This window comes from Kitasatospora sp. NPDC005751, assembly GCF_040630835.1.
Taxonomy (GTDB): domain Bacteria; phylum Actinomycetota; class Actinomycetes; order Streptomycetales; family Streptomycetaceae; genus Kitasatospora.
Genome location: NZ_JBEXYC010000026.1, coordinates 1 through 57,671, shown reverse-complemented (window position 1 = coordinate 57,671; position 57,671 = coordinate 1). Strand labels below are relative to the sequence as shown.

The window sequence follows — 57,671 nt, the reverse complement described above, 5'->3', positions numbered from 1 at the left end:
GCACTCCTTCCGCGACCTCGCCTACCACTCGGACCGGGCCGAGCTGTACGCCTCGATGTCCGCCCCGGTCATGGAGCGGGCGGTCGACCTCTTCCGCCAGGACGGCGACCACGTCCGCTCCTACGCCTTCAACCTGATCGGCATGGCCAGCGTGCACCTGCTGCAGCGTGAGCCCGAGCAGGCCGTGGTGATGGCCGAGCAGGCGGTGGAGATCGCCACCAAGGTGCGCTCCGAGCGGCTCAACTCCAGGGTCCGCAAGACCACCGAGGCCGCCGCCGCCCGGTACGGCGGGGTGGACGCGATCAGCCGGCTCAAGGAGCGGGTGGTCCAGGACATCCCGGAGTACGTCTCGGTGGTCTGACCCGCACCGGCGTCCGCCCCCAGCCTTCCCAGCCCCCGGCCCCCAGCCCCCACCGACCGTGACGGCCGCCGCCGCCACGGTCGGTGGTGTGTCCGGCACCGCGCGTGCCGCGGGGCGGCACGGTAACCCACCGGGCCCGGCGGCAGGGCCGTGGTTCACGTAGGCGTAACCCGCGCGTCGCCGTCGTCACGGTCGCGAAACACCGGGTCGCATCGGTCGAAACCCGACTTCGGCACGCTCCTCCCATCGCCGACACCCCGGGTGGCACGGGACAGGTATCCCGGGTGTGGAGCGGCTTCCATTCATGAGGAGACGCCGATGCCGGACGGCTTCAGCGCGGGCGATACCGCCTTCGTGCTCATTTGCGCGGCCCTGGTCATGGTGATGACCCCCGGGCTGGCCTTCTTCTACGGGGGCATGGTCAGGGCCAAGAGCACACTCAACATGCTGGCGATGAGCTTCCTCTCGCTGGGCATCGTCAGCGTGCTCTGGGTCCTCTACGGGTACTCGCTCAGCTTCGGCCCCGACGCCGGCGCCGGGCTGATCGGCAACCTGGACTTCCTCGGGATGCACGGGGTCGGGCTGAACGACCTGACCGGGACCATCCCGGTCACCGCGTTCTCCGCCTTCCAGCTGATGTTCGCGATCATCACCCCGGCCCTGATCAGCGGGGCCGTCGCGGACCGCGCCAAGTTCACCGCCTGGGGCCTGTTCATCGCCCTCTGGGTGACCATCGTCTACTTCCCGGTCGCGCACTGGGTCTTCTTCTTCGACGGCGGCAACGGCGGCTGGCTCGGTGACCGCAACGGCGTGATCGACTTCGCCGGCGGCACCGCCGTGCACATCAACGCGGGCGTCGCGGGCCTGGCGCTCTGCCTGGTGCTGGGCAAGCGGGTCGGCTTCCGGAAGGACCCGATGCGCCCGCACAGCCTGCCGCTGGTCATGCTCGGCTCCGGGCTGCTCTGGTTCGGCTGGTTCGGCTTCAACGCGGGCTCGGCGCTGGCCGCCAACGGTGTCGCCGCGATGGCCTTCGTCAACACCCAGGTGGCCACGGCGGCCGCGCTGCTCGGCTGGCTGATCTACGAGAAGCTGCGGCACGGCGCGTTCACCACGCTGGGCGCCGCCTCCGGCGCGGTGGCCGGTCTGGTCGCCATCACCCCCGCGTGCGGTTCGGTCAGCCCGCTCGGTGCGGTCGCGATCGGCCTGATCGCCGGCGCCGTCTGCGCCGCGGCGATCAGCCTCAAGTACCGCTTCGGCTTCGACGACTCGCTCGACGTGGTCGGCGTGCACGCGGTCGGCGGTGCCATCGGCTCCCTGCTGGTCGGCCTCTTCGCCACCGGCACCGTCGGCCAGACCGCCAAGGGCCTGTTCTACGGCGGTGGCCTGGAGCAGCTCGGCAAGCAGGCGATGGGCGTGGCCGTGGTCGCCGCCTACTCCTTCGTCGTCTCCTGGCTGCTGGCCAAGGCGATCGACAGCACGGTCGGGTTCCGGGTCGCCGAGGAGGTCGAGGTGGCCGGCATCGACCAGGCCGAGCACGCCGAGTCCGCCTACGACTTCAGCGCGCTGGGGGCCGGTCCGGCCAGGATGGCCGCCGCGGTGGTCGCCGAGTCCACCTCCGGGCCCGCCGCCAGGGCCGCCGGGAAGAACACCGAGAAGACCGGGGTCGACGCCTGATGAAGCTCATCACCGCAGTCATCAAGCCGCACCGCCTGGACGACGTGAAGGCCGCCCTGCAGGCCTTCGGGGTGCACGGGCTGACCGTCACCGAGGCGAGCGGTTACGGCCGCCAGCGAGGTCACACCGAGGTCTACCGGGGCGCGGAGTACACCGTGGACCTGGTACCCAAGGTCAGAATCGAGGTCCTGGTCGAGGACGACGACGCCGACCAGCTGATCGACGTCCTGGTGAAGGCCGCCCGGACCGGCAAGATCGGCGACGGCAAGGTCTGGAGCGTCCCGGTCGAGACCGCCGTGCGGGTCCGGACCGGTGAGCGCGGCCCCGACGCCCTCTGACCAGGACCCCTTCCTCCAGGACAGGGCCTAGCATTCAGCACGATCCCGCCGGCGGGCCCGTGACCACCCCGTGGTCGCGGGTCCGCTGACGGCGTATCAGCGCTCCTCGCGCGAATCGGCGTTCCTCGCGCGACCGGGCGCCGCCCGCTCGACCAGCGCGCGCTCAGACCGGACGACGACGGACGGGGACCCCCGATGACCACGCAGCCCGACCCGCCCTCCCGGCCCGCCGCCGGGCCCGTGACTCCCCCCGAGCGCCCGTCCGGGGACGACGGCCCGCCCGACCACGGCGCCGCCCGGGCCCGACTGCTGGACACGCCCGGCCTCGTCAGCACCGCCCGCCGCACCGCGCTGGCCGCGCTCACCGACGAGTGGCTGGCCGGACTGCTGGCGGCGGCCGGTGCCCCGGCCGGCGTCGCCCTGGTCGCGGTCGGCGGCTACGGGCGCGGCGAACTCTCCCCGCGCAGCGACCTCGACGTCCTGCTGCTGCACGACGGTCCGCTCGACCCGGAACTGCCCGAACGCATCTGGTACCCGGTCTGGGACGCCGGCGCCTCGCTCGACCACTCCGTCCGCACCCTCGCCGAGGCCCGGACCGTCGCCGCCGACGACCTCAAGGCCCAGCTCGGCCTGCTCGACGCCCGGCACATCGCCGGCGACCGGGAGCTCACCGCCGGGCTGCGCTCCGTCGTGCTCGCCGACTGGCGCGCCGGCGCCCCGAACCGCCTGCCCGAGCTGCGCGAACTCGGCCGCGAGCGGGCCGAGCGCCACGGCGAGCTCTCCTTCCTGCTGGAGCCGGACCTCAAGGAGGCCCGCGGCGGCCTGCGCGACGTGGTCGCGCTCAACGCGATCGCCGCCACCTGGCTGGCCGACGCCCCGCGCGACGGCCTGGACGCCGCCGCCCTGCGGCTGGCGGACGTGCGGGACGCGCTGCACCTGGTCACCGGCCGGGCCACCGAGCGGCTCAGCCTCCAGGACCAGGACCAGGTCGCCGAACGGCTCGGCGTACTGGACGCCGACACCCTGCTGCGCCAGGTGTACGAGGCCGCGCGGACCATCGCCTACGCGAGTGACGTCACCTGGCGGGCGGTGGACCGGGTGCTGGCCGCCAGGACCACCCGGGGCCGGCGCTCCTCCCGGCTCTCCTTCCCGTTCACCGGCACCGGTCGGGGCGGCGGCGCGGTGGCCCGCGGCGCCGTCCAGCGCCGACCGCTCGCCGAGGGCGTCGTCGAGCAGGACGGCGAGGCGGTGCTCGCCCAGGGGGCCCGCCCGGCCGCCGACCCGGTGCTGCCGCTGCGCGCGGCGGCCGCGGCGGCCCAGAACGGGCTCACCATCTCCTACGCGACGGTCCGCCGGCTGGCCGCCGAGTGCCGCCCGCTGCCGGTGCCCTGGCCGGACGAGGCGCGCGAGCAACTGGTCACCCTGCTCGGCGCCGGGGAGGCCTGCCTGCCGGTCTGGGAGGCGCTGGAGGCGGAGGGGCTGATCACCCGGCTGCTGCCGGACTGGGAGCGCGTGCGCTGCCGTCCGCAGCGCAACGCGGTGCACCGCTGGACGGTCGACCGGCACCTGGTGGAGACGGCCGTGCGGGCCGCCGCGATGACCCGCCGGGTGGCCCGGCCGGACCTCCTGCTGGTCGCGGCGCTGCTGCACGACATCGGCAAGGGCTGGCCCGGCGACCACAGCGAGGCGGGCGAGGTGATCGTCCGCGACGTGGCCGCCCGGATGGGCTTCGACCACGAGTCCGTGGAGACCCTCGCCGTGCTGGTCCGCCACCACCTGACGCTGGTGGAGACCGCGACGCGGCGGGATCCGGACGACCCCGCCACCGTGGAGGCGATCACCAAGGTGGTCGCCACCCTGCCGCAGCTGGAGCTGCTGCACGCGCTGACCGAGGCCGACGCGACCGCCACCGGCCCGGCCGCCTGGAGCCGCTGGCGGGCCTCGCTGGTGGAGGGCCTGGCGGCCCGGGCCGCCGACCGGCTGGCCGGCGCGTACCCGTCGCCCGACCCGGGCCGGTGGGGCTCTCACGCCGGGGAGGCGGCGCCGACCGCCGAACAGGAGCGGCTCGCCGTCGAGGCCGCCCGGACGGGCGGTCCGGCGCTCTCGCTGCTGGCCCAGGCCGACGGGGACGACCAGCCGGGCACCGAGCCGATGGGCGTGCGGCTGACCCTCGCCGTGCCCGACCGGCAGGGTCTGCTCGGCACGGTCGCCGGGGTGCTGGCCCTGCACCGGCTGACCGTCCGCTCGGCGGGCCTGCGCGAGCTGGACCCGATCGGCGCCGGCCCGGTCCTGCTGCTGTCCTGGACGGTGGCCGCCGAGTTCGGCGAGCTGCCCGAGGCGGCCCGGCTCCGGGCCGACCTGCGCCGGGCGCTGGACGGCTCGCTGGACGTCTCGCGGCGGCTCGCCGAGCGCGACGCGGCAGCCCCGCGCCGGCGCGGCATCCCCACCCCGCCACCGGTGGTCGCCGTGGCGCCCGAGGTGGCCTCGGCGACGGCGACGGTGCTGGAGGTGCGCGCCCATGACGCCCCCGGCCTGCTGCACCGGATCGGCCGGGCCCTGGACGGCGCCGGCGTCCGGGTCCGGACGGCACACGTCAGCACGCTCGGGGCGGAGGCCGTGGACTCCTTCTACCTGACCGACCAGGCGGGCCGGCCGCTCTCCGGCCGGCGGGCCGGGGAGGTGGCGCAGGCCGTCCGGGCGGCGCTGGGCTGACCGGGCCCCGACGCCCGCCGGGGCCCCGTCGCCGCCCTCGCGGGGCGGCCGCGGGGCCTGCGGGCGGCCGTCGGAGCCGCCCGCTCCGGGCGCCCCCGGGCCGGTTCGTCCGGGGGTGGAGACCGTTGCCAGGGCGGCCGGATACCCTTGGGGGCGACGACCGTACTGATCCCGATGCCGCAGAGGACCCGCGACGACGTGTTCGACACCCTTTCCGATCGCCTCGCAGCGACGTTCAAGAACCTCCGGGGCAAGGGCCGCCTCAGCGAGGCGGACATCGACGCCACCACCCGCGAGATCCGCATCGCGCTGCTGGAGGCGGACGTCGCGCTGCCGGTCGTGCGGGCCTTCATCAAGCAGGTCAAGGAGCGCGCCCTCGGCGCCGAGGTCTCCGGCGCGCTGAACCCCGCCCAGCAGATCATCAAGATCGTCAACGAGGAGCTCATCGCGATCCTCGGCGGCGAGACCCGCCGGGTGAGGTTCGCCAAGAGCGGCCCCACGGTGATCATGCTCGCCGGCCTCCAGGGCGCCGGTAAGACCACCCTCGCCGGCAAGCTCGGCCACTGGCTGAAGCAGCAGAAGCACACCCCGCTGCTGGTCGCCTGCGACCTCCAGCGCCCCAACGCCGTCAACCAGCTCCAGGTGGTCGCGGAGCGCGCGGGCGTGGCCTTCTACGGCCCGCAGCCGGGCAACGGCGTCGGCGACCCGGTGCAGGTCGCCCGCGACTCGATCGAGTACGCCAAGCAGAAGCAGTACGACGTCGTCGTCGTCGACACCGCCGGCCGTCTGGGCATCGACGCCGAGCTGATGCAGCAGGCCGCCGACATCCGGGCCGCGGTGAACCCGGACGAGGTCCTGTTCGTCGTCGACGCGATGATCGGCCAGGACGCGGTCACCACCGCGCAGGCCTTCCTCGACGGTGTCGACTTCACCGGTGTGGTGTTGTCCAAGCTCGACGGCGACGCCCGCGGTGGCGCCGCCCTGTCGGTCGCGCACGTCACCGGCCGGCAGATCATGTTCGCCTCCAACGGCGAGAAGGTCGACGACTTCGACGCCTTCCACCCGGACCGGATGGCCTCGCGCATCCTCGGCATGGGCGACATGCTCTCGCTGATCGAGAAGGCCGAGCAGACCTTCTCGCAGGCCGAGGCCGAGAAGATCGCCTCCAAGCTGCAGGGCGGCGGCAAGGACTTCACGCTCGACGACTTCCTGGACCAGCTGGAGCAGGTCCGGAAGATGGGCTCGATCTCCAAGCTGCTGGGCATGCTGCCCGGCATGGGCCAGATCCGCGACCAGATCAACAACATCGACGACAAGGACGTCGACCGCGTCGGCGCGATCATCAAGTCGATGACCCCGGCCGAGCGGACCGACCCCAAGCTCATCAACGGCTCGCGCCGGCTGCGCATCGCCAAGGGTTCGGGCGTCCAGGTCGGCGAGGTCAACAACCTGGTCGAGCGGTTCTTCGAGGCCCGCAAGATGATGTCGGCGATGGCCTCCGGCAAGGGCATCCCCGGTATGCCGGGGATCCCGGGCATGGGCGGCGGCTCGAAGAAGTCCGCCAAGAAGGCCCCGGCCGCCAAGGGCAAGCGCAAGAGCGGCAACCCGCTGAAGCGCGCGCAGGAGGAGGCCGCGGCGGCCGAGCGCCGCGCGCTCGGCCCGGGCGCCGGCCAGCCGCCGGCCCAGGGCGGCGCCTTCGGCCTCGGCGCGGGCAAGGGCCCGTCCGACTTCGAGCTGCCCAAGGAGTTCAAGGACCTGCTGTAGGTCCTGTTGCAGGTCCTGCCGCGGTTCCCGCGGCACCGGCCCGCCCCCGGCACCGTCCGGGGCCGCCGTCGGCGTCCGAACGGCCCGCCACCCGGGGTATCCGGGTGGCGGGCCGTTCACATGTCCGATGATGGTGGGGTGAGAGTGACGATCAGGGCCCCACGGGCCGACGACGAGGTTCCGTACGCCGAGGCCGTCCGCCGGTCCGCCGAGCACATCGGGCGGTGGAACCCGGTCGAGCCGAACGGGCTCCCCGATCTCCTGGAGCGCCAGGGCGCCGGTCTGCGCACCTTCCTGATCGTCGATCAGGCCACCGGTGGGCTGGTCGGCAAGGTGAACGTCGCCAACATCGTGATGGGCCGGTTCTGCAACGGCGCGCTCGGCTACGACTCGTACGTGCCGTTCGCCGGGACCGGCCGGATGAGCGAGGGCATGCGGCTGGTGCTGGACCGCTGCTTCGCCCCGCAGACGGCCGGCGGTCTCGGCCTGCACCGGTTGGAGATCAACGTGCAGCCGGACAACGCGCGTTCGATCGGGCTGGCCAAGCGGCTCGGCTTCCGGCACGAGGGGTACACGCCCCGGATGCTGTTCCTGAGCGGCGCCTGGCGGGACCACGAGCGGTTCGCGCTGACCGCCGAGGAGTGGCCCGGCGCGGGGGAGTAGCGCGGCGCGGGGCGGGAGAGCGGCGCGGGGGGAGCGGCGCGGCTGGCGGGTGTCCGGGGCGACCCGGGTGCCCGTGGTGCGGCCGTGCGGGCGCGGCGTTGCGGCTGTCTCACCCGGATGAATGTCCGTACTGTCCGACAGGTGACCGATCCCGTACCGCCGCGCCGGACCCCCGACCAGCCCTGGCGCTCCGAGGGTGCCCCACCCCCGCAGCCGCCCCGTCGCAAGATGCCCGGCGGCTGGATCGGCCTCGTGCTCACCGCCCTCGTGGTGTTCCTGATCACCGACCTGCTGCTGTCCTTCTTCGGCAACGCCGGCGCGACGACGATCTCCTACACGGAGTTCAACAACCAGCTCAACAACGGCAACGTCACCAAGATCTACTCCAAGGGCGACTCCATCGAGGGCACCCTCAAGAACGCGGCGCCCAAGCCGGACGGCGGCAAGGGCGACTACACCGAGTTCGACACCCAGCGCCCGTCCTTCGCGGGCGACAGCCTCTGGACCACCCTCCAGCAGCAGGGCGTCGAGGTCACCGCCAAGCCGGTGGTCCAGCAGCGCAGCTTCCTCGCCAACCTGCTGATCTCGCTCGCCCCGATGCTCCTGCTGATCCTGATCTGGGTGCTGCTGGCCCGCCGGATGGCCGGCGGCATGGGCGGCGGCCCGCTCGGCCGCAAGGCCCCGCCCAAGCCGGTCACCGCCGAGCAGGGCAAGCGCACCACCTTCGCCGACGTGGCCGGCATCGACGAGGTCGAGGCCGAACTCGCCGAGGTGGTCGACTTCCTGAAGAACCCGCAGCACTACCGGCGGCTCGGCGCCAAGATGCCGCGCGGGGTGCTGCTCGCCGGTCCGCCCGGCACCGGCAAGACCCTGCTCGCCCGGGCCGTCGCCGGCGAGGCCGACGTGCCGTTCTTCTCCGCCTCGGCCTCGGAGTTCATCGAGATGATCGTCGGCGTCGGCGCCGGCCGGGTCCGGGAGCTGTTCGCGGAGGCCCGCAAGGTCGCCCCCGCGATCGTCTTCATCGACGAGATCGACACCATCGGCCGCCAGCGCGGCGGCAGCGGCGGCATGGGCGGCCACGACGAGCGCGAGCAGACGCTCAACCAGATCCTCACCGAGATGGACGGCTTCACCGGCTCCGAGGGCGTCATCGTCATCGCCGCCACCAATCGGGCGGACGTCCTCGACCCGGCCCTGCTGCGCCCCGGCCGCTTCGACCGGCGGATCACCGTCAGCCCGCCGGACCGCGACGGCCGCGCGGCCATCCTGCGGATCCACACCCGGGCCGTCCCGCTGGCCGGGGACACCGATCTCCACCAGCTGGCCAAGGTCACCCCCGGCATGACCGGCGCCGAGCTGGCGAACCTGGTCAACGAGGCCGCCCTGCTGGCCGTCAAGCGCAAGCAGGACGCGGTGGGGGAACGGGACCTCTCGGACGCGCTGGAGAAGGTCCAGCTGGGCGCCGTCCGGCCGCTGGTCATGCCGCAGGCCGAGCGGGAGCGCACGGCGTACCACGAGAGCGGCCACGCCCTGCTCGGCATGCTCCAGCCCGGCGCCGACCCGGTCCGCAAGATCACCATCGTGCCGCGCGGCCGCGCCCTCGGCGTCACCCTGTCCACCCCCGAGACCGACCGCTACTCGTACACCGAGCCCTACCTGCGCGGCCGGATCATCGGCGCGCTCGGTGGGATGGCCGCCGAGCAGGTGGTCTACGGGGTGATCACCACCGGTGCGGAGAGCGACCTGGAGCAGGTCACCAACATCGCCCGGGGGATGGCCGGCCGCTGGGGGATGAGCGAGCGGGTCGGCCGGCTCACCGCCGTCCCCTCCGACCCGCAGGGCGCGTACGGGCTCTCCGCGGCGCCGACCACGCTGGACGCGGTCGACGAGGAGGCCCGGCGGATCGTCGCCGAGTGCTACGAGGAGGCGGTGCGGCTGCTGACCGAGCAGCGGGCCAGGCTGGACGCGCTGGCGGCCGCGCTGCTGGAGGCCGAGACGCTGGACGAGGAGGCGGCGTACCGGGCCGCCGGGGTGCCCCGGAAGGCGCTCGACCAGGCGTGAGCCGGCCGACCGGGGGCGTCCGCGATGGCTGCGGGCGCCCCCGGTCCGGCTCCGGTGGTGGTGCGGTGCGGCGGCTGGGCTGTCCGGTGGCGCGGCTCGGCTGTTCGCTGTTCGCTGTTCGGCTGTTCGGCTGTTCGGCTGTTCGGCTGTTCGGCGGCTCGGCGGCTCGGTGGTGCCGTGGTGCGGTTCTGCCGCGCCGTGGGCCACGCGGTCGCTCGCCGGTCGCTCCGGGGCCGGTCGGGCTACCGCGGCTGGTCGGCGATCAGGTACCGGAACACGTTCTCCATCCGGACCGAGCCGTCCGGCCGCAGGTACGGCTGCAGCGCCTCCTCCAGCTCCTTCGCCACCAGCGACAGCCCGGAGAAGTCCGCCGCCGCGTCGTAGAGGCCGGTGGAGAGCAGTCCGCGCACCGCGCTGTCCAGGTCCGGATAGGCGAACGGGCAGCTCACCCGGCCGCTGCCGGCCGGGCGCAGGCGGGCCGGCCCGAGCAGGTCCTCCAGGGCGCCGGGCGTGCTCAGCCCGAACGGGTCGCGTGCGGTGGTGCGCCCCGCCATCCGCCGGGCCACGTCCAGGACCGCCGCGCTCTCGCAGCGCTCCGGCGGGCCCCAGGCGGCCAGCACCACGTGCCCGCCGCGCAGCGTCAGCCGGGCCGCGTCGGTCACCACGCGCTGCGGATCGGCGGCCCCCGGCAGCTGCTCGAAAACCGTGACCAGCGAATAGGCCGAGCGGGGGACCTCCGCCGGTGGCCGGGCGCCCGCGCCCACCTTCAGCCGACGGTCCCGCGCCAGCTCGCGCAGCTCGTCGTGCGGCTCCAGACCGGCGACCTGGGCGCCCCGCCCGGCGGCCAGCAGCAGCGCCAGGCCGGAGCGGCAGCCCAGGCCGAGCACGCTGCTCGCCGGGCCGACCTCCAGCCGGGCGTAGACCGCCTCGTAGAGCGGTACCAGCATGCGTTCCTGGATCTCCGCCCAGTCGCGCGCCCGCGCGGGCCACGCCCCCGCGGCCCGCCGGTCGTGCGGATGTGCGCCTGTGGGTCGTACGGTCGTGCCGGTCGTTCGAGCTGAAGCCATCGCGGCCTCCCATCCGGTCCTTCGGTGTCCTGCTACGGCTCCCCCAAAGTCCCGCCCCACTCCAGCGAACAGCGGCTCGGGCGCGGCGTCCAGAGGGGTGCAGGGTGGTGCGCGCGTGTCGCGGTCGTGCGCCCCCTGGCGGAACCGGGGCGCCCTTCGGCCGCCGGGCGGCCCGGGCACCGTCCCGGCCCGGGCGGGAAGGGGACGGCTTGCGCGCGAACCGGTTCCGTGGAACGGATTCGAAGTCAGGCCCCTTGTCCCCGTACCATTCGCCCCATGGCAAAGGCACCCGTTCTCACCCCCCAGGCGGACGACTTCCCGCGCTGGTACCAGGACCTCATCAACAAGGCCGAGCTGGCCGACAACGGTCCGGTGCGCGGCACCATGGTCATCCGACCGTACGGCTACGGCCTGTGGGAGCGGATGCAGCAGGAGATGGACGCCCGCATCAAGAAGGCAGGCGCGCAGAACGCCTACTTCCCGATGTTCATCCCGCAGTCCTACCTGACCAAGGAAGCGGAGCACGTCGAGGGCTTCGCCCCCGAGCTCGCCGTGGTCACCCACGGCGGCGGCAAGCAGCTGGACGAGCCGGTCGTCGTCCGGCCGACCTCCGAGACCATCATCAACGAGTACTTCTCGAAGTGGGTGCAGAGCCACCGCGACCTGCCCCTGCTGATCAACCAGTGGGCCAACGTGGTCCGCTGGGAGCTGCGTCCGCGGGTCTTCCTGCGGACCACCGAGTTCCTCTGGCAGGAGGGCCACACCGCCCACGCCACGTACGAGGACGCCCGCGAGTACGCCTCGATGATCCACACCCAGGTCTACGGCGACTTCATGACCAACGTGCTCGGCATCGACGTCGTGCTCGGCCGCAAGACCGCCAAGGAGCGCTTCGCCGGCGCGATCAACACCCTCACCCTCGAAGGCATGATGGGCGACGGCAAGGCGCTGCAGATGGGCACCAGCCACGAGCTGGGCCAGAACTTCGCCAAGGCGTTCAACACCACCTACCAGCTCCAGGGCGCCGAGCGCGAGTACGTCTGGCAGACCTCCTGGGGCGTCTCGACCCGTATGGTCGGCGGCCTGATCATGTCCCACGGCGACGACAACGGCCTGCGGGTGCCCCCGCGCCTGGCCGCCGTCCAGGCCGTCGTCCTCGCCATCAAGGGCGACGACGCGGTCATCGCCAAGGTGCGCGAGATCGGCGCCCGGCTGGAGGCCGTCGGCATCCGCGTGGTCGTCGACGACCGCACCGACACCCCGTTCGGCCGCCGCGCCGTGGACTGGGAGCTCAAGGGCGTGCCGCTGCGCATCGAGGTCGGCCCGCGCGACCTGGAGAACGGCACCGCGATGCTGGCCCGCCGCATCCCCGGCGGCAAGGAGCCGGTCTCGATCGACGCGCTGGCCGAGCTGCTCCCGGGTGTCCTGGAGGAGGACCAGGCGCTGCTGCTGCGCCAGTCCCGCGAGCGCCGCGAGTCCCGCACGGTCGACGTGACCAACCTGGACGAGGCCGTCGAGGCCGCCGCCACCGGCTGGGGCCGGATCTCCTGGGCCGAGCTGGGCCCGGAGGGCGAGGCCAAGCTGGCCGAGCAGGGCGTCTCGGTGCGCTGCATCGTGGCCGCCGACGGCTCGGTGCCGCAGACGGACGACCAGGACGGCAACATCGCGATCGTGGCCCGCGCCTACTGATCGGCTGCTGAGCGGCGACTGACCGGCCGCTGACCGGCCACGTCCACCGAACGGCCCGCGCCGCCCACTGAACGGCGCGCGGATCCGCCGGCGCACCTACAGCGGTGCGCCGGCGGATCCGCGTCTGCGGGGGCGTTCGGGTCCGTTCGGGTCGGTTGGGCTGCTGGGGCTTCTGGTGGTGCTCGGGCCGCTGGGCCGCTCGGACGTGGGCGCACCGGCGGATCTCGGGCCGGTTGACCCGCGGCCCGCGGGACGGGCCTGGTGCGGTCTCGGGACGCCCCGGGCGAGGCGATGGCTGACGTTGGTCGTCGATGTTGGAAACCGACAGGTACTGGCGATTTCTGGCAGCTGACGGCAATGATCCGGCAGCTGCCCGACAACCGTGAGACATCCGTCGGACATCCGGTCGACAACCGCCGTCGGGAATTCCGGCGGTAACCGTCCGGTGGCCGTCTCACCAGTCGACATCCCTACTGGCCGGTCAACTGCCGGTATTAACGGAATAGCGGTACGGTGTACGGCCCGTGGCCCTGTCAACTCGACAGGACCGCGGGCCGTACGTCCTGGGTGCGACAGCCCGCCCCCCGGACGGAAATGACGAGGTCCGCCGAGCTACGACGGGCCCAAACCGGCAGGGGGTTGGTCTTGCGTCAGATCCGGAACGCGCATTTCGCGCGCGCTCGTACATTCCTGAGAGTTTCCTGGGAATTCCAGGAGATCGGGAACACGCGGAACATCGGCTCGCACTCCGTCGTTGGTCTAGCGTGAGCACGACACAGCCCCTCGTTCTCGCGGCCGAACTGGCCGCCGCCTGGAGTGACATCCAGGCCTTCCATCAGGACCTCCCCGACCTCGCCTCGCCCGAGGCGTTGATCGGCGAGTCCTCCTCGGCCTGTGGCACGCGGCTCGGTTTCGAGCGGCTCCTCCACGAGGCTGCCCACGGTCTGGCCGCGGCCCGGGACATCCGGGACACCTCGCGGGCCGGCCGCTACCACAACCGGCGCTTCCTGCTCCTGGCTTCCGAGCTGGGCCTGGCGCACCCGGTCGAGCCGCATGCGAGCAGCGGCTTCTCCCAGGTGACCATGCTCAAGGAGACGCAGGAGCGGTACGCCGAGACCATCGAGCGGCTGGACCGGGCCCTCGGCGCCCACCAGGAGGCGGTGGCCGGAGACGGCGTCTCGCGCGCCTTCCGCGGCCCGGCGGCCCGGCACGGCTCCTCCGGGGGCGGCGTCCGGGTCAAGGCGGTCTGCGGGTGCGGGCGCAACGTCCGCGTCGTGCCGTCGGTCCTCGCGCAGGCGTCCATCGTCTGCGGTGCCTGCCAGCAGCCGTTCAAGATCGCGTAGCGTGGGGAGCCGGCCGGCGACTGTGCGGGCAGTGCGTCCGGCCGGAGCGATCGACGGCCCCGGCCGGCAGGGCTGATCGGGACGACCGATCGGCGGCCCTGACCGGCGGCTGTGATGTGTTGGGCTGACCGGGAGCGGGGGCTCCCGGTCGACCTGTTTCGGCGGTCGGCCACGGGTGGACCGCGCCGGTCGGTGGTGTGGCGGTCCGAGTGGTGGGCCGGTGAGGGGCGGTGGTGAGCCGTGGCCGGGTGTCGGCCGGGCGGCTCCGGGGAGTGACTGTGCCGGTCGGGTGCGGGGCGGGTGCCGGTCGGTGGCCGAGCCAGTGCCGGACGAGCGCTTCTCAGCGTGACCGGGCGTTGACCGGGCGGCTTCGGGCCGTGGTCGGTGGCGGTCGAGCCGAGCGGGCGGCGGCGAGGCGGTTCGCGCCGGTATGGCAGAATGGACAGCTGAGTACTCGGCAGCCGAGCAGGACCCCTCTCTCCTACGGCTGGCGTGTCCCTTGAACGGCCAGCCTCGCAACCCCACGCGACGGTGCGGCCGCTCACCCACGTCAACACCAGGAGAATCCACTCCCGTGGCAGTCAAGATCAAGCTCAAGCGTCTCGGCAAGATTCGCTCCCCGCACTACCGCATCGTCGTCGCCGACTCGCGCACCAAGCGTGACGGCCGCGCGATCGAGGAGATCGGCATCTACCAGCCGACCTACAACCCCTCGAAGATCGAGGTCGACGGCGAGCGCGCCCAGTACTGGCTGTCCGTCGGCGCCCAGCCGACCGAGCCGGTTCTCGCCATCCTCAAGCTGACCGGCGACTGGCAGAAGTTCAAGGGCCTGCCGGCCCCGGCTCCGCTGCTGGTTGCCGAGCCCAAGGTCGAGGACTTCTCGCACCTGTTCGCGAAGGCCGTCGCCGGCTTCGAGGACGCCACCACCGGTGTTGCCATCACCCCGAAGGCCAAGAAGTCGGACAAGGCCGAGGCTGACGCCGACGCCGCCGTCGAGGCCTGATCGTGATCGAGGACGCCCTCGACCACTTGGTGAAGGGCATCGTCGAGCACCCCGACGAGGTGCAGGTGCGTTCGCGCAACCTGCGTCGGGGGAACACCATCGAGGTGCGTGTGCACCCCGATGACCTCGGCAAGGTGATCGGCCGGGGCGGCCGCACGGCGCGTGCACTGCGCACCGTTGTCGGCGCCCTCGGCGGTCGCAACGTCCGTGTCGACCTGGTCGACGTGGACAGCATTCGCTGACGCTGCTGCTCGTTCAGCCGTCAGGCTTGAGGCCGGTCGGGACGCATGTCGTCCCGGCCGGCCTTTCTCTGTTCCCGACCGCCTTCTCGCCGTGCCCCCGCCTCCGCGGCCCTGTGCTCCAGCGCCGGGACCCGTCACGGCGACCACATCGTTGGTACCCCGTACCAGCACCCACACCCAGTGCCCAGCGCCGGCACCCAGCACCCAGCACCCAGGAGAACGATCACCGTGCAGCTCGTCGTCGGTAAGATCGGCCGCGCCCACGGCATCAAGGGGGATGTCAGCGTCGAGGTCCGCACCGATGAGCCGGAACTCCGGCTCGGTCCCGGTGCCGTCCTCCTCACCGACCCCGCGTCGGCCGGACCGCTGACCGTCGAGTCCGGCAAGGTGCACAGCGGCCGGCTGCTGCTGCGCTTCGCCGGCGTCAAGGACCGCAACGACGCAGAGGCCCTGCGCGGCACCGTCCTGATCGCCGAGGTCGACCCGGAGGAGAGCCCCGAGGACCCGGAGGAGTACTACGACCACCAGCTGATCGGTCTGGACGTCGTCCTGCTCGACGGCACCCCGGTCGGTGAGCTCACCGAGGTCGTTCACCTCCCCTACCAGGACCTGCTCACGGTGGAGAAGCCCGACGGGACGGAGGTGCTGGTGCCCTTCGTCACCCGCATCGTGCCGACCATCGACCTGGAGAACCAGCGCGTCGTCATCGACCCGCCGGGCGGCCTGATCGACCCGGAGCAGGCCGAGGTCGTGCGGGGCGAGGCGGATGACGCGGATGCGTCGGACGGGTCGGACGGGTCGGAGGGGTCAGACAGGTCGGGCAGGTCGGACGAGTCGGTGGATCCGGAGGAGTCGGAGTGACCGCCGAGGAACTGTCGCCGCAGGAGCCGCCCGCGGTGCGGGGCGTCCAGGACGGGATGCGGATCGACGTCGTCACGATCTTCCCCGAGTACCTGGAGCCGCTGAACATCTCCCTGGTCGGCAAGGCCCGCGCCCGCGGTCAGCTGGATGTGCACGTCCACGACCTGCGCGGCTGGACGCACGACATCCACCGCACGGTGGACGACAGCCCGTACGGCGGCGGACCGGGCATGGTGATGAAGCCCGAGCCGTGGGGCGAGGCGCTGGACGGCGTGCTGAGCGCGGGCCCCGACGGGGAGGTGCCCACGCTGGTGGTGCCCACCCCGAGCGGGCGCCCCTTCACCCAGGAGCTGGCCCAGGAGCTCGCCGGACGCCCGTGGCTCACCTTCACTCCGGCCCGGTACGAGGGCATCGACCGGCGGGTGATCGAGGAGGCGGCCACCCGGATGCCGGTGGTCGAGGTGTCGATCGGCGACTACGTCCTGGCCGGCGGCGAGGTCGCCGTGCTGGTGATGGTCGAGGCGATCGCCCGGCTGCTGCCCGGGGTGCTCGGCAACGCCGAGTCCCACCGGGACGACTCCTTCGCGCCCGGCGCCATGGCCGACCTGCTGGAGGGCCCGGTCTACACCAAGCCCGCCGAGTGGCGCGGCCGGACCGTGCCGGACGTCCTGCTCAGCGGCAACCACGGGCGGATCGCCCGCTGGCGGCGCGAGCAGGCCTTCGCCCGGACCCTGGCGAACCGCCCCGATCTGGTCGAGCGCTGGCAGTACGGCGGCTTCGACAAGAAGGACCGTGAGGCGCTGAGCATCCTCGGCCTGGCCTGGGACGAGCAGCTCGGTCGATTTCGGTCTGTGGTCGATGGTGTGGAAGAATAGGTCGCTGCTGTCTGTCGCTGGTCTCCTCACGTAGGAGTCACGTGGTCCGGTGCCCTCGCCACGGGGGGAACATCGCCAACCGATGCGGCCCGCAGCGAACCCCATTGTGACGAACTTCCGTGGGCGGCCCGTGGCGCCTGCGATGGAGAGCAACATGAGCAACAAGCTCGCTGCTGTCGACGCGGCCTCGCTGCGTAGCGACATTCCGGCCTTCCGTGCCGGTGACACCCTGAAGGTCCACGTCCGGGTCATCGAGGGCAACCGCTCTCGTGTCCAGGTCTTCCAGGGCGTCGTCATCCGCCGCCACGGCGCCGGTGTCGGCGAGACCTTCACCGTTCGCAAGGTCAGCTTCAACGTCGGCGTGGAGCGCACCTTCCCGGTGCACACCCCGGTCGTCGAGAAGATCGAGGTCGTGACCCGCGGTGCGGTTCGCCGCGCCAAGCTGTACTACCTGCGTGACCTCCGCGGCAAGGCCGCGAAGATCAAGGAGAAGCGCGACCGCTGATCCACCGTCCCCCGGTACTCCCGGGGGATCGGAGCGCTCTAGGGGGCGCGGCTGCCGCACGGTAAGCTCACCCCCCGATGAGCACGCACGAACCATCCGCGGACCGCGACGGCTGTCCCGCACCCACCGGTGCGGACTCGCCGTCGCGGTCCGCGGCCGTTTCCACGACCGCGCCCGCCCCGGCGCCGGTGCCCGCCACGGCGCCGGTGGTGGAGCCGGTGCTCGAGCCGGGCACCCGGCGCGTCCCCGAGGCCCAGGCGCCCCGGGAGGCGGTCCCGGAATCCGAGCGGACCTCGGCCGACGTTTCGGTGGAGGACTCGGCGGGCGCTTCGGCCGACGTTTCTGCCGACGTTTCGGTGGACGAGCCCGGGGTGGTGCCTCGTTCGCGCTCGCGTGACCTCCTTCTGCTGGTGGGTATCTGCCTGCTGTCCCTGCTCCTGGTGAACGCCTTCGTGGCGCGGCCGTTCGCGGTGCCGTCCGGGTCGATGGAGAACAGCCTGCGCCCGGGCGACCGCCTGATCGCGAACCAACTGGCCTACTCCTTCGGAGGGCATCCGCGGCGCGGTGACGTGGTGGTCTTCGACGGGAGGGGCTCCTTCCTGCGTGGGTCGGCCGAGCCGACCGGGTTCGGGAACGCACTGCGCTCGCTCGTCCGGGATCTCGGACTCGCGCCGGCCGACGACTCGGTCTACGTCAAGCGCGTCATCGGCGTCGGCGGGGACCGGGTGACCAGTACCGGGCCGGGCGCGCGGATCACCGTCAACGGCGTACCGGTCGACGAGTCCTCCTACCTCGCACCGGGGGACGAGCCGTCGAAGGTGGCCTTCGATGTGGTCGTGCCGGCCGGAAAGTTGTGGGTCATGGGGGACCACCGCGATGCCTCCCGTGACTCGCGGGACCACCTGGGTGAGCCCGGTGGCGGGTTCGTGCCCGAGGGCAAGGTGATCGGACGGGCGGAGTGGGTGGTCTACCCGGTCGGCCACTGGACCGGCCTGGACCGGTCGGCGGCGTTCGCCGCGGTAGGGGGGACCGGTGGCCATGGGGACCAGAGGTAGGGGCCGCCTGGCGGACCGACCGTCCGACGCGGTACCGGACGATCCGGCGGGAGCCCGCGGACCGGGGGCGACCGGCCCGGAGGCAGCGACGCCCATCCGCGGGCGGGCCGACCGTCGGCGTACCGCCCGCCGGGCCGCCCGCCGCCGCAAGCGCTCGCTCCTGCATGAGATCCCGCTGATCGTCCTGGTGGCACTGCTGGTGGCACTGGTGATGAAAACCTTCATGGTGCAGGTGTTCGTCATCCCCTCCGGTTCGATGGAGCAGACCATCCAGATCGGCGACCGGGTGCTGGTGGACAAGCTCACCCCCTGGTTCGGTACCGAGCCGGGGCGCGGCGACGTCGTGGTGTTCAAGGATCCGGGCGGTTGGCTGGAGGCCGACCACAAGCCGTCCACGGACGGGCCGGTGCTTCGCGGGGCGAAGCAGGTCCTCACTTTCGTCGGGCTGCTGCCGTCCGACAGCGAGCAGGATCTGATCAAGCGGGTGATCGGTGTCGGCGGGGACACCGTGGAGTGCTGCGACGAGCAGGGCCGCCTCAGCGTCAACGGCACGGCGGTGGACGAGCCGTACCTGTCGCCGGGCAACCCGCCGTCCCGCCAGCCGTTCAAGGTGAAGGTGCCGCAGGGGCGGCTCTGGGTGATGGGCGACCATCGGGACGTGTCGGCCGACTCCCGTTTTCACATGGGTAATCCGGGGCAGGGCACCATCCCACTGAGTGGTGTGGTCGGTCAGGCGTTCGTGGTGGCCTGGCCGGTCGGCCGGGTCCATCAACTTGATGCGCCGGGTTCACTCTCCTCGCTGGCCCGGTCGGCGGACGTCCGTGGAACTGGGCCGGAAGCGATGGATGTTGGGCCGCTTCCGAAGGAACCTCCGCTCGTTATGGGTGTGTTGGGCATCCTTCCGCTCATCGGCCGAAGGCCTGGGCGGCCTCGGGAGTAGGCCCGGCTGACCGGTGGAGGGTCGGCCGGCGTGCGTGGGAGCGCGAGCCGGATGCCTGGGAGTGATAGAGAAGTGCTGGTGCGGCCGGTACGCGACAACGGCCGCGTCCGGAGGCTGGGCCGGTGTCAGGTGTCCCCGAAGAGGGCGGCCCTGGGGCCGGGGCACGGTCGATGGTGGAGGTAGTGCCCGCTGTGCGGCACTGTGAGCGCGGACGCGCAGGCGTCCGCACAGCTGGGAGGAGACGTTGTGGGGGATTTGGTGATCGGCGCCCGCTCAGGCGCCGGAGAGCCCGAGGGCTCCGGTCATCGGGCGGAACGGTCGACGGAGTCCGCGGTGTCTTCGAGTTCCGCGGAGGACGCGGCGGTTCAGTCCGCGGACGAGCAGGGCAGTGGTGCGGGCGACGGTTCCGACGCCCGGGACGACGTGAGCTCTGACGGCGGGTCGGAGGAGAAGGCCGGCGGCAAGGAGCACAAGCAGCGCTCGTTCTGGAAGGAACTGCCGATTCTGATCGGCATCGCGCTGGTCCTGGCGCTGGTGATCAAGACTTTCTTCGTCCAGGCGTTCTCCATTCCGTCGGAGTCGATGCAGAACACGCTTCAGGTCGGCGACCGCGTCCTGGTGGACAAGCTGACCCCGTGGTTCGGAGCCGAGCCCGAGCGGGGCGAGGTCGTGGTGTTCCACGACCCGGGCGGCTGGCTGGCGGACGAGCCCACCAAGCAGAGCGACAACTCCTTCGTGCGGGGGGTGCAGGACGTGCTCAGCTTCGTCGGCCTGATGCCCTCCGAGAACGAGAAGGACCTGATCAAGCGGGTCATCGCGGTCGGTGGGGACACCGTCGAGTGCGAGGGCGAGGGGCCGGTCAAGGTCAACGGGATCGCTCTCAACGAGCCGTACGTGTTCCCCGGTAACACCCCCTGCGGGACGAAGCCCTTCGGCCCGGTGAAGGTGCCGGACGGCCGGATCTGGGTGATGGGTGACCACCGCGCGGACTCGCTGGACTCCCGCTTCCACATGGACCAGCCGGGTGGCGGCACCGTTCCGGTGGACGAGGTCATCGGACGGGCTTTCGTGGTGGCCTGGCCGATCAACCACTGGTCGACGCTGCCGGTGCCGGACACCTTCGACCAGAAGGGTCTGGCGGCGGCCGTGCCGTTCGTTCCGCCCGTGGCCGGCGCGGTCGGCGCGGTCGGCCTGCTTCCGCTGGCGCGCCGGCTGAAGGGCCGGTCGGAACGCGCGAAGCGGTCCTGACCACCACCGGGTCGCCCCCGGGTCTTGCGCGGGCCGTGGTACCGACGAGTAATCTGCTCGGACGTGCCACGGCCCGCCGGGTTTTCCGCCTGTGGCCCCGGCGTGCCATGAGCGGTCCCGGGTCAGGCAGGGGTGGATGGTTTCGATGAGCAGTGTCGCGACACCGACGGCGGACCGCCCGCCCGCGCCCGGACGGTCCCGGCCCAAGCCGGCCGCGGTGCTGCAGGGCGTGCTGATCGGGCTCGGTCTGGTCCTGCTGGTCGGCGGCTTCGTGGTCATGGCGCTGGACTACCGGCCGTACGGCATTCCGACCGGCTCGATGACCCCGACGCTCAAGGTCGGGGACACCGTCGTCGCCCGGCAGATCGACGGCAAGGACGTCGGCCGGGGTGACGTCGTGGTCTTCCGCGACCAGGCGTGGGGCGGTGAACTCATGGTCAAGCGCGTGGTCGCGGTCGGCGGGGACACCGTGGCGACCACCGGGGACGACCAACGGCTGACCGTCAACGGCAAGCCGGTGGAAGAGCCGTACCTGGAGGCGCAGGGCCCGCAGGGGAGCGCGTTCAGCGTGGACGTGCCTCCTGGCCGGCTCTTTCTGCTGGGAGACAACCGGCAGGGGTCGCTCGACTCCCGCCTCCACCTGGAGGTCGACGGCGGCACGATCCCCGCCACCGAGGTGGAGGCCCGGGTGGAGGCCACCGTCCTGCCCTTCGGCCGGACGGGTCTGTTCGCCCGCACCACCGCCTTCGACGCGCTCGGTGGGCCGAAGGCCGGCGAGCCGGGACCGTTGGAGCCGGCCTTCTACGCCACCGTTGTAGGCGCGGCGATGATCGTCGTGACCTGTGGGGTGAGCGGGGCGGCCGGTGCGGCCCGCCGGCTGGGACGCCGCCGCGACGCTTGACGGGTGCCACGGCCGCTGCTCCGGCGGGCGCCGCCGCCCCGGTCGGCGGCGCAGCCTCAGTTCGAGTCGGCGCCGACGGCCGCGCGACCGCCGGTGACCGTGGCCCGATCGCTCTGCCGAACATCGCCCCGGCAGGTCCTGCCGGGTGGCAGGATCGAGGGGATCGGCCCGACGAACGAGGGGAGGGGGGAGGGCGGCGATGATGGCGAAGCACCGCAAGGCTTCACGGATCCTGCTGTTGGACGGGCAGGACCGCCTGCTTCTCTTCCGGGGCTCGGATCCGGTGGTGCCGGACGTCACCTGGTGGTTCACCCCCGGAGGAGGCCTGGAACCGGGGGAGAGCATTCGCGAGGCGGCGGTGCGCGAGCTCGCCGAGGAGACGGGGCTGCGGGGCGTGGACCTGGGGCCCGTGGTGGCGTACGACACGGTTTCGTACTCCTTTCGGGAGCAGCGCTACGAACAGGAGCAGTGGTTCCACCTGGCCCGGACCGTGGAGACGGTGCTCGATCATTCGAGGATGGGCAGGGACGAGCACGCCGAACTGCTCGCGGCACGCTGGTGGACGGTCGAGGAGCTGGGGGAGACCGCCGAAACGATCTATCCGATCGGGCTGGCGGACTTCGTGGGGCGACTGCTGGCCGAGGGGCCGCCAGTCACGCCGGTAAGGCTCTGAGGGTGAGTGCGGTGGTCCACAATGGGTGGACGTGACAAGTTGAGGGGACGCCTGGATGAGTGCCGAAGATCTCGAGAAGTACGAGACCGAGATGGAGCTCAAGCTCTACCGGGAGTACCGGGACGTCGTCGGCCTGTTCAAGTACGTGATTGAGACCGAGCGACGCTTCTACCTCACCAACGACTACGAGCTGCAGGTGCACTCGGTCCAGGGCGAGGTCTTCTTCGAGGTGTCGATGGCGGATGCGTGGGTCTGGGACATGTACCGGCCGGCCCGGTTCGTCCGTAAGGTCCGGGTGCTGACCTTCAAGGACGTGAACATCGAGGAGCTCGCGAAGAGCGATCTGGAGCTGCCCTCGGACGAGTCCGGGTTCGGGAACTGACGTTGGACCGCTCGGTCCCGCGGTGTCCAGGGGAATTTCGACTTTCCCGGGATTCTCACTCCTGCGAGTGACAGAAGTTATCCACAGGCCCGGGTTATCCACAGGAAATAGCAACCCTCTGGCCCTGTCCCGGGTCGCACGGAAACCTCCGCGTCGGAGGTGGTCACCGTGCAGGACACCAAGCGCACCACGCGTAAGCAGAGTGAGACGCCCAAGGCCCGACCGAGTGGGCAGGCCCGGCGCAGGGCGGCGAGGGCGCCGGAGGAGTACCAGGCGGAGCTGTCCGGGCTCGGAAACGGGCCAGCTCCGCCGCGCACGGAGCAGGCCGACCCGGAGAAGGCCGGTCCTGAGCGAGCCGGTCCTGAGCGAGCCGTTCCCGAGCAGGCCGGTCCTGAGCGGGGCGGTCCGGGGAAGGCCCTGTCGGGGCGCGGCACGAACAACGGGCTGGGCCGTTATGGGGAGCGGGTCGCCGCCCGGCGGCTCGCCGAGAGCGGCCTCAGGATCCTGGACCGCAACTGGCGCTGCGTCGAGGGTGAGCTGGACATCGTCGCCCTCGACGGCGACACCCTGGCCGTCTGTGAGGTGAAGACCCGCTCCGAGCGGGGATTCCAGCAGCCGAGCGAGGCCATCGACCGAGCCAAGGCCGCCCGACTCCAGCGATTGGCGGAGCGCTGGGTGGCGGAGCGCTGGCCCGGCCACTTCGCCAGGTTGGCCGGTCCCGGGTACAGCCCCGCGCCGGCGGACCCGCAGTGGCCGCCCGTGCCGCCCGGCGGCGTCCGGATCGACCTCGTGGCCGTCATCAACCGGGCCCGGGGTGCCGCCTCGGTGGACCACCTGAGGGGGGTGGTCTGAGATGGCCTTCGCCCGTACCTGTTCCGTCGCGCTGGTCGGCGTCGACGGTGTGATCGTCGAGGTCCAGGCCGATCTGGAGCCCGGAGTCGCCGCCTTCACCCTGGTCGGTCTGCCCGACAAAGCCCTCTCCGAGGCCCGCGACCGGGTGCGCGCGGCCCTGGTGAACAGCGGCGAGGTCTGGCCGCAGCGAAAGCTCACCGTCGGACTCAGCCCCGCCTCGGTACCGAAGAGCGGCAGCGGCTTCGACCTCGCGGTGGCCTGCGCCGTCCTCGCCGCCGCTGAGCGCTTGGATCCGTCCTCCATCGCCGAACTGCTGATCATCGGCGAGCTGGGGCTCGACGGGCGGGTGCGCCCGGTACGCGGCATCCTGCCGTCGGTGCTCGCCGCCGCCGACGCCGGTTACCAGCGGGTCGTGGTGGCCGAACAGACTGCCGCCGAGGCCTCCCTGGTCCCGGGCGTGACCGTCATCGGCGTGCGCAGCCTGCGGCAGCTCGTCGCCGTCCTGACCGGCGCACCCGAGCCGGAGGAGCCGCCCGACCCGATCAGCGGCCGCCCGGATCCCCTGATGGCCGGGCTGATGCTCCCCACCGCAGGGGTGCGCGGACTGCCCGACGACCGGGCCGCCCGGCTGGACCTGGCGGACGTCGCCGGCCAGTACGAGGCCCGACGCGCCCTGGAGATCGCCGCCGCCGGTGGTCACCACCTGTACTTGAAAGGTCCACCGGGCGCGGGCAAGACCATGTTGGCGGAGCGGCTCCCGGCGCTGCTGCCGCCACTCACCCAGAAGGAGGCCCTGGAGGTCACCGCCGTGCACTCGGTGGCCGGACTGCTCCCGGCCGGTCGGCCACTGATCGGCTGCGCGCCGTACTGCGCACCGCACCACTCCACCACCATGCCGGCCATCGTCGGCGGCGGCAGTGGCCTGCCCCGACCGGGTGCGGTCTCGCTGGCCCACCGGGGTGTGCTGTTCCTGGACGAGGCGCCGGAGTTCCCGGTCAGGGTGCTCGACGCGCTGCGCCAGCCGCTCGAATCGGGGGAGGTGGTGATCGCCCGATCGGCCGGATCGCTCAGGCTGCCGGCCAGGTTCCTGCTCTGCCTGGCCGCGAATCCCTGCCCCTGCGGGCGGTACTCGCGGCGGGGCGAGGGGTGCGAGTGCACTCCGGCGATGGTCAGCCGGTACCAGGGGCGGCTGTCCGGACCGCTGCTCGACCGGGTCGACCTCCAGGTCCAGGTCGCTCCGGTGACCAGGGTCGAGCTGATGGAGCGGGACACCACGGCGGAGAGCACCGCGACGGTGGCGGCCCGGGTGCTTGCCGCGCGGGAGCGCGCGGCGGCACGGCTGGCGCACACACCGTGGCGGACCAATGCCGAAGTGCCCGGCCATGAGCTGCGGACCCGTTGGCAGCTCGGCCCCAACGCGCTGAACGATGCCGCCCGACAGCTGGAGCGCGGTCTGCTGACCGCCCGCGGCCTGGACCGGGTGCTCAGGGTCGCCTGGACGGTCGCCGATCTCGCCGGGCGCGACCGGCCGGACCAGCGGGACGTACGGACGGCCCTGGTGCTCCGCACCGGTGTGGAGCAGGGGCTGCCGTTGACCGACCGCTCCTTCGGCCGGCTCGGCGGCGAGCCGCTGCCGCCGGCCGGGCCGAAGGGCGACCGGCTGCTCCGTGCCGGTCCACCTGCCGGGACACCCGATCAGCGGCCGAGCGACAAGGAGACCTGAGCATGAACCAGACGATGAACCACCCTCAGCACCCCTCCGAAGCGGGGCGGGAGGCCGAGCTCGAGCGTCTCGCCAGGGCAGCGCTGAGCAGGCTCAGCGAACCGGGTGACGCGGTCCTGGGCCGGTGGCTCACCCAGCTCGACGCCGCCGACGTCGTCCGGGCGATCCGGGACGGCACCGTCCCCGACCATCCGGGCCTGGACGCGGAGCGGCTCGCCGCCTACCGGGCCAGGCTGGTCGACGTCGACCCCGTCGCGGACCTGGAGCGAGTGCGTACGGCCGGTGGGCGCTTCATCATTCCGGGCGACACGGAATGGCCGAGCCAACTCGACGACCTGGGAGCCGGCAGACCGCTCGGGCTCTGGGTGTCCGGGACGGGTTCCCTGCGACTGCTCGCCCTGCGCTCGGTCGCGGTCGTCGGCGCGCGGGCCTGCACGGCCTACGGAGCGCACGTCGCGGGGGAGCTGTCGGCGCAACTGGCCGAACGCGGGTGGGTGGTGGCCTCCGGCGCGGCGTACGGGATCGACGCGGCCGCCCACCGGGGTGCGCTGGCCGTCGGGGGGATGAGCATCGGAGTCCTCGCCTGCGGGGTCGATGTGGCCTACCCGAGGGGCAACGCCCAGTTGATCCGACGGATCGCCTCCCAGGGCCTGCTGCTGAGTGAGCTTCCGCCGGGGGAGCACCCGAACCGGTTCCGGTTCGTGCTGCGCAATCGCGTGATCGCGGCCCTCACTCGAGGGACGGTGGTGGTCGAGGCGGCGTTGCGCAGCGGGGCGCTGAGTACGGCCAGACGCGCCCGGGACCTCAACCGGCACACGATGGGTGTCGCCGGCCCGGTGACGTCGGAGCTCTCGGCCGGAGTGCACGCCCTGATTCGCGGCGGCGCCACGCTGGTCACCGACGCGGCGGAGGTCGCCGAGCTGATCGGCGCGATCGGTGACGACCTCGCGCCCCAGCGCGGCGGGCCGGTGCTGCCGAGGGATCTCCTGGAGCCGGTCGTGGCGAGGGTCCTGGAGGCGGTGCCGGCGACGGCGGAGGGTGCGCCGGTGGAGCGCCTGGCCCGGCAGTCGGGTCTCCCGCCGGACGAAGTGCTCCACCGGCTCTATGAGTTGGGGTCCCTCGGCTTCGTGGAACGGCACGGTGCCCACTGGCGACTGGTGCGTGGCCGGTGACCGATCGGGCGGATCAGGACGAATCGGGAGGCGGCCGGGTGCGCCGCCGTCGGCGGGAGGTGGGGCGGTGAATCGCCGGTCGAGGCATTCACTCCCGCTGCCGGGCCCCGGCGACACGAACGCCACCGGATCGGGGGACGACCGAGTGGCGGTAGCACATTGCAGTGAGTCGGTCACGCTACGCTCGCCATGCCTTCCCTATCAGCACATGACTCGGCAGAACGGCGCAGACCAACGCATGCCCACACACATTCCCGGACACAGAGTGACCGGTGGCGCCCGGTCCTCGGGAGGGCCGCGGACCGAGCGGCGCCCCGTGACCGAGTTCCCGCCCAAGGCGACGGGTGCGATGGGGGCCCTTGCCCGGCAGGGTGGCCGACCGGCGCACACCGGCGCGTACGCCGGTCGGCCGGACGAGCCCGGTCCGCCGGACGCTTCCGAAGCGGCCGGTACGTCCGAGGTGGCTACCGCCCCCGAGGTGGCCGCCGTCCCCAGCCCGGCCCAGGGCCAGGACGCCGCGCCCGTACCCGCGGAGACGTCCACACCCACGGAGGTGCCCGCTCCCGTCGGGACGCCGGCACCACGGCGGGAGTCGGGCGTCGGCTCCGACCGCACGGCGCTGGAAGCGCTCTGGCGCTCCTACAAGGAGACGGGCGACCAGCGATTGCGGGAGCAGCTGATCCTGCACTACTCACCGCTCGTCAAATACGTGGCGGGCCGGGTCGGGGTCGGGCTGCCCTCCAACGTCGAGCAGGCGGACTTCGTCTCCTCGGGTGTCTTCGGGCTGATCGACGCGATCGAGAAGTTCGACATCGATCGGGCCATCAAGTTCGAGACCTACGCGATCAGCCGGATCCGCGGCGCGATCATCGACGAGCTCCGGGCCCTTGACTGGATCCCGCGTTCGGTGCGGCAGAAGGCGAAGGCGGTCGAGCGGACGTACGCGACCCTGGAGGCCCGGCTGCGCCGCACACCGCACGAGCCCGAGGTCGCGGCCGAGATGGGCATCGCGATCGAGGACCTGCACGCCATCTTCAGCCAGCTCTCCCTCGCCAACGTGGTGGCGCTGGACGAACTGCTCCACCCGGTGGGCGAGGGCGGGGACCGGCCGAGCCTGGGCGACACCCTGGAGGACCGCGGCGCGGACAACCCCGTGGAGGTGGCCGAGGACCGGGAGCTGCGCAGACTGCTGGCACAGGCGATCAACACCCTGCCCGAGCGGGAGAAGACCGTCGTGACGCTCTACTACTACGAGGGCCTCACCCTCGCGGAGATCGGCCAGGTGCTGGGGGTGACGGAGAGCCGGGTCAGCCAGATCCACACCAAGTCGGTGCTGCAGTTGCGAGCCAAGCTGTCGGACATCCGGTAGCGGCCCCTTCGGCACCCGATCGTCCAGCAGCTCCGACCCCTTGCGGGCCGCCTGCGGGGTGCTTCCGCCCTGCCGCCGGATCCCCTCCACGCACCCCGTCATGCGCGGCGCCGTATCGGCGGGGTGTAGGGCTCCGTACAGTGGGACAGTGCCGAAGATCCGAGCGGCCACTTTGGCCGAGCACCGACAGCTGCAGCGGGCAGCCCTCCTCGATGCTGCCCGCAGCCTGCTCACCGAGGGGGGAATGGATGCCCTGACCTTCCCCGCGCTCGCGGCGCGCACCGGTCTGGCGCGCTCCTCGGTCTACGAGTACTTCCGTTCCCGCGCCGCCGTGGTCGAGCTGCTCTGCGAGGTCGACTTCCCGCTCTGGGCGGCCGAGATCGAGGCCGGGATGGAGAGCTGCGACACCGCGGCGGCCCGGATCGAGGCCTACGTCCGAGGTCAGCTCGCGCTGGCCGGGGACCCTCGGCACCGGGCGGTGGCGGCGATCTCGGCGCTGGAGCTGGACGAAGCGGCGCGCGAGCGGATCCGGGCGGCCCACGGCAAGCTCGTCGGCCTGGTGGTCCAGGCCCTCCAGGACCTCGGTCACGAGCAGCCGCGGCTGGCTGCCGGGCTGCTCCAGGGAATCGTGGAGGCCGCCGTTCGGCAGGCCGAGCAGCGTCCTACCGGTGGACCGGCCCCGAGCCAGGAAGTGATCGCGGACGCCGCGGTCGCGCTCGCCCTGCACGGCCTGGGCGGGAGCTGACCGAGCCGGTCCCGGCGCTCCCGTCCGTGCACCGGTCTCAGCGCTCCCGTCCGAGCGGGAGCAGTCGGGCCGCACCGGCTCCGAAGATGGCCAGGGGATCGAGGTACCGGTCGCCGCGCAGCAGCCCCCAGTGCAGGCAGTCGTGGCCGGCGCAGTGGACGGCCCCGGGGGTGAGCTGCCCGATCACTTCGCCGGCCGTGACGGTGGTGCCGGTGGCGAGGCTCCCGGTGACCGGCAGATAGGTGGTCCGCAGCGGCGGAGATCCTGAGGCCGGGTGGGTGACGGTGACCACCGGTCGGCCCGCCACCAGGCCGGAGAAGGAGACCACCCCGGGGGCGGCCGACCGGATGTCCGCACCACCCGTGGCGGCGAGATCGACGCCCCGGTGTCCGGCGGCCCATGGTGTGGCCGGTGCCTCGAAGCGCCTGACCAGCCCACCCGGGCCGCCCACCGGCCACACCCGTCCGCCCCCGGAAGTGGCGCCGCCCCCGAGACTGGCACCGGCACCGGCACCGGCACCGCCCCCGGAACTGGCACCGGCACCGGCACCGGCATCCACGGAGTCGCGCGAGCCGTGCCCCGCCGTCTCGGCGGCATGGCCCACCGGCCCCGGCAGAACGGTCAGCAGCAGGGCCGTCACCGTCACAAGCGCGAGCAGCAGCCGGCGGTTGGGTCCGGGCCCCGGCCCGAGTGGCGGGGGCGACGACAAGCCCCCGACCCCGCCGAGGGCGCCGGACGACGCGGTGGTGGACGACGTGATCCCGGACGGCGCGGCGGGGGAGGCGGGCGGAACGAACGGAGTGGCTTCCAGGGCGGTTGTCATGCCGCCGAGGTTCTCCGGGGTACGCGAGCCCGACCAGCCCCACCCCGATTCCTGTGGACAACCGGGCCCTGTGGACAGCCGCCATCCCTCCCACGGGTGACGCGCTCCGAGTGCACCCCCGGCGCGAGCTCCTCCGAGCACGCCCCCTCGCCCCCGCATCCACCCCTGCACGCGGCCCCTCGCCCCCTGCCCCCCGGCCGCCCTACCCCAGCCCGGGCCAGGTCGCCCCGCCGCCCCCGCCGTCCTGCCCCCGTCCACCGCCCCGCCGGCCGTCCCCGGGCGCGGTCCCGTCCACCCTCCCTCCCGCTTCCCGCCCGCCTCCCCACCGACCTCCCGTCCCTGTGGAGTCGCCCGCGGCTCGGCGCTTCCCGTACACTTCACACGCGACCCGGTCCGCCGGGTCGACTTCGCACGCCCCGCCACCGGTGGACGGATGCGGCTCAGCCGCCGCCCCCGCCAGGTGCGAGTGCCGCTCGGTCCGCCGAGCCCGAAGGGTCTCCGGACCACTCGGGCCGAAGCGGCTCGGCACGTTCGGGGCGTCAGGCGTGGCTGTCACCTGACTGTCACGGACAAAACCGAGCCTGACCCGGCCGTACGCAGACGCCGAGCGGGGAGCGCCACCGCGCGACCCACCACGTCGACTGCGCGGAGCCGGGCGCAACACCTTAGGAGTACGGCTATGGCCGTCGTCACGATGCGGGAGCTGCTGGAGAGCGGCGTCCACTTCGGTCACCAGACCCGCCGCTGGAACCCGAAGATGAAGCGCTTCATCATCACGGAGCGCAACGGCATCTACATCATCGACCTCCTGCAGTCGCTGAACTACATCGACCGCGCCTTCGAGTTCATCAAGGAGACCGTTGCCCACGGCGGCAGCGTCCTCTTCGTCGGCACGAAGAAGCAGGCCCAGGAGGCCATCGCCGAGCAGGCCACCCGCGTGGGCATGCCCTACGTGAACCAGCGCTGGCTCGGCGGCATGCTGACCAACTTCCAGACCGTCTACAAGCGCCTTCAGCGGATGAAGGAGCTCGGCGAGATCGACTTCACGGACGTGGCCGGCTCCGGCCTCACCAAGAAGGAGCTCCTGGTTCTGGAGCGCGAGCACACCAAGCTCGAGAAGACCCTCGGCGGTATCCGCGACATGCAGCGCGTTCCCAGCGCCGTCTGGATCGTGGACACCAAGAAGGAGCACATCGCTGTCGGCGAGGCCCGGAAGCTCAACATCCCGGTCGTCGCGATCCTCGACACCAACTGTGACCCCGACGAGGTCGACTACAAGATCCCGGGCAACGACGACGCGATCCGCTCCGTCACCCTGCTGACCCGTGTGATCGCCGACGCCGTCGCCGAGGGCCTCAAGTCCCGCGCGGGTGTCGCCAAGGGCGACGCGAAGGCCGAGCCGGGCGCCGACCAGCCGCTGGCCGACTGGGAGAAGGACCTCATCGAGGGCGAGAAGAAGGCTGAGGAGGCTCCGGCCGCCGACGCCGACGCCGCCACCGAGGCCCCCGCCGCCGAGGCTGCTGCCGAGGTCGAGGCCCCCGCCGCCGAGGCCCCCGTCGCCGAGGCCGCGGCCGCCGACGAGGCTCCGGCCGAGCAGGCCTGACGTACCAAGGGTGAGGGGCACTCGCCGGTACGACACCGGTAAGTGCCCCTCTCTCCCGTGCCGGGACCGAACCAGCGGTCCCGGCACAACCCCACGCAGACACGCGAGACGCGAGAAGAGATTCACACCATGGCGAACTTCACCGCCGCGGACGTCAAGAAGCTCCGTGAGCTCACCGGCGCCGGCATGATGGACTGCAAGAAGGCTCTGGACGAGGCCGAGGGCAACGTCGACAAGGCCGTCGAGCTGCTGCGCATCAAGGGCCAGAAGGGCGTCGCCAAGCGCGAGGGCCGTGACGCCTCCAACGGCGCCGTCGCCGCGCTGATCGCCGAGGACAAGAAGTCCGGCGTTCTGGTCGAGATCAACTGCGAGACCGACTTCGTCGCCAAGGGTGACAACTTCGTGCAGGTCGCCGACGCGATCGCCGCCCACGTCGCCGCGTCCGCTCCGGCCGACCTGGACGCCGCGCTGGCTTCCGAGATCGAGCCCGGCAAGACCGTCCAGCAGTTCGTGGACGAGGCCAACGCCACCCTGGGCGAGAAGATCGTCTTCCGACGCTTCGCCCAGTTCGCGGGTGACGGCTTCGTCGCGGTCTACCTCCACAAGACCAGCCCCGACCTCCCGCCGGCCGTCGGCGTCCTGGTCGAGCTGGACAAGGAGAACGCCGAGGTCGCCAAGGACGTCGCGCAGCACATCGCCGCCTTCGCGCCGAAGTACCTCTCCCGCGAGGACATCCCGGCCGAGGACATCGAGAACGAGCGTCGCGTCGCCGAGGCCACCGCGCGCGAGGAGGGCAAGCCCGAGGCTGCCCTGCCGAAGATCGTCGAGGGTCGCGTCACCGGCTTCGTGAAGGAGTTCTCCGTCCTGGAGCAGGCCTTCGCGAAGGACAACAAGAAGACCGTCGCCAAGGTCCTCGAGGAGAACGGCGTCGCCCTCAAGCGCTTCGCCCGCTTCCGCGTCGGCGCCTGAGCCACGTTCCACCGGACTCCCGGCACGTTTAGGCTGGGAACCGCCCCCGCCCGCTGACCAGGGCGGGAGGGACGCGCCGAACGGGCTCACCCAGCGTCATCCGTCTATGGGCGGGCCGCGTCGGCACCATGAACGACGAGGAGGCCATTGCCGTGCAGGACACCGTACCGGTTCCCGCGGCAGTGGCCTCCTCGCGTGTACGCGCAGGTCGGGGATCCGCACACCCGCGCCTGTGAACCAGTAGGTGTAGAAGGAGAAGTCCATGCAGGAGACGCAGGAGACCGCGCAGGACCCCCAGGCCGGCTCGCCCCGCCGGGTGCTGCTGAAGCTGTCCGGTGAGGCTTTCGCCGGTGGCGGCGGGCTCGGCGTCGACCCGGACGTCGTGCACGCGATCGCCCGTGAGATCGCCACGGTCGTCCGCGCCGGTACCGAGGTCGCGGTGGTCATCGGTGGTGGCAACTTCTTCCGCGGCGCCGAACTCCAGGTGCGCGGCATGGACCGGGCCCGCTCCGACTACATGGGCATGCTCGGCACCGTGATGAACTGCCTGGCGCTGCAGGACTTCCTGGTCAAGGAGGGCATCGAGACCCGGGTCCAGACCGCGATCACCATGGGCCAGGTCGCCGAGCCGTACCTGCCGCTGCGCGCCGTCCGGCACCTGGAGAAGGGCCGTGTGGTGATCTTCGGCGCCGGTATGGGCATGCCCTACTTCTCCACCGACACCACGGCCGTCCAGCGTGCGCTGGAGATCCACGCGGACGTGCTGCTGATGGGCAAGAACGGCGTGGACGGCGTCTACGACTCCGACCCCCGGACCAACCCGGACGCGGTCAAGTTCGACGCGCTGGAGTACTCCGAGGTCATCGCGCGCGACCTCAAGGTCGCCGACCTCACCGCGATCACGCTGTGCAAGGACAACAACCTCCCGATGCTCGTCTTCGAGCTGCTGGCGGAGGGCAATATCGCGCGTGCGGTGAAGAGTGAGAAGATCGGCACACTCATCAGCCAGGATTCTGTCCGGGCCTGAGCAGCAATCAGCCGTACGGGACGGCGTCGCTACGCCGGCACCGCGTTCGGCGGCCGCCACACCGCGACCGGCTTCGACACCGACACCGGTCGGGACAACAGCAGATGAACCGGACAGGGAGTACACAGTGATCGAAGAGACCCTCCTCGAGGCCGAGGAGAAGATGGAGAAGGCCGTCGAGGTCGCCAAGAACGACTTCGCCGCCATCCGGACCGGCCGTGCGCACCCGGCGATGTTCGCCAAGATCGTGGCCGAGTACTACGGCGCCGTGACGCCGATCAACCAGCTGGCCTCGTTCTCCGTGCCGGAGCCGCGGATGGCCATCGTCTCGCCGTTCGACAAGACCGCGCTGAAGGCCATCGAGCAGGCGATCCGCGACTCCGACCTCGGCGTCAACCCGTCCAACGACGGGTCCATCATCCGGGTGGTGCTCCCCGAGCTCACCGAGGAGCGTCGCCGCGACTACATCAAGGTCGCCCGCGGCAAGGGCGAGGACGCGAAGGTCTCGATCCGTTCCGTGCGCCGCAAGGCCAAGGACGGCATCGACAAGCTGGTCAAGGACGGCGAGATCGGCGAGGACGACGGCCGTCGCGCCGAGAAGGAGCTCGACGACACCACGGCCAAGTACGTGGCCGCCGTCGACGAGCTGCTGAAGCACAAGGAAGCCGAGCTGCTCGAAGTCTGATGAACGACGCCCCTGACGCCCCTGGCTACTGGGGCCCATCCGATCAGCAGCACCAGCAGTACCAGCCGCACCCCCCGTACCGGCCGGCGCACGCGCCGCAGCCGGCCGCACCGGGCGCTGCGGGTGACCCCGGCCACCGAACGGGTCACTCGCAGCAGCCTCCGGTGTACTGGGGCGGTGACGCGGAGGAGACTCAGGTCATGCCCCCCGTGCCGGCCGACCCAGGGCCCGACCCCGCCGAGGGGCCGACCCGGGAGGCCGGTCGGCTGAGCGGACCGCTGTTCCGGGACGAGCAGCCCCGGACGGCGGTGCCGGGCGCGGCGGAGACGGTCGTGCTGCGCGCGATCACCGACGAGACCGCCCCGGCTCCCGGCCGCGGCGGCCCGCCGTACCCGGGCGTCCCGGCGTACTCCGCGCCGCCGCAGAGCCACCCGGCGGCCGGGCAGCCCCACCCTGTGCCGTTGTCCCACCCAGGGCAGGAGACACCCGTGGCCCAGCCCGCTCCGCAGCCGCAGCCCCGCAAGCAGCGCGGCGGTCGCAACCTCCAGGCCGCGATAGGCGTGGGCGTCGGCCTCGGCGCGGTGATCATCGCCTCGCTGTTCGTGGTGAAGGCGCTGTTCCTGTTCGTGGTGATGGCGGCCGTGTCGGTCGGGATCTGGGAGCTGACCAGCCGGCTGGCCGAGCGCAAGCAGATCAAGGCGCCACTGGTCCCGCTGGTCGCGGGCGGCATCGCGATGATCGCCACCGGGTACTGGGCCGGCGTCCAGTGGGCGGCGGCCTCGCTGGCGCTGACCGGCCTGGCGGTGATGGTCTGGCGGATGGCCGAACCGCCGGAGAACTACCTGCGGGACATAACGGCGGGCATCTTCACCGCGTTCTACGTGCCGTTCCTGGCCACCTTCGTGGCGATGATGCTGGCGGCGGACGACGGCCCGCAGCGGATCGTGCTGTTCCTGATCGTCACCGTCTGCAGCGACACCGGCGCCTACGCGGTGGGCTACAAGTTCGGCAAGAACAAGCTCGCCCCGACGATCAGCCCGGGCAAGACCCGTGAGGGCCTGGCCGGCGGCATCGGCCTGTCGATGCTGGCGGGCGCGCTGCTGATGGAGCTGATCATCGACGGCGGCAGCTGGTGGCAGGGCCTGATCCTGGGCGGCTGCGCGGCGGTCGTGGCGACCCTGGGGGACCTGGGCGAGTCGATGATCAAGCGTGACCTCGGCATCAAGGACATGGGCACGCTGCTGCCCGGCCACGGCGGCATCATGGACCGGCTGGACTCGCTCCTGCCGACCGCCCCGGTGGTCTGGCTGCTGCTGGCGGCCTTCGTCGGCAGCTGAGCCGGCCGGGCGGATCCGAACGGTGGGAGCCGTCGAGGGGCTCCGGACGCCTGGCGTCCGGAGCCCCTCGGCCGTCTGGCGAGGTCCGAACGTCTGCGACACTGGATGAACCATGCCTAAGCCCGGAGAACTCACCTTTGTCGCGCCGCGTGGCGCCAAGCCCCCGCGACACCTCGCCGACCTGAGCCCCGTCGAGCGCAAGGAGGCCGTCGCCGAGCTGGGCGAGCAGCCGTTCCGCGCCAAGCAGCTCTCGAACCACTACTTCGGCCGGATGTCGAACGACCCGGCGAGCTGGACGGACATCCCCGCCGCCAGCCGGGAGAAGCTCACCGAGAGTCTGCTGCCCGAGCTGATGTCGGTGGTCCGGCACGTGTCGTGCGACGACGACAACACCCGCAAGACGCTCTGGAAGCTGTTCGACGGCACGCTCGTCGAGTCGGTGCTGATGCGCTACCCGGACCGGGTCACCATGTGCATCAGCTCGCAGGCGGGCTGCGGCATGAACTGCCCGTTCTGCGCGACCGGCCAGGCCGGGCTGACGCGCAACCTCTCCACCGCCGAGATCGTCGAGCAGATCGCGGCCGGGATGCGCGCGCTCAAGGAGGGCGAGATCCCGGGCGGTGAGGCCCGCCTCTCCAACGTGGTCTTCATGGGCATGGGCGAGCCGCTGGCGAACTACAACCGCGTGCTGGCCTCGATCCGCCGGCTCACCGACCCTGCGCCGGACGGCTTCGGCCTCTCCCAGCGCGGCATCACCGTCTCCACCGTGGGCCTGGTGCCGGCGATGAACCGCCTCGCGGACGAGGGCCTCTCCTGCCGCCTCGCGCTGTCGCTGCACGCCCCGGACGACGAACTGCGCGACGAGCTGGTGCCGGTCAACACCCGGTGGAAGGTCGCCGAGGTGCTGGACGCGGCGTGGAACTACGCGGAGAAGTCGGGTCGCCGGATCTCCATCGAGTACGCGCTGATCAAGGACATCAACGACCAGGCGTGGCGGGCGGACCTGCTCGGCCGGCTGATCAAGAACCACCGGGTGCACGTCAACCTGATCCCGCTGAACCCGACGCCGGGTTCCAAGTGGACGGCCTCCCGGCCCGAGGACGAGCGCGAGTTCGTCCGGCGGCTGCAGGCGCACGGCGTGCCCACCACCGTCCGTGACACCCGCGGCCAGGAGATCGACGGCGCCTGCGGCCAGCTCGCCGCGGCGGGCTGAGACACCGGGCCGGCCCCGCCGGGCCCGCCGGCCCGGTGCGCGCGCCGGTTCAGCGCAGACCGGCGGCCGCCAGCGCGGCGGTCAGCCCGCCGGTGACCAGCAGCACGGTGCCGACCGCGAGGGTCCGCAGAGCCACCGCACCGAACAGCAACCGGGGCGGGGTGCCGATTCGCAGCAAGGCGTCGGCGACGTCCCGGCGGGCGGTGCGGAGCTCGGCCAGCCGGGACACCACGGCGGCCACCGCGCAGCCCAGCACCAGACAGGCCTCGACGGCGGGCAGGGTGTCGGCGCTGCCGGGCACCCCGATCCAGTAGCGGATGGTGGTGAGCACCACCGCGACCGCCAGGGTGAGCACGGCCAGCGGCGGGCCGAGCCGGCGGGCCTGCGCGGTCAGCCCCCGTCCGGCGAGCAGCCGCAGCGGGGTCGGCCGGCCGACGGCCAGCAGCGTTCCGGTCCAGGACAGCAGCGGGCCGGTGAGCAGGGCGAGCCCGACGGCGCTCGCCGCCCAGCCGCCCAGCGCGGCGGTGCTGGTGGAGCCGAGCCCGGCCGGCAGGTGGATCGGGCGGCCGTCGGCGGCGGCGCCGGGACGCAGCGCGATGAGTTCCAGGGCGAGGCCGATCACGGCCAGTCCGACCGGCAGGGCGATCCGCAGGGGGCCGAAGCCGGTCGGTACGGGCTGCCGCCTGCCGGGCAGGGTCTCGGCGATCGGCACCGCGGCGGCCGCCGCGATCCCCGCGGTGAGCGGGACCAGGGCGATCAGCGTGACGGGCGCGGCGGCCGGTAGCGGAAGGCCCATGCCGACCTCGGGGGCGAGCGAGGGCCCGGCGATGTCGTTGCGCAGGACCAGGAAGAGCAGCAGGGTCAGCGCGGAGCCGAGGGTGCAGGCGAGCGCGATCTCGCCGGCGATCAGGGTCCGGATCCGGGCGGAGCCGGCGCCTGCCGCGGTGAGGCCGGTGATCCGTTCGGGGCGCCGGGCCGGTACCGCGCGGGCGGCCACGGCGGCGAACCAGGCGACCGCGGCGAGTGGGGGCAGGCACCAGAGCAGCCGGGCGACGGCGTCGGCGCCGCCCGCCGGGTCGCTCATCGCCCGGCCGAGGGCGCGCAGCAGGAACGCGGCGACGACCGCGCCGGCCAGCGCGGTGAGCAGCCAGCGGCCGAGGTCGGGCACCCGGTAGCCCCGGGCCAGACGGAGATAGAACACGTCGACTCTTTCAGCGGCGGGGCGGCGTCATCGGCGCGTGGCCGACACGGTGGACGCTCCGGTGGCTCCCGGCGCGGCGGCGGTTCCGGCGGTTCCGGCGATTCCGGCCGGTCCGGGGGTGCCGCGCGGGACGGGGGCGGCGGGGGCGGCCAGCCGTCCGTCGACGAGTGCGACGGCGCGGTCCGCGTACCGGACGAGCTCGGGGTCGTGGGTGGCCAGGACGAGGGTGAGCTGGTGCGAGCGGGCCGCGCTGGTCAGTATCCGCAGGATCTGGTCGGCGGCCTCGCGGTGCAGCGGCGCGGTCGGGTCGTCGGCGAAGACGACCGGGGGCAGCGGGGCGAGCGCGCGGGCGACGGCGATCCGCTGGCGCTGGCTCTGGATCAGCCGGTCGGGCCGCAGCCGGGCGATGTCGCCGATGTCGAGCCGCTCCAGCCACTCGGTGGCGGCGGTGTACGCGGCCTTGTTGCCGGCGCCGGCCAGCAGCAGGGGCAGGGCGACGTTCTCCCGGGCGGTCAGCTCGGGCACCAGGTGCGGTTCGGAGCCGACGAAGCCGAAGCGGTCGCGGCGCAGCCGTTCGCGGCCGGCCCGGCCGAGGGTGTGGACGGGGGCGCTGTTGAACCAGACCTCCCCCTCGTCGACCGGGATGAGGGCGGAGAGACAGCCGAGCAGGGTGCTCTTGCCGGAGCCGCGCGGGCCGGTGACCGCCAGCACCTCGCCGTCCCGGACGCCGAGCGAGATGCCGCGCAGGGCGGGGGTGCCGTGATGGGACTTGACGATCCCCCGGGCCCACAGCACGTCGTTGTCAGGCGGGGCCGCTGACATGAGGTTCCATCCTGGGTGGCCGCAGGGATATGACAGTCGTCAGATTAGAACGACCGGGGCCCGGCGCGGTGGCGGCGCACTGGCCCATCAGGGGCAAATCACCCGGAAACGGGCGTGTTTGGTCCGAGAGATCGTCCGGGAAACGCCGCAGGGCGGTCCCGCGGGGAGCGGGACCGCCCTGCGGCGGAGGGTGGGGAAGGAAGATCAGGTCGTCAGATCTTGGCCCACGCGTCGGTGAGGCTGGTCCGCAGGATCTGCTCGATCTCGTCGAAGGTCGACTGGTCGGAGATCAGCGGCGGGGCCAGCTGGACGACCGGGTCGCCACGGTCGTCGGCGCGGCAGTACAGGCCGTTGTCGAAGAGCGCCTTCGACAGGAAGCCGTAGAGCACGCGCTCGACCTCGTCGTCGTTGAACGACTCCTTGGTGACCTTGTCCTTCACGAGCTCGATGCCGTAGAAGTACCCGTTGCCGCGGACGTCGCCGACGATCGGCAGGTCGCGCAGCTTGTTCAGGGTGCCGAGGAAGTTCGCCTCGTTGTCCAGCACGTGCTGGTTCAGGCCCTCGCGCTCGAAGATGTCGAGGTTGGCGAGCGCCACCGCGGAGGAGACCGGGTGGCCACCGAAGGTGTAGCCGTGCAGGAAGGTGTTGTCGCCCTTGTAGAACGGCTCGGCCAGGCGGTCCGAGATGATCGTGGCGCCGATCGGGGAGTAGCCCGAGGTCATGCCCTTGGCGCAGGTGATCATGTCGGGCTGGTAGCCGAACTTGTCGGCGCCGAACATGGTGCCCAGGCGGCCGAAGGCGCAGATGACCTCGTCCGAGACCAGCAGCACGTCGTGGCGGTCGCAGATCTCGCGCAGGCGCTGGAAGTACCCGGGCGGCGGCGGGAAGCAGCCACCGGCGTTCTGCACCGGCTCGACGAAGACGGCGGCGACGGTCTCGGCGCCCTCGTTGAGGATCGCCACCTCGATCTCGTCGGCGCACCAGCGGCCGTAGGCCTCGGGGTCGACGGTGCCGTCCGGGCCTTCGAGGAAGGCCGGGGCACGGTAGATGTTGGTGTTCGGGGCCTTGTGGGTGCCCGGCACCAGCGGCTCGAACGGGGCCTTCAGGCCCGGCAGGCCGGTGATCGACAGGGCGCCCTGCGGGGTGCCGTGGTAGGCGACCGCACGCGAGATGACCTTGTACTTGGTGGGCTTGCCGGTCAGCTTGAAGTACTGCTTGGCCAGCTTCCACGCGGTCTCGACGGCCTCGCCGCCACCGGTGGAGAAGAACACCTTGTTCAGGTCGCCCGGGGCGTAGTTGGCCAGGCGCTCGGCCAGCTCGACGGCCTTCGGGTGGGCGTAGCTCCACACCGGGAAGAAGGCGAGCTCCTTGGCCTGCTTGGCAGCGGCCTCGGCGAGCTCGACGCGGCCGTGGCCGGCCTGCACCACGAACAGGCCGGAGAGGCCGTCGATGTACTTCCGGCCCTTGTCGTCCCAGATGTAGGTGCCCTCGCCCCTGGCGATCGTCGGCACGGGGGAGTTCTCGTACGACGACATGCGGGTGAAGTGCATCCACAGGTGGTCGTAGGCGGTCTTGGAAAGGTCCTTCTGCGCCGGGTCGGCTGTCATCGGGTGCCCCAGGTGTAGGTCTGTTTCCGGAGCTTCAGGTAAACGAAGCTCTCGGTGCTCCGCACGCCGGGAAGCGCGCGGATGCGCTTGTTGATCATTTCGAGCAGGTGCTCGTCGTCCTCGCAGACCAGCTCGGCCAGGAGGTCGAACGAGCCTGCGGTGCAGACGACGTAGTCGACCTCGTCGAGGGCGGCCAACGCGTCGGCGACGGGCTCGATGTCGCCCTCGACCCGGATCCCGACCATCGCCTGGCGGGTGAAGCCGACGGTGAGCGGGTCCGTGACGGCGACGATCTGCATCACGCCTTGGTCGAGCAGCTTCTGGACGCGTTGCCGTACGGCTGCCTCGGACAGGCCGACGGCCTTGCCGATGGCGGCGTACGGGCGGCGCCCGTCCTCCTGGAGCTGCTCGATGATCGCCTTGGAGGCGGCGTCGAGGGGAACGCTGGCGTTCCGGTCGCGGTTGGCCACGCCGCCACTGTGCCTGATCGGCCCTCTGTTCGCAAGCGCGGGATCTGCTGATTTCGTCGTGATCTTGGAAATCATGTACGGATTTCATTGCCGTGTCGAAGTTGTCCTGTCGATACCGGCTGTCGTACGGCTACCCTGGTCCGGTACGCGCGCGGCTTCGCAGCGCAGCGCGCGTTCCCCCGAACAGTGGACCGCGCCGCGCCCGGCGCGGCCACTCGGCGCCCTTCGCCCGGCGGATCCGCCGACGTACCATGGCGCCGGAATCTGCAATGCCGCAGGCCCAGACCGAGGAGAGACCCGTGAGCGACCTTCGCACGCTGCGCAACTACATCAACGGTGAGTTCGTCGATGCGGCGGACGGCCGCACGCTCGACATCGTGGACCCCACCACCGGCGAGGTCTACGCGACGTCCCCGCTGTCCGGCGCCGCCGATGTCGACGCCGCGATGGCCTCCGCCGACGCCGCTTTCCCGGTCTGGCGCGACGCCACCCCGAGCACCCGCCAGAAGCTGCTCCTCAAGATCGCCGACGCGGTCGAGTCCCGTGCCGACGAGATCGTGGACGCCGAGGTCCGCAACACCGGCAAGCCCCGCGCGCTGACCCTCTCCGAGGAGATCGGCCCGATGGTGGACCAGATCCGCTTCTTCGCCGGCGCCGCCCGCCTGCTGGAGGGCAAGGCCGCGGGCGAGTACATGGACGGGATGACCTCGATCGTCCGCCGCGAGCCGGTCGGCGTCTGCGCCCAGGTCGCGCCGTGGAACTACCCGATGATGATGGCCGTCTGGAAGTTCGCCCCGGCCATCGCCGCGGGCAACACCGTGGTGCTGAAGCCGTCGGACACCACCCCGGCCTCCACCGTGCTGCTGGCCGAGATCATCGGCGGCATCCTCAAGGACATGGAGCTACCGGCCGGCGTCTTCAATGTGATCTGCGGCGACCGCGAGACCGGCCAGGCCATGGTCGAGCACCCCACCCCGGCGATGGCCTCCATCACCGGCTCGGTGCGCGCCGGCATCTCGGTCGCCGAGTCGGCGGCCAAGGACGTCAAGCGCGTCCACCTGGAGCTGGGCGGCAAGGCCCCGGTCGTGGTCTTCGAGGACGCGGACATCGCCGAGGCCGTCGAGGGCATCTCGGTCGCCGGCTTCTTCAACGCCGGCCAGGACTGTACGGCCGCCACCCGCGTGCTGGTGCACGAGTCGATCCACGACGCCTTCGTCGAGGCGCTGGCCAAGGCCGCGGCCGAGACCAAGACCGGTGGCGTGGACGACGAGGACGTGCTGTACGGCCCGCTGAACAACGCCAACCAGCTGAAGCAGGTCACCGGCTTCATCGACCGCCTGCCGACGCACGCCAAGGTCGAGGCCGGCGGCCACCGGGTCGGCGACAAGGGCTACTTCTACGCCCCGACCGTCGTCTCCGGGCTGAACCAGGACGACGAGATCATCCAGAACGAGGTCTTCGGCCCGGTCATCACCGTGCAGAAGTTCTCCGACGAGGACCAGGCGGTCGGCTACGCCAACGGCGTCGAGTACGCGCTGGCCTCCTCGGTCTGGACCAAGGACCACGCCCGCGCCATGCGGATGTCTCGCCGCCTGGACTTCGGCTGCGTCTGGATCAACACCCACATCCCGCTGGTCGCCGAGATGCCGCACGGCGGCTTCAAGAAGTCGGGCTACGGCAAGGACCTCTCCTCCTACGGGTTCGAGGACTACACCCGGGTGAAGCACGTCATGACTGCGATCTAGCAGGTCGTGACCGTTGGGCGGGGTATGACTGCGATCTAGCAGGTCGTGACCGTCGGGCGGAGTATGACCGCGATCTAGCAGGTCGTGACCGTCGGGCGGGGTGTGACTGCGATCTGGTCGGTTCGCTGCGATCCAGTCGCGGTCACGGGTCTGGCGGAGGGCCCGGGTCGGGAACGACCCGGGCCCTTCGCCTTGCCATCCTGTCGGCCGTTCGGGTGACCGCCTGACAGGATGAACCTGCACTTCGGCACCGCGACTCCCTAGCCTTGCCGCATGAGCATCCCCACCGCTGACTCAGCTGCCGGCCAGGCCGTCAAGGCCGCCGACCGCGCGCACGTCTTCCACTCGTGGTCCGCCCAGGCGCTGATCGACCCCCTCGCGGTGGCCGGCGCCGAGGGCTCGTACTTCTGGGACTACGACGGCAACCGCTACCTCGACTTCTCCTCGCAGCTGGTGAACACCAACATCGGGCACCAGCACCCGAAGGTGGTCGCCGCGATTCAGGAGCAGGCCGCGAAGCTCTGCACCATCGCCCCCGGCTTCGCCGTCGAGTCGCGCAGCGAGGCCGCCCGGCTGATCGCCGAGCGCACCCCCGGGGACCTCGACAAGATCTTCTTCACCAACGGCGGCGCCGAGGCCAACGAGAACGCCATCCGGCTGGCCCGGCTGCACACCGGGCGGCAGAAGGTCATGGCGACCTACCGCTCGTACCACGGCGCCACCGCCAACGCGATCGCCCTCACCGGCGACCCGCGCCGCTGGGCCAACGAGACCGGCGTCTCCGGTGTCGTGCACTTCTGGGGCCCGTACGCCTACCGCTCCAACTTCCACGCCGAGAACGAGGCGCAGGAGTGCGAGCGCGCGCTGGAGCACCTGGAGCAGGTGATCGCGTTCGAGGGCCCGGGCACGGTCGCGGCGATCATCCTGGAGACCGTGGTCGGCACCGCCGGCATCCTGATCCCGCCGCCGGGCTACCTGGCCGGGGTGCGCGAGATCTGCGACCGCTACGGCATCGTCCTCATCCTGGACGAGGTGATGGCCGGCTTCGGCCGCACCGGCGCCTGGTTCGCCGCCGACCACTGGGGCGTCACCCCGGACCTGCTGACCTTCGCCAAGGGCGTCAACTCCGGGTACGTCCCGCTCGGCGGGGTGGCGATCAGCGCGGAGATCGCCGCGACCTTCGCCGAGCGGCCGTTCCCCGGCGGGCTCACCTACTCGGGCCACCCGCTGGCCTGCGCCTCGGCCGTCGCCACCATCAACACGATGGCGGAGGAGGGCATCGTCGAGAACGCCGCACGGATCGGCGAGGACGTGATCGGCCCCGGTCTGCGCGAGCTGGCCGAGCGGCACCCCTCGATCGGCGAGGTCCGCGGCCTCGGCGTGTTCTGGGCGCTGGACCTGGTCAAGGACCGCGCCACCCGCGAGCCGCTGGTGCCGTACAACGCGGCCGGCCCCGCCAACGCGCCGATGGCCGAGCTGGCCGCCGCCTGCAAGAAGCGCGGGCTCTGGCCGTTCGTCAACATGAACCGCTTCCACGTCGTCCCGCCGTGCACCGTCACGGAGGAGGAGGCCAAGGCCGGTCTCGCCGTGCTCGACGAGGTGTTGTCGCTGACCGACGAGCACACCGTCTGACCGGCGGACCGTCCGACCAGTAGGCAGTCCGACCAGCACACAGTCCGGCGTGCACGTGGCCCGACGACGTATCAGACCCGACAGGACGGCCCCGGGTGCCCGCGTGCGCCCGGGGCCGTCCCACGCCCCGGAGGCCCACCTTGTCCCGCACCACCCTCACCCGCCGCGGCGTGCTCGGCACCGCCGGGCTGATCGGCGCCGGCGCCCTGACCGGCTGCGGCATCCCGTCCGCCTACGTGGCCGAGGACCACCGCTCCGCGCCCGACCGTTCGGGGAGCGAGAAGCGGCTGGCGTTCTCCAACTGGACGCAGTACATCGACGTCGACGACGACGGCAACCGGCCGACCCTGGACGCCTTCACCGAGCGGACCGGGATCAAGGTCACCTACACCGAGGACATCAACGACAACGACGAGTTCTTCGGGAAGATCGGCCCGGTCCTCACCCAGGGCAGCGACCCCGGCCGGGATCTCATGGTGGTCAGCGACTGGATGGCCGGGCGGTACGTCTCGCTCGGCTGGGTACAGGCGATGGACCGCGCCAACCTGCCCAACGTCACCGCCCAGCTCGATCCGCAGCTGGCGAACCCGGCCTTCGACCCCGGGCGCCGGCGCAGCGTGCCGTGGCAGTCCGGGATCACCGGCATCGCCTACAACCGCAAGGAGCTGGGCCGCGAAATCAGGTCGACCGCCGACCTCTGGGCCCCCGACCTCAAGGGCCGGGTCACCCTGTTCGCCGGGCTGGACGAGGCGCTCGGCCTGCTGATGCTCGGGTACGGCGCCGACATCGGGGCCTTCACCGAGGACGACGCGCACCGGGCGATGGACCTGGTCCAGAAGATGGTCGACGGCCGGCACATCCGCCGCTTCACCGGCAACGACTACACCAGCGACCTGGCCTCGGGGGCGGCGCTGGCCTGCCAGGCCTACTCCGGTGACGCCGTCCAGCTCACCGCCGAGAACCCGGACATCGCCTTCGTGGTGCCCGAGGAGGGCGGCGAGCTCTGGGCGGAGAGCCTGCTGATACCCAACCGGGCCGACCACAAGACCAACGCCGAGCTGCTCATCGACCACTACTACCGACCCGAGGTGGCCGCCGAGCTGGCCGCCGCCGTGCAGTACATCTGCCCGGTGCCGGCCGCCCGCGAGGTGCTGGCGGACAGCGGGGACAAGGAGAAGGCCGAGCTGGCGGAGCACCCGCTGCTGTTCCCGACCGACGAGATGCGGGCACGGCTGCACACCATGCGCGACGTCACCTCGGCCGAGCGTCCAGGCCTGCACAAGGTCTGGGGCCGCATCACCGGGGTCTAGCGCAGGGGTCTAGCCGCAGGGGGCCGGCCGAGGGGGCCGCGGCTCAGCGGCGCACCGCGTCCAGCCCGAGCAGCGCGACGTGCAGCGAGAGGCAGGACTCCACCTGGTCGAGGTCGACGCCGAGGATCCGTTCGACCCTGTGCAGCCGGTCGTAGAAGGACGGCCGGGACAGGTGCGCGGCGTCGGCCGCCGCCGACTTGTTCCGGCCCTGCTCCAGGTAGATCCGCAGCATCTGCACCAACTGGGCGTTGTGCTCGGCGTCGTAGGCGAGCAGCGGGCCCAGCTCGCGCTCGACGTAGGTCTGCAGCCGGGCGTCGTCGCGCAGCAGGTGCAGCAGGCCGCGGAGCCGGACGTCGGGCAGCCGGTAGTACGCGGCCGCCCGGCCGCCGGGGGCGTCGTGCAGTGCGGCGTCGGCGACCTGGGTGGCCTCCAGCAGGGTGCGCCGGGCGTCGCGCACCGAGCCGACCGAGGAGCCGGCGGCGACCACCGGCGCCGGCGCGGGGGCGGCCTCCCGGTCGGCCTCCGCCGTCAGCCGGCGCAGCGCCGCGGCGAAGGCGTCCAGCGCGGCGTGCTCGTCCTGCTGGGCGGCGAGGGCGATCAGCACGCCGACGCCCTCGTCGTCCAGCGCGCCGACGAGCGCGGAGAGCCGGCAGCTCCGGATCGCGGTGGCCGCCAGCTCGGTGAAGTCCCGCAGCCTGGCCTGGGCCTCCAGGGCGGCCGGGATCGGTCCGCGCCGCTGCCGCAGGACCACCCCGACCAGCCGGCGGCCCTCCAGCGGCACGCCGAGGGCCTGGGCGCGCAGCGCCACCTCGGAGACGGTCAGGGCATGGGTGAGGATGCCGGAGAGCAGCGTGCGGTGGGTCTGCCGCTCCAGGCTCTCGCGGTCGCGCACCACCAACCGGTTGAGGGCGAGCGCGGAGGCGCCGCGCTCCAGCAGCATGGTGTGCGGGTGCGCGGTGCCCTCGGGCAGCGGCCCCGGGTCGGCGACCAGGACGAGCCGGCCCCAGTCCTGGCCGCGGGCGCCGACCGTGGTGACCAGCCAGCCGCTGCGCGGGTCGTGACCGGTACGGCCGGGCGGGCGGACCCCGCGCGAGCGGCGTTCCCAGTCCTCCAGCAGCTCGGTCTCGGGCCGGCCGGCGGTGTCGTGCGCCAGCACCTGGTGGGCGAGGTTCTCCAGCACCACCGGCCCGCCCGCCATCCGGGCCACCTGACGGACCACCTCGGCCGGCTCGGCGCCCTCCACCACCAGCTCGTTGAAGACCTGGTGGACCGCCTCCGAGGTGCGCAGCTGCTCCAGCTGGGCGTTCACCACCAGGGCGTGCACGGCCTCGGTGACGGCGACGAAGCGCAGCTCGCGGCGGAGCGCGATCAGCGGGAGACCGCGCTGCTCGGCGGCGTGCACCAGGGCGCGGGGCAGCGAGTCGAAGTAGCGCCGGCCGAACTCGATGACCAGGCCGGCCACGCCGACCTCGTCCAGCTCGCGCACGTACCGGGCCAGTCTCTCGCGGTCCTCGGGCAGCGCGATGCCGGTGGTCAGCACCAGCTCGCCGCCCTGGAGCACCCCGGCGACGTCGGGCAGTTCGCTGACGTGGACCCAGCGGACCGGGCGCTCCAGGTGGTCGGTGCCGGCGACGACCTGGGGGAGGCCGCGCCGCATCACCTCCAGGTCGAGCACACGGGCGACGGTGGGGAGCATCGCGGGCCTCCAGGGTTCAGAGTGTCAGGTAAATCATCGCGCGCGGCGACGAACTGTCGCCCTGACGGAACCCTTGCACCCTGTAAGGCCCTGCGCGGCTAGCTTTCCGGGGTGACCCTTGTCACGCCCCTGCGGCACCGGGCATGGTCAGCGGGTCGGCTGTGGCGAAAGACGACACAACCGCGGGAATCCGTCGCGTGACCGGAAAGCAACACCGGAATCCCTTGCCGGGGTCACGCCCGGCTGTCAGGATCGCGCATCCCGGTGACCGACCGGACCGGTTTCCCCCGCACCGAGGACGCGGCGACTCGACCAGTCGTACGACGCCGGTGCGGTCCCCCGCCCGCCGGCACCTGCACCATGGCGGATCAGGCGGTCTTTCGCCTTGCGGGCAGTCGAACCACCGGCACTTGGAGGAACAGATGGACCTGACCGACTTCGGCGCGGGCGCGCAGTACATCGCCGGCCGGCAGAGCCGGGGGAGCGGCGAGCCCTTCCAGGTCGTCAACCCGGCGGACGGCAGCGTGGTCGAGCAGATCTCCCTCGCCTCCGCCGAGCAGGTCGACGCCGCCGTGGCCGCCGCCCGCGCCGCGCTGCCCGAGTGGGCCGGCGCCACCCCGGGCGCCCGCTCGGAGGCGCTGACCAGGCTCGCCGCCGTGCTCACCGAGGCCGGCGCCGACCTCGCCCGGGTGGAGTCCGCGCAGACCGGCAAGCCGGTCAAGCTCTCCACCGAGTTCGACGTCCCCGGCACGATCGACAACGCCGCCTTCTTCGCGGGCGCCGCCCGCAACCTGGAGGGCAAGGCGGCCGGCGAGTACTCGGGGGACCACACCTCGTACGTGCGGCGCGAGCCGATCGGCGTGGTCGGCTCGATCTCGCCGTGGAACTACCCGCTCCAGATGGCCGCCTGGAAGATCCTCCCGGCGATCGCGGCGGGCAACACCATCGTCCTCAAGCCGGCCGAGCTGACCCCGCTGACCTCGGTGATGTTCGCCCGGGCCTGCACCGCGGCCGGCATCCCGGACGGCGTGGTCAACGTGGTCACCGGCGCCGGGCGCACCGCCGGCGAGCGCCTGGTCGCGCACCCGGACGTCGCGATGGTCTCCTTCACCGGCTCCACCCCGGTCGGCCGACGGGTCGCCGAACTCGCCACCGCGACCGTCAAGCGCACCCACCTGGAGCTGGGCGGCAAGGCCCCGTTCGTGGTCTTCGACGACGCCGACCTGGACGCCGCCGTGCACGGAGCGGTCGCCGCCTCGCTGATCAACAGCGGCCAGGACTGCACCGCCGCCACCCGCGCGTACGTGCAGCGGCCGCTCTACGACGCCTTCGTGGCGGGCGTCGCCGACCTCTACCGCACGATCCGGCTCGGCGACCCGCTGGACCAGCGGACCGACCTCGGCCCGCTGGTCTCCCACACCCACCGCGACCGGGTGGCCGGCTTCGTCGAGCGGGCCCGCGGCTACGGCGCCACCGTCGTCACCGGCGGACACGCCCCCGAGAAGGGCCACGACGGCACCGACCTCACCCGCGGCGCCTACTACCTGCCGACCCTCGTCACCGACGCGGCGCAGGACAGCGAGATCGTCCAGGGCGAGATCTTCGGCCCGGTCCTGGTCGTGCTGCCCTTCGACGGCGACGACGAGGGGCTGCGGCTGGCCAACGACACCCCGTACGGCCTGGCCGCCTCGGCGTGGACGAGCAACGTGCACCGTTCGCTGCGCGCCACCCGGGAGATCGCGGCGGGCTGCGTCTGGGTCAACGACCACATCCCGATCATCAGCGAGATGCCGCACGGCGGCTACAAGTCCTCCGGTTACGGCAAGGACATGTCGCAGTACTCGCTGGACGAGTACACGCAGGTCAAGCACGTCATGTTCGACACCACGGCGGTGGCCCGCAAGGACTGGCACCGCACCGTCTTCGGAGACAGATAACCCCTCCCAGGGGCGTTCCCCCACCGCCCCGACCCGACCTCTCCCCCCAGGAGGCCCGTTCCATGGTGTTCAACGAGCTCACCGACGGTCTGCCCGAACCGGTCCGCAGGGCCTGGGAACGCAGTCTGACCAGTGGCCGGGCCGCCGTCGGCAGGCGGACCCTGCTGCGCGCCGCCGCCCTCACCGCCGGTGCGGGCACGCTGGCCGCCTGCGGCATCCCGGCGGCGGGCACCGCCGGCACCGGGGACTCCACCGCGAACGCCGCCCCCGACCTGTCGGAGGGCGAGCGGGAGGTGAGCTTCTCCAACTGGCCGCTCTACATCGACACCGACGAGAACGACCAGGAGAAGCACGGCTCGCTGGAGGCCTTCACCGCGGCCACCGGGATCAGGGTCAAGTACGCCGAGGACATCAACGACAACGTCGAGTTCTTCGGCAAGGTCAAGCCACAGCTCGCGGCCGGCCAGGACACCGGCCGCGACCTGATGGTGCTCACCGACTGGATGGCCGCCCGGCTGATCCGGCTCGGCTGGGCGCAGAAGCTCACCCCGGCCAACGTCACCACCGCGATCACCAACGTGGACTCCCGCTTCCGCGCCCCCGACTGGGACCCGGGCCGGCTCTACTCCTACCCGTGGGCCGGCATCCAGGTCGTGATCGCGTACAACCGGAAGGCGACCAGGGGCAAGGAGGTCACCAGCGTCGCCCAGCTGCTGGAGGACCAGGACCTCAAGGGCCGGGTCACCTTCCTCTCCGAGATGCGCGACAGCGTCGGGATGACCCTGCTGGACATGGGCAAGGACCCGGCGAAGTTCACCGCCGACGACTACGACGCGGCGATCGCCCGGCTGCAGAAGGCGGTGGACGGCAAGCAGATCCGCCGCTTCACCGGCAACGACTACGGCCAGGAGCTCTCCTCCGGGGACATCGCGGCCTGCGTCGCCTGGGGCGGTGACCTGATCCAACTCCGCGCCGACAACCCGGACATCGAGTTCGTCGTCCCGGAGCAGGGCTTCGTCTACGGGACCGACAACATGCTCGTCCCGGCCAAGGCCCGGCACAAGGCCAACGCCGAGAAGTTGATCGACTTCTACTATCAGCCCAAGATCGCGGCGCAGCTGGCCGCGGGCATCGGCTACGTCTCCGCCGTCACCGGGATGGAGAAGGAGCTCGCGGCCATCGCCCCGGACACCGCGGCCAACCCGCTGGTCGTCCCCACCCCCGAGATGGCGGCGAAGGCGCACGTGTTCCGCAGCCTGACCGAGGCCGAGGAGAGCTCCTTCGAGGAGAAGTTCTCCAAGCTCATCGGCGCCTGACCCCCTGACGGCAGAGAACCAGAGAGACACCACCCATGACAGAGCAGCTGCGCTCCGCGGCCACCGGTGGCGACGTCCGCCTCACCGGCATCGGCAAGACCTACGGCGCCTTCACCGCCGTCCACCCGCTCGACCTGACCGTCCCGCAGGGCTCCTTCTTCGCCCTGCTCGGCGCCTCCGGCTGCGGCAAGACCACCACCCTGCGCATGATCGCCGGGCTGGAGGAGCCCACCAGCGGCACCGTCCTGATCGGCGGCCAGGACGTCACCGCCCTGCCCCCGTACAAGCGCCCGGTGAACACCGTCTTCCAGAGCTACGCTCTCTTCCCGCACCTCGACATCTTCGAGAACGTCGCCTTCGGCCTGCGCCGGCGCGGCAAGAAGGACGTCAAGAAGCAGGTCGACGACATGCTGGAGCTGGTGGAGCTCGGCCAGTACGCCCGCCGCAAGCCGCACCAGCTCTCCGGCGGCCAGCAGCAGCGCGTCGCCGTCGCCCGCGCCCTGATCAACCACCCCCAGGTGCTCCTCCTCGACGAACCGCTCGGCGCCCTCGACCTCAAGCTCCGCCGCCAGATGCAGCTGGAGCTCAAGCGGATCCAGACCGAGGTCGGCATCACCTTCGTCCACGTCACCCACGACCAGGAGGAGGCCATGACGATGGCCGACACCATCGCGGTGATGAACGGCGGCCGGGTCGAGCAGCTCGGCGCCCCCGCCGAGCTCTACGAGAACCCCGCCACCACCTTCGTGGCCAACTTCCTCGGCCAGTCCAACCTGCTGCCCGCCGACGTGACCGGGCAGCAGGGCGGCGACCTCCTGCTCAGCGCCGCCGGCGCCCGGCTCTCCGTGCCGAAGGCCCGGTGCGCCGCCGACGCGAGGAAGGTCCACCTCGGCGTCCGGCCGGAGAAGATCACCATCGAGCACTCCTCCGCCGAGGTCGCCGCCGGCCGCAACCGGCTGGGCGGCACCGTGGTCGACTCCAGTTTCATCGGCGTCTCCACCCAGTACCTGGTGCGCACCGACGGCGGCCAGGAGGTGACCGTCTTCGAGCAGAACATGGAGCGCGACACCCGGATCGTCCCCGGTGCTCCGGTCGTCCTGCACTGGAACCCGGCGCACTCCTTCGCCCTGGACGCCGCCCAGGCGATCGACGCGGGCACCGGGGAGGAGGCGGCATGACCACCACCACCGCCGTGGCGCCGCCGCAGGCCGTACCCCCCGACGGCGGCCCGCTGCCCGGACCGGCCGCGCGGCCCAGGCGAAAGCTCACCCCGTACTGGCTGCTGCTGCCGGGCATAGCCTGGCTGGTCGTCTTCTTCGCGGTGCCGATGGTCTACCAGGCCTCCACCTCGCTGCAGACCGGCTCGCTGGAGAGCGGCTTCAAGGTCACCTGGCACGTCGCCACCTACTGGGACGCCCTGGTCGAGTACCGCTGGCACTTCGTCCGCTCGTTCGGCTACGCGGCCACCGCCACGCTGTTCTGCCTGGCCATCGGCTACCCGCTCGCCTACACGATCGCCTTCAAGGCGAGCAAGCGCTGGCGCAACGTCATCCTGATCCTGGTGATCGCGCCGTTCTTCACCAGCTTCCTGATCCGCACGCTGGCCTGGAAGACGATCCTCTCGGACGGCGGCCCGGTGGTCGGCGCGCTCAACGCGCTGCACGTCCTGGACCTGACCAGCGCCGTCGGCCTCACCTCCGGTGACCGGGTGCTGGCCACGCCGCTCGCGGTGGTGTGCGGCCTGACCTACAACTTCCTCCCGTTCATGATCCTGCCGCTCTACACCTCGCTGGAGCGGATCGACCCGCGCCTGCACGAGGCGGCCGGAGACCTGTACGCCCGCCCGTTCACGACCTTCCGCAAGGTGACCTTCCCGATCTCGCTGCCCGGCGTGGTCGCGGGCACGCTGCTCACCTTCATCCCGGCCTCCGGCGACTACATCAACGCCCAGCTGCTGGGCTCGCCGAGCGAGCAGATGGTCGGCAACGGCATCCAGAAGCAGTTCCTCAACGTGCTCGACTACCCCACCGCGGCAGCGCTGAGCTTCATCCTGATGGCCCTGATCCTGGGGATGGTGACGGTCTACATGCGCAAGGCCGGGACGGAGGAACTGGTCTGATGTCCCGAGTGATCAAGTGGATCCGGGCCCACCTGGTGGTACTGGCCGGCCTGCTGGCCCTGGCCTACCTGGTGCTGCCCAACCTGGTGGTCCTGGCCTTCTCGTTCAACAAGCCGGTCGGCAAGTTCAACTACGAGTGGTCCGAGTTCTCCACCGACGCCTGGACCGATCCCTGCGGTGTGGCCGACATGTGCCAGTCGCTGTCGCTGAGCCTGGAGGTCGCGGTGCTCGCGACCGTCGGCGCCACCGTGCTCGGCACCATGGTCGCCTTCGCGCTGGCCCGCTACCGCTTCCGCGGCCGCTCCGCCACCACCGCGATGATCTTCCTGCCGATGGCCATGCCGGAGGTGGTGATGGCCGCCTCGCTCGGCACGCTCTTCCTCAACATGCGGATCCCGTTCGGCTTCACCACGATCCTGATCGCGCACATCATGTTCTGCCTGAGCTTCGTGGTGACGGCGGTCAAGGCGCGGGTGATGAGCATGGACCCGAGGCTCGAACAGGCCGCCCAGGACCTCTACGCGACCCCGACCCAGACCTTCCTGCGGGTCACCCTGCCGCTGGTCGCCCCCGGCATCGCCGCCGGCGCGCTGCTCAGCTTCGCGCTCTCCTTCGACGACTTCATCATCACCCAGTTCAACTCGGGCCCGACCACGGTCACCTTCCCGATGTTCGTCTGGGGCGCCTCGCAGCGCGGCATCCCGGTGCAGGTGAACGTCATCGGCACCGCGATGTTCATCGCCGCGGTGGTGCTGACCGTCGCCGGTCAGTGGCTCGGGAACCGCCGGAAGGCCACCGCCTGACCGGCACCGCCGGCGCCCCCGACGTAGCGTCGGGAGCGGCCGACAACCATCATCGATGTGCAGAAAGTGGCTGATAATGCATGGACTCCGCCCGCGCGCTCAGTGACGCCAGGCCCACCCCCTTCTGGCTGGAGGACCCGGGCCGGCCGGCGGCGCTGCCCGCCCTCGTCGGCGACACCACCTGCGACCTGCTGGTCGTCGGCGGCGGATACTCCGGCCTCTGGACCGCCCTCGTCGCCAAGGAGCGCGACCCCTCCCTGGACGTCGTCCTGGTCGAGGGCAACGAGGTGGGGTGGGCCGCGTCCGGGCGCAACGGCGGATTCTGCGCGGCCAGCCTGACCCACGGTTTCGGCAACGGGCTGCAGCGCTGGCCCGCCGAACTCGCCCAGCTCGAACGCCTCGGCGCGGCCAACCTGGACGGCATCGAGGCGACCATCGCGCGCTACGGGATCGACGCCGAGTGGGAGCGCACCGGCGAGATCGACGTCGCCACCCAGCCCCACCAGCTCGCCGAGCTGCAGGAGGTCGCCGAGGCGGTCGCCGAGTACGGACTCGACATCACCGTGCTCGACCGCGACGAGCTGCGGGCCGAGGTCGACTCGCCGACCTTCCTCGGCGGGCTCTGGGACAAGGAGGGCGTGGCGATGGTCCACCCCGCCAAACTCGCCTGGGGCCTCAAGGACGCCTGCCTCTCCCAGGGCGTGCGGATCTTCGAGCACACCCGGGCGACGGACCTCAGGGAGCACGGCGGCGGCATGGCCGTCCGCACCCCGTACGGACGGGTCTTCGCCCGCCGGGTCGCGCTCGGCACCAACGTCTTCCCGTCGCTGGTCAAGCGGGTCCGCCCGTTCGTCGTCCCGGTGTACGACTACGCGCTGATGACCGAGCCGCTCAGCGCCGAGCAGCTCGCCGCGATCGGCTGGAAGGGGCGACAGGGGCTCGGCGACAGCGCCAACAAGTTCCACTACTTCCGGCTCTCCGCCGACAACCGCATCCTCTGGGGCGGCTACGACGCCGTCTACCACTACGGCGGACACGTCCGGCACGAGTACGACCAGCGGCCGGAGACCTTCCGCACCCTGGCGCACAACTTCTTCCGCTGCTTCCCGCAGCTGGAGGGGCTGCGCTTCACCCACGCCTGGGGCGGCGCGATCGACACCTGCAGCCGGTTCTCGGCGTTCTTCGACACCGCCCACCGCGGCCGGGTCGCCTACGCCGCCGGGTACACCGGCCTGGGGGTGGGCGCCACCCGGTTCGGCGCCGAGGTGATGCTCGACCTGCTGGCCGGGGAGCGCACCGAGCGCACCTCGCTGGAGATGGTCCGCTCCAAGCCGCTGCCGTTCCCGCCCGAGCCGGTGCGCTGGGCCGGCATCGAGCTCACCACCCGCTCGCTGGAGCGCGCCGACCGGACCGGTGGGCACCGCAACCTCTGGCTGCGCACCCTCGACCGGATGGGGCTGGGCTTCGACAGCTGAGCGGCCGCCCCGACGGCCTTCCGCGCCGATCACCGGCTGATCCGGTGATCGGCGCGGAGGATCCGGCGAGCCGAGCCGAGCCGAGCCGAGCCGAGCCGAGCCGAGCCGAGCTGATCCGAGCCGAGCTGATCCGAGCCGATCCATCCGTTCGGCGAGGTGATCGCGCTATCCGTGTAAGAGAGACCCGCCGTCCGCCTCTCGTTGGTGACGGCGGGTCTCGGTTTCCCGCCGCGCCACGATCAGCAGCGCGCTGAGAAACGGGGACAGGACATGGAGAGCACCGGACTGCACTGGCTCGCCCAGGCGGCGCCGGACCCGGACGCCTTCCGGGAACAGTGGGAACGCAGCGGCCTGGGCCTGATGCTGCTGCCGGCCGGCCGGCGCTGGGACGTCCTCTCGGTACCCGGCCGGCTCGGCCGTCCCGTCATCGACATCCTCGACTCCCGATCCTGCGGGCCGGTCCTCGGCGACTCCGCCGGCGAGAGCGTCGGCTTCCTCGTCCCCGTCGGCACGGCCGCGCGCTGGGTCGGGACGGGCGTCCGGTGCGCCGGCGAAGGCACCTGGATCGTCGTACCGCACCCCGAACGGCGCAACCGCGGCGTGCGCTGGCTCGTCCCGCCGGACGGCTCCGGGCGGCTCAACGACCCGGTCGTGCTGGAACTCGCCCTGCACGAGGCCGCCGCCCGGCTCAGCGACTGGTGACGCCGCCGCGGCGCCGGAGCCGGGGCGGCCGACCGGACGCGGCCCGGCGCACGGCCCGGGCGGCCGCGCCAGACTGGGAGGATGACCACCGCCCCGGACGCCGTCGACCCCTTCCTCCGCCCCGGCCGGTCGCAGTTGCGGCTCGCCGAGCCGGCCCGGCCCGTCTGCGACCGGCTCGGGCTCGCGCTCGCCGGTGGGCACGCGCTGCGCGCCCACGGGGTGCCGGCCTGCGCCCAGGACGGGCTGACCCTGGTGGCCGACGGCGGCACCGATCTGCCGCAGGCCGCCGCCGAGCTGGCCGCCGCCTACCGGGCGGCGGGCGGCGGGGTGGCCGAGCGCCCGGGCACCCCACGCCTGGAACAGCTGTCCGTCCGGCTGACGCTCGGCGGGCGGTCGCACACGGTGGAGCTGCGCAAGGAGCCACTGGGCCACCGCCCGGTCCGCCTCGACCTCGGCGCGCCGGCGGCCGGCGAGCCCCCGCTGACGATGACCGTCGTCGCCCTGGAGGACGCGGCCGGACTCGCCACCGCGCTGCTCGCCGACCGGGGCCTGCCCCGGGACCTGCTCGACGTGCACGCCCTGACCGCCTGGTACCGGGAGGGGGAGCTGCTCGCGCTGGCCACCGCGCTGGACGCGGACTTCCAGCCCGCCGTCCTCGCCGACCGGCTGGAGACGCTGGCCGACGCCGCCGACGGACGGTTCCGGGCCCGGGGAGCGGCGGGCGGCGCGGTGGCCGGGCTGAAGCGGTGGGCGCTGGCGTGGTCGCAGGACCTCCGCCTCGACCTGCTGGAGACCCAGGAGGCCGCGGACGGATTGCACGATCCTTACCTGGAGGACGTCGAGGCCCTGGAGGACCCGGAGGTCGAGTAGGACGTCGAGGCCCTGGAGGACCCGGAGGTCGAGTCGAGGCCCTGGGGGACCGGGGAAACCGGGAGGACCGGGGGCTCAGGAAGGACACCGGCGAGGCGGCACCGGTCGAGGACGCGGCGGGCGCGCGGTCGGCCGGTGCCCGGGAGGAGGCGGACGGGGCGACGGGGTCCGGTGGGGCCTGAGCTTCGCCCGTCCGGCCGATACGGCCGACGACCTGTAAGGCTGAATCCCGGATCCCCGTCAGCCTGTTCGTTGAGGCGGGCGGTGACGGCCAGCAGACTGGGTGATGAGCGCGGTAGCCCCGTGATCCCGTCGCCCGGCCCTCTCGCGGGCGGCGCCACACAAGGGACCGGCGGCAGGACGCCGCCCGGGACTTCGGAGGCAGACGGACCATGAGCAAGCACATCATTCACTGGATCGGTGGCCGGCCGGTCGCCACCGCCGGCGCCGCACCCCGCCGCGGTGACCTCTTCGACCCGGCCACCGGCCAGGTCTCGGGTCACGTCGACTTCGCCGGGATCGACGAGGTCGACCAGGCGGTGGCCGCCGCCGCCTCGGCGTTCGTCGAGTGGCGCAACGCCTCGATCGCCAAGCGCACCACGGTGCTCTTCAACTTCCGCGAGCTGCTCAACGCCCGCCGGGACGAGCTGGCCGCGATCATCGTCGCCGAGCACGGCAAGGTGCACTCCGACGCGCTCGGCGAGATCGCCCGCGGCCTGGAGGTCGTCGAGTACGCCTGCGGCATCCCGCAGCTCGTCAAGGGCGGCTTCACCGAGCAGGCGTCCACCGGCATCGACGTCTACTCGATCCGCCAGCCGCTCGGCCCGGTGGCCGTCATCTCGCCGTTCAACTTCCCGGCGATGGTGCCGATGTGGTTCTTCCCGATCGCGATCGCGGCCGGCAACACCGTCGTCCTGAAGCCGTCCGAGAAGGACCCGTCCGCCGCCAACTTCCTGGCCGAGCTGTGGAAGGAGGCCGGGCTGCCGGACGGTGTGTTCAACGTCGTGCACGGTGACAAGGTCTCCGTCGACCGCCTGCTGGAGCACCCCGACATCAAGTCGGTCAGCTTCGTCGGCTCCACCCCGATCGCCCGCTACGTCTACGAGACCGGCACCCGCTACGGCAAGCGCGTGCAGGCGCTCGGCGGCGCCAAGAACCACATGCTCGTCCTGCCGGACGCCGACCTGGACCTCAGCGCCGACGCGGCCATCAACGCCGGCTTCGGCGCGGCCGGCGAGCGCTGCATGGCCATCTCGGTGCTGGTCGCCGTCGACCCGATCGGCGACGAGCTGGTCGACAAGATCAAGCAGCGGATCGCCAACCTGAAGGTCGGCCCGGGCTGCAACGGCGACTCCGAGATGGGCCCGCTGGTCACCGGCCAGCACCGGGACAAGGTCACCTCCTACGTCGAGTCCGGTGTCGCCGACGGCGCCGAGCTCGCGGTGGACGGCCGCAAGCACCCGATCACCGCCGAGGACCGCAACGGCGCGCCGACCTCGGACGGCTTCTGGCTCGGCCCCACCCTGTTCGACCACGTCAAGCCCGGCATGTCCGTCTACAACGACGAGATCTTCGGCCCGGTGCTGTCGGTCGTGCGGGTCTCCTCCTACGAGGAGGGCGTGGCGCTCATCAACGCCAACCCCTACGGCAACGGCACCGCCATCTTCACCAACGACGGCGGTGCGGCCCGGCGCTTCCAGTACGAGGTGGAGGTCGGCATGGTCGGCATCAACGTGCCGATCCCGGTGCCGGTCGCCTACTACTCCTTCGGCGGCTGGAAGTCCTCGCTCTTCGGCGACGCCCACGCGTACGGCCCGGACGGCGTGCAGTTCTTCACCCGCGGCAAGGCCGTCACCCAGCGCTGGCTGGACCCCTCGCACGGCGGCATCAACCTCGGGTTCCCGACCAACAGCTGAGCCCCCGCCGCACTGCCGCCGCCGGCCGGACCCCGCTCCCCGGGGTCCGGCCGGCGGCTGTTTGCATCGCCCGGCCCGGCGGCGTAGTGTTCTCTAGTCGCTCGGCTGGGAGCACCGGACACGTGTCTACGCGGACGGTCCCGGAGCGGCCAATCCCTTGAAACATCACTTCCCG

49 protein-coding genes and 1 pseudogene (1 of these 50 running past the window's edge) are annotated in these 57,671 nt (G+C 72.1%); 43 read left to right on the top strand and 7 right to left on the bottom strand.

Annotation, left to right across the window (positions count from 1 at the left end; genetic code table 11):
- The 7 genes from ABZ497_RS22715 to ftsH all read left to right on the top strand — a co-directional run.
- Positions 1-361, top strand: the 3' portion of a protein-coding gene (locus tag ABZ497_RS22715; RefSeq protein ID WP_329489761.1) for a hypothetical protein. Its footprint begins 1,094 nt before the window's first position; 361 of the gene's 1,455 nt are visible here — the last part of the coding sequence; its start codon lies beyond the left edge, outside the window; it ends in the stop codon at positions 359-361.
- Between the two features lie 318 nt (positions 362-679).
- On the top strand, positions 680-2,035 hold the full coding sequence (locus tag ABZ497_RS22710; RefSeq protein WP_359807860.1) for an ammonium transporter: 1,356 nt from the start codon (positions 680-682) through the stop codon (positions 2,033-2,035).
- The gene (locus ABZ497_RS22705) at positions 2,035-2,373 is read left to right on the top strand and encodes a P-II family nitrogen regulator (protein ID WP_329489763.1); all 339 of its coding nucleotides are present in this window, start codon (positions 2,035-2,037) and stop codon (positions 2,371-2,373) included. Before ABZ497_RS22710 ends, ABZ497_RS22705 begins: the two co-directional genes overlap by 1 nt.
- A 195-nt stretch (positions 2,374-2,568) precedes the next feature.
- The gene (locus tag ABZ497_RS22700) at positions 2,569-5,085 is read left to right on the top strand and encodes a [protein-PII] uridylyltransferase (RefSeq protein ID WP_359807858.1); all 2,517 of its coding nucleotides are present in this window, start codon (positions 2,569-2,571) and stop codon (positions 5,083-5,085) included.
- 198 nt (positions 5,086-5,283) lie between these two features.
- On the top strand, positions 5,284-6,849 hold the full coding sequence (ffh, locus tag ABZ497_RS22695) for a signal recognition particle protein (RefSeq protein WP_329492257.1): 1,566 nt from the start codon (positions 5,284-5,286) through the stop codon (positions 6,847-6,849).
- Positions 6,850-6,969: 120 nt separating this feature from the next.
- On the top strand, positions 6,970-7,512 hold the full coding sequence (locus tag ABZ497_RS22690; RefSeq protein ID WP_329489765.1) for a GNAT family protein: 543 nt from the start codon (positions 6,970-6,972) through the stop codon (positions 7,510-7,512).
- Positions 7,513-7,629: 117 nt separating this feature from the next.
- On the top strand, positions 7,630-9,573 hold the full coding sequence (ftsH, locus tag ABZ497_RS22685; RefSeq protein ID WP_359807856.1) for an ATP-dependent zinc metalloprotease FtsH: 1,944 nt from the start codon (positions 7,630-7,632) through the stop codon (positions 9,571-9,573).
- 242 nt (positions 9,574-9,815) lie between these two features.
- On the opposite strand, the gene ABZ497_RS22680 is transcribed toward ftsH, so the two are convergent.
- Positions 9,816-10,520 (bottom strand): methyltransferase domain-containing protein, encoded by a 705-nt coding sequence (locus ABZ497_RS22680; protein ID WP_359807854.1) that lies wholly within the window; start codon positions 10,518-10,520, stop codon positions 9,816-9,818.
- A gap of 396 nt (positions 10,521-10,916) precedes the next feature.
- Here ABZ497_RS22680 and proS point away from each other — a divergent pair, with 396 nt between their 5' ends.
- The 18 genes and pseudogenes from proS to ABZ497_RS22590 all read left to right on the top strand — a co-directional run bounded on the left by proS (position 10,917) and on the right by ABZ497_RS22590 (position 28,218).
- On the top strand, positions 10,917-12,329 hold the full coding sequence (gene proS / locus ABZ497_RS22675; protein ID WP_329489768.1) for a proline--tRNA ligase: 1,413 nt from the start codon (positions 10,917-10,919) through the stop codon (positions 12,327-12,329).
- Positions 12,330-13,093: 764 nt separating this feature from the next.
- Complete coding sequence (locus ABZ497_RS22670; RefSeq protein WP_329489769.1) at positions 13,094-13,672, top strand: hypothetical protein; 579 nt, start codon at positions 13,094-13,096, stop codon at positions 13,670-13,672.
- A 574-nt stretch (positions 13,673-14,246) separates the two neighbouring features.
- A complete protein-coding gene (gene rpsP, locus ABZ497_RS22665) occupies positions 14,247-14,675 on the top strand; it encodes a 30S ribosomal protein S16 (RefSeq protein ID WP_329489770.1) in 429 nt (142 codons plus the stop codon).
- Between the two features lie 2 nt (positions 14,676-14,677).
- Complete coding sequence (locus tag ABZ497_RS22660) at positions 14,678-14,917, top strand: RNA-binding protein (protein ID WP_030306741.1); 240 nt, start codon at positions 14,678-14,680, stop codon at positions 14,915-14,917.
- Between the two features lie 228 nt (positions 14,918-15,145).
- Positions 15,146-15,778 (top strand): ribosome maturation factor RimM, encoded by a 633-nt coding sequence (gene rimM, locus ABZ497_RS22655; protein WP_359807851.1) that lies wholly within the window; start codon positions 15,146-15,148, stop codon positions 15,776-15,778.
- A gap of 56 nt (positions 15,779-15,834) precedes the next feature.
- Entirely contained in the window at positions 15,835-16,653 is an 819-nt protein-coding gene (gene trmD, locus ABZ497_RS22650; RefSeq protein ID WP_352291691.1) for a tRNA (guanosine(37)-N1)-methyltransferase TrmD, read from the top strand.
- A 154-nt stretch (positions 16,654-16,807) separates the two neighbouring features.
- Positions 16,808-17,158: a 50S ribosomal protein L19 gene (gene rplS, locus ABZ497_RS22645; RefSeq protein ID WP_063347674.1), complete on the top strand. Its 351-nt coding sequence runs from the start codon at positions 16,808-16,810 to the stop codon at positions 17,156-17,158.
- Between the two features lie 356 nt (positions 17,159-17,514).
- Entirely contained in the window at positions 17,515-18,213 is a 699-nt protein-coding gene (gene lepB / locus ABZ497_RS22640; RefSeq protein WP_359807899.1) for a signal peptidase I, read from the top strand.
- Complete coding sequence (lepB, locus tag ABZ497_RS22635; RefSeq protein ID WP_359807897.1) at positions 18,197-19,153, top strand: signal peptidase I; 957 nt, start codon at positions 18,197-18,199, stop codon at positions 19,151-19,153. Before lepB (ABZ497_RS22640) ends, lepB (ABZ497_RS22635) begins: the two co-directional genes overlap by 17 nt.
- A gap of 246 nt (positions 19,154-19,399) precedes the next feature.
- Entirely contained in the window at positions 19,400-20,401 is a 1,002-nt protein-coding gene (lepB, locus tag ABZ497_RS22630) for a signal peptidase I (RefSeq protein WP_359807849.1), read from the top strand.
- Between the two features lie 145 nt (positions 20,402-20,546).
- Positions 20,547-21,302 carry a signal peptidase I gene (lepB, locus tag ABZ497_RS22625; RefSeq protein ID WP_359807847.1) on the top strand — a complete coding sequence of 252 codons (756 nt, stop codon included), beginning with the start codon at positions 20,547-20,549 and terminating at the stop codon, positions 21,300-21,302.
- A 199-nt stretch (positions 21,303-21,501) separates the two neighbouring features.
- Positions 21,502-21,975 (top strand): NUDIX domain-containing protein, encoded by a 474-nt coding sequence (locus tag ABZ497_RS22620; protein WP_359807845.1) that lies wholly within the window; start codon positions 21,502-21,504, stop codon positions 21,973-21,975.
- A 55-nt stretch (positions 21,976-22,030) separates the two neighbouring features.
- Positions 22,031-22,357, top strand: a complete 327-nt coding sequence (locus ABZ497_RS22615) for a DUF2469 domain-containing protein (protein WP_030056781.1) — start codon at positions 22,031-22,033, stop codon at positions 22,355-22,357.
- 417 nt (positions 22,358-22,774) lie between these two features.
- Positions 22,775-23,209, top strand: coding sequence for a YraN family protein (locus ABZ497_RS22610; protein WP_359807895.1), 435 nt, complete (start codon positions 22,775-22,777; stop codon positions 23,207-23,209).
- A gap of 1 nt (position 23,210) precedes the next feature.
- Complete coding sequence (locus ABZ497_RS22605; protein ID WP_359807844.1) at positions 23,211-24,932, top strand: YifB family Mg chelatase-like AAA ATPase; 1,722 nt, start codon at positions 23,211-23,213, stop codon at positions 24,930-24,932.
- A gap of 2 nt (positions 24,933-24,934) precedes the next feature.
- Positions 24,935-26,104, top strand: a complete 1,170-nt coding sequence (dprA, locus tag ABZ497_RS22600; protein WP_359807842.1) for a DNA-processing protein DprA — start codon at positions 24,935-24,937, stop codon at positions 26,102-26,104.
- 619 nt (positions 26,105-26,723) lie between these two features.
- Positions 26,724-27,473, top strand: a pseudogene (gene whiG, locus ABZ497_RS22595) (RNA polymerase sigma factor WhiG); the annotation flags it as partial.
- Between the two features lie 172 nt (positions 27,474-27,645).
- The gene (locus ABZ497_RS22590) at positions 27,646-28,218 is read left to right on the top strand and encodes a helix-turn-helix domain-containing protein (protein WP_352291695.1); all 573 of its coding nucleotides are present in this window, start codon (positions 27,646-27,648) and stop codon (positions 28,216-28,218) included.
- 37 nt (positions 28,219-28,255) lie between these two features.
- On the opposite strand, the gene ABZ497_RS22585 is transcribed toward ABZ497_RS22590, so the two are convergent.
- On the bottom strand, positions 28,256-28,669 hold the full coding sequence (locus ABZ497_RS22585; protein ID WP_359807841.1) for a M23 family metallopeptidase: 414 nt from the start codon (positions 28,667-28,669) through the stop codon (positions 28,256-28,258).
- 1,051 nt (positions 28,670-29,720) lie between these two features.
- Between ABZ497_RS22585 and rpsB the strand changes: the two genes are divergently transcribed.
- From rpsB to rlmN, 6 genes are all read left to right on the top strand, one after another.
- Positions 29,721-30,644 carry a 30S ribosomal protein S2 gene (gene rpsB, locus ABZ497_RS22580; protein ID WP_329489779.1) on the top strand — a complete coding sequence of 308 codons (924 nt, stop codon included), beginning with the start codon at positions 29,721-29,723 and terminating at the stop codon, positions 30,642-30,644.
- A gap of 129 nt (positions 30,645-30,773) precedes the next feature.
- On the top strand, positions 30,774-31,613 hold the full coding sequence (gene tsf, locus ABZ497_RS22575) for a translation elongation factor Ts (RefSeq protein WP_329489780.1): 840 nt from the start codon (positions 30,774-30,776) through the stop codon (positions 31,611-31,613).
- Positions 31,614-31,875: 262 nt separating this feature from the next.
- On the top strand, positions 31,876-32,640 hold the full coding sequence (gene pyrH / locus ABZ497_RS22570) for a UMP kinase (protein WP_329489781.1): 765 nt from the start codon (positions 31,876-31,878) through the stop codon (positions 32,638-32,640).
- A 127-nt stretch (positions 32,641-32,767) separates the two neighbouring features.
- Positions 32,768-33,325: a ribosome recycling factor gene (gene frr / locus ABZ497_RS22565; protein WP_329489782.1), complete on the top strand. Its 558-nt coding sequence runs from the start codon at positions 32,768-32,770 to the stop codon at positions 33,323-33,325.
- Positions 33,325-34,662, top strand: coding sequence for a phosphatidate cytidylyltransferase (locus ABZ497_RS22560; protein WP_359807838.1), 1,338 nt, complete (start codon positions 33,325-33,327; stop codon positions 34,660-34,662). The genes frr and ABZ497_RS22560 overlap by 1 nt, the downstream gene beginning before the upstream one ends.
- A 112-nt stretch (positions 34,663-34,774) precedes the next feature.
- A complete protein-coding gene (gene rlmN / locus ABZ497_RS22555) occupies positions 34,775-35,875 on the top strand; it encodes a 23S rRNA (adenine(2503)-C(2))-methyltransferase RlmN (RefSeq protein ID WP_329489784.1) in 1,101 nt (366 codons plus the stop codon).
- 49 nt (positions 35,876-35,924) lie between these two features.
- On the opposite strand, the gene ABZ497_RS22550 is transcribed toward rlmN, so the two are convergent.
- The 4 genes from ABZ497_RS22550 to ABZ497_RS22535 all read right to left on the bottom strand — a co-directional run bounded on the left by ABZ497_RS22550 (position 35,925) and on the right by ABZ497_RS22535 (position 39,975).
- Positions 35,925-37,076, bottom strand: a complete 1,152-nt coding sequence (locus ABZ497_RS22550; protein WP_352291669.1) for a hypothetical protein — start codon at positions 37,074-37,076, stop codon at positions 35,925-35,927.
- Between the two features lie 27 nt (positions 37,077-37,103).
- Positions 37,104-37,898 carry an ABC transporter ATP-binding protein gene (locus tag ABZ497_RS22545; protein ID WP_359807836.1) on the bottom strand — a complete coding sequence of 265 codons (795 nt, stop codon included), beginning with the start codon at positions 37,896-37,898 and terminating at the stop codon, positions 37,104-37,106.
- Between the two features lie 212 nt (positions 37,899-38,110).
- On the bottom strand, positions 38,111-39,505 hold the full coding sequence (locus ABZ497_RS22540; RefSeq protein ID WP_329489787.1) for an aspartate aminotransferase family protein: 1,395 nt from the start codon (positions 39,503-39,505) through the stop codon (positions 38,111-38,113).
- Positions 39,502-39,975 (bottom strand): Lrp/AsnC family transcriptional regulator, encoded by a 474-nt coding sequence (locus ABZ497_RS22535; RefSeq protein ID WP_030306695.1) that lies wholly within the window; start codon positions 39,973-39,975, stop codon positions 39,502-39,504. Before ABZ497_RS22535 ends, ABZ497_RS22540 begins: the two co-directional genes overlap by 4 nt.
- A gap of 269 nt (positions 39,976-40,244) precedes the next feature.
- On the opposite strand from ABZ497_RS22535, the gene ABZ497_RS22530 reads away from it, so the two are divergent.
- The 3 genes from ABZ497_RS22530 to ABZ497_RS22520 all read left to right on the top strand — a co-directional run bounded on the left by ABZ497_RS22530 (position 40,245) and on the right by ABZ497_RS22520 (position 44,662).
- A complete protein-coding gene (locus ABZ497_RS22530) occupies positions 40,245-41,720 on the top strand; it encodes a gamma-aminobutyraldehyde dehydrogenase (RefSeq protein WP_352291673.1) in 1,476 nt (491 codons plus the stop codon).
- 273 nt (positions 41,721-41,993) lie between these two features.
- Positions 41,994-43,352: an aspartate aminotransferase family protein gene (locus ABZ497_RS22525; RefSeq protein ID WP_329489789.1), complete on the top strand. Its 1,359-nt coding sequence runs from the start codon at positions 41,994-41,996 to the stop codon at positions 43,350-43,352.
- Positions 43,353-43,492: 140 nt separating this feature from the next.
- Entirely contained in the window at positions 43,493-44,662 is a 1,170-nt protein-coding gene (locus ABZ497_RS22520) for a spermidine/putrescine ABC transporter substrate-binding protein (RefSeq protein WP_329489790.1), read from the top strand.
- Between the two features lie 43 nt (positions 44,663-44,705).
- Here the strand turns inward: ABZ497_RS22520 and ABZ497_RS22515 are convergent, their stop codons facing one another.
- On the bottom strand, positions 44,706-46,358 hold the full coding sequence (locus ABZ497_RS22515; RefSeq protein WP_359807833.1) for a PucR family transcriptional regulator: 1,653 nt from the start codon (positions 46,356-46,358) through the stop codon (positions 44,706-44,708).
- Positions 46,359-46,780: 422 nt separating this feature from the next.
- Between ABZ497_RS22515 and ABZ497_RS22510 the strand changes: the two genes are divergently transcribed.
- The 9 genes from ABZ497_RS22510 (at position 46,781) to ABZ497_RS22470 (ending at position 57,496) form a co-directional block, all read left to right on the top strand.
- The gene (locus ABZ497_RS22510; RefSeq protein ID WP_359807832.1) at positions 46,781-48,295 is read left to right on the top strand and encodes a gamma-aminobutyraldehyde dehydrogenase; all 1,515 of its coding nucleotides are present in this window, start codon (positions 46,781-46,783) and stop codon (positions 48,293-48,295) included.
- Between the two features lie 62 nt (positions 48,296-48,357).
- A complete protein-coding gene (locus ABZ497_RS22505) occupies positions 48,358-49,611 on the top strand; it encodes a spermidine/putrescine ABC transporter substrate-binding protein (RefSeq protein WP_359807831.1) in 1,254 nt (417 codons plus the stop codon).
- A 35-nt stretch (positions 49,612-49,646) separates the two neighbouring features.
- Positions 49,647-50,789, top strand: coding sequence for an ABC transporter ATP-binding protein (locus ABZ497_RS22500; RefSeq protein WP_359807830.1), 1,143 nt, complete (start codon positions 49,647-49,649; stop codon positions 50,787-50,789).
- Complete coding sequence (locus ABZ497_RS22495; protein WP_352291681.1) at positions 50,786-51,730, top strand: ABC transporter permease; 945 nt, start codon at positions 50,786-50,788, stop codon at positions 51,728-51,730. The genes ABZ497_RS22500 and ABZ497_RS22495 overlap by 4 nt, the downstream gene beginning before the upstream one ends.
- Positions 51,730-52,533 (top strand): ABC transporter permease, encoded by an 804-nt coding sequence (locus tag ABZ497_RS22490; protein WP_329489796.1) that lies wholly within the window; start codon positions 51,730-51,732, stop codon positions 52,531-52,533. Before ABZ497_RS22495 ends, ABZ497_RS22490 begins: the two co-directional genes overlap by 1 nt.
- Before the next feature lie 80 nt (positions 52,534-52,613).
- Entirely contained in the window at positions 52,614-54,008 is a 1,395-nt protein-coding gene (locus ABZ497_RS22485; RefSeq protein WP_329489797.1) for an FAD-dependent oxidoreductase, read from the top strand.
- 270 nt (positions 54,009-54,278) lie between these two features.
- Positions 54,279-54,710 carry a hypothetical protein gene (locus ABZ497_RS22480; protein ID WP_359807829.1) on the top strand — a complete coding sequence of 144 codons (432 nt, stop codon included), beginning with the start codon at positions 54,279-54,281 and terminating at the stop codon, positions 54,708-54,710.
- A gap of 81 nt (positions 54,711-54,791) precedes the next feature.
- Positions 54,792-55,580 carry a hypothetical protein gene (locus tag ABZ497_RS22475; RefSeq protein WP_359807828.1) on the top strand — a complete coding sequence of 263 codons (789 nt, stop codon included), beginning with the start codon at positions 54,792-54,794 and terminating at the stop codon, positions 55,578-55,580.
- A 392-nt stretch (positions 55,581-55,972) separates the two neighbouring features.
- The gene (locus tag ABZ497_RS22470) at positions 55,973-57,496 is read left to right on the top strand and encodes a CoA-acylating methylmalonate-semialdehyde dehydrogenase (protein WP_329489800.1); all 1,524 of its coding nucleotides are present in this window, start codon (positions 55,973-55,975) and stop codon (positions 57,494-57,496) included.
- Positions 57,497-57,671: the final 175 nt, after the last annotated feature.

Bases quoted from the DNA above. Each gene is read 5' to 3' on its own strand.
- ABZ497_RS22710 (WP_359807860.1), top strand. From the start codon at position 680: ATGCCGGACGGCTTCAGCGCGGGCGATACCGCCTTCGTGCTCATTTGC.
- ABZ497_RS22705 (WP_329489763.1), top strand. From the start codon at position 2,035: ATGAAGCTCATCACCGCAGTCATCAAGCCGCACCGCCTGGACGACGTG.
- ABZ497_RS22700 (WP_359807858.1), top strand. From the start codon at position 2,569: ATGACCACGCAGCCCGACCCGCCCTCCCGGCCCGCCGCCGGGCCCGTG.
- ABZ497_RS22690 (WP_329489765.1), top strand. From the start codon at position 6,970: ATGTCCGATGATGGTGGGGTGAGAGTGACGATCAGGGCCCCACGGGCC.
- ftsH (WP_359807856.1), top strand. From the start codon at position 7,630: ATGAATGTCCGTACTGTCCGACAGGTGACCGATCCCGTACCGCCGCGC.
- ABZ497_RS22680 (WP_359807854.1), bottom strand. From the start codon at position 10,520: ATGCTGGTACCGCTCTACGAGGCGGTCTACGCCCGGCTGGAGGTCGGC.
- proS (WP_329489768.1), top strand. From the start codon at position 10,917: ATGGCAAAGGCACCCGTTCTCACCCCCCAGGCGGACGACTTCCCGCGC.
- trmD (WP_352291691.1), top strand. From the start codon at position 15,835: ATGCGGATCGACGTCGTCACGATCTTCCCCGAGTACCTGGAGCCGCTG.
- rplS (WP_063347674.1), top strand. From the start codon at position 16,808: ATGAGCAACAAGCTCGCTGCTGTCGACGCGGCCTCGCTGCGTAGCGAC.
- lepB (WP_359807897.1), top strand. From the start codon at position 18,197: ATGGGGACCAGAGGTAGGGGCCGCCTGGCGGACCGACCGTCCGACGCG.
- lepB (WP_359807847.1), top strand. From the start codon at position 20,547: ATGAGCAGTGTCGCGACACCGACGGCGGACCGCCCGCCCGCGCCCGGA.
- ABZ497_RS22620 (WP_359807845.1), top strand. From the start codon at position 21,502: ATGATGGCGAAGCACCGCAAGGCTTCACGGATCCTGCTGTTGGACGGG.
- ABZ497_RS22615 (WP_030056781.1), top strand. From the start codon at position 22,031: ATGAGTGCCGAAGATCTCGAGAAGTACGAGACCGAGATGGAGCTCAAG.
- ABZ497_RS22605 (WP_359807844.1), top strand. From the start codon at position 23,211: ATGGCCTTCGCCCGTACCTGTTCCGTCGCGCTGGTCGGCGTCGACGGT.
- dprA (WP_359807842.1), top strand. From the start codon at position 24,935: ATGAACCAGACGATGAACCACCCTCAGCACCCCTCCGAAGCGGGGCGG.
- rpsB (WP_329489779.1), top strand. From the start codon at position 29,721: ATGGCCGTCGTCACGATGCGGGAGCTGCTGGAGAGCGGCGTCCACTTC.
- tsf (WP_329489780.1), top strand. From the start codon at position 30,774: ATGGCGAACTTCACCGCCGCGGACGTCAAGAAGCTCCGTGAGCTCACC.
- pyrH (WP_329489781.1), top strand. From the start codon at position 31,876: ATGCAGGAGACGCAGGAGACCGCGCAGGACCCCCAGGCCGGCTCGCCC.
- ABZ497_RS22560 (WP_359807838.1), top strand. From the start codon at position 33,325: ATGAACGACGCCCCTGACGCCCCTGGCTACTGGGGCCCATCCGATCAG.
- rlmN (WP_329489784.1), top strand. From the start codon at position 34,775: ATGCCTAAGCCCGGAGAACTCACCTTTGTCGCGCCGCGTGGCGCCAAG.
- ABZ497_RS22545 (WP_359807836.1), bottom strand. From the start codon at position 37,898: ATGTCAGCGGCCCCGCCTGACAACGACGTGCTGTGGGCCCGGGGGATC.
- ABZ497_RS22540 (WP_329489787.1), bottom strand. From the start codon at position 39,505: ATGACAGCCGACCCGGCGCAGAAGGACCTTTCCAAGACCGCCTACGAC.
- ABZ497_RS22530 (WP_352291673.1), top strand. From the start codon at position 40,245: ATGCCGCAGGCCCAGACCGAGGAGAGACCCGTGAGCGACCTTCGCACG.
- ABZ497_RS22525 (WP_329489789.1), top strand. From the start codon at position 41,994: ATGAGCATCCCCACCGCTGACTCAGCTGCCGGCCAGGCCGTCAAGGCC.
- ABZ497_RS22515 (WP_359807833.1), bottom strand. From the start codon at position 46,358: ATGCTCCCCACCGTCGCCCGTGTGCTCGACCTGGAGGTGATGCGGCGC.
- ABZ497_RS22510 (WP_359807832.1), top strand. From the start codon at position 46,781: ATGGACCTGACCGACTTCGGCGCGGGCGCGCAGTACATCGCCGGCCGG.
- ABZ497_RS22505 (WP_359807831.1), top strand. From the start codon at position 48,358: ATGGTGTTCAACGAGCTCACCGACGGTCTGCCCGAACCGGTCCGCAGG.
- ABZ497_RS22500 (WP_359807830.1), top strand. From the start codon at position 49,647: ATGACAGAGCAGCTGCGCTCCGCGGCCACCGGTGGCGACGTCCGCCTC.
- ABZ497_RS22495 (WP_352291681.1), top strand. From the start codon at position 50,786: ATGACCACCACCACCGCCGTGGCGCCGCCGCAGGCCGTACCCCCCGAC.
- ABZ497_RS22490 (WP_329489796.1), top strand. From the start codon at position 51,730: ATGTCCCGAGTGATCAAGTGGATCCGGGCCCACCTGGTGGTACTGGCC.
- ABZ497_RS22485 (WP_329489797.1), top strand. From the start codon at position 52,614: ATGGACTCCGCCCGCGCGCTCAGTGACGCCAGGCCCACCCCCTTCTGG.
- ABZ497_RS22480 (WP_359807829.1), top strand. From the start codon at position 54,279: ATGGAGAGCACCGGACTGCACTGGCTCGCCCAGGCGGCGCCGGACCCG.
- ABZ497_RS22475 (WP_359807828.1), top strand. From the start codon at position 54,792: ATGACCACCGCCCCGGACGCCGTCGACCCCTTCCTCCGCCCCGGCCGG.
- ABZ497_RS22470 (WP_329489800.1), top strand. From the start codon at position 55,973: ATGAGCAAGCACATCATTCACTGGATCGGTGGCCGGCCGGTCGCCACC.